Origin of the sequence: Paraburkholderia heleia NBRC 101817 (assembly GCF_000739775.1) — a bacterium.
Classification (GTDB): domain Bacteria; phylum Pseudomonadota; class Gammaproteobacteria; order Burkholderiales; family Burkholderiaceae; genus Paraburkholderia; species Paraburkholderia heleia.
In genome coordinates, this window is sequence record NZ_BBJH01000034.1 from 1 (window position 1) to 56686 (window position 56686).

Below are 56686 nucleotides of genomic sequence, written 5' to 3' on the forward strand. Positions count from 1 at the left end.
GGCACCCGTGGTAATCGGCGGTGGCCAGGCCCGAGGTATCAAAACCAGCGTCCGCGCCTGATGGATGTTGAATCGGCAGACATCCGGGTTAAGCGAAGCTTCGTCGCGCCCCTTTTTTTGCGGTATCCTTTGCTACGTTTCGATGCCGGGTTGAAAGGGGGGGCGCTGCCTATCGCCGGTACCGCCGGTACCAATGCGTTGATCCGTTATCTCCGGATGCCAGCGGCAATCGTACACTGCCAGATTTTTGCCTTGGCAGCCGCGCCCGGCATTGTCCCGACTGCGTGTCGAAACGTTGATCTCCTCCCCTGCGTGCAACGCCGAATCAATCTAGTCCCGGCCGAATACCATGAAAGACCATATCGTTGAAGTGCAGACGCTGGACTGGCTTTTAAATTCTGCATCGGATGCGATGCTTATCGTCGACCACGATGGCCTGGTCGTTTTCGCCAATCCCCCTGTGGAACGGCTTTTTGGTTACACACGGGACGATCTGTTTGGAAAGCCGCTGGAGATACTGATGCCCGAGCGGCTTCGTGATTCCCACGTTGCTCGCCGCATCGATTTTTTCGCCAATCCTCGACCCCGTTCGATGGGGATTGGGCTCGAGCTTCTCGGCTGTCACCGTGACGGCACCGAGTTTCCCATCGAGGTGAGTCTGTCGCCCCTCAAAACGGATCGCGGACTCGATCTCGTCATGGCAACGATCCACGATATCACGGCTCGCAAGCGCGCCGAGCAGGCGTTGCTTCACAGCGAAGCCCGGATGCGCGCCATCGTCGATACTGCAGTTGACGCCATTATCACCATCCACGAAACGGGCGTGATCGAACGCGTCAATCCGAGAACTCAGCAGTTGTTCGGTTACGACGCATCGGAAATGGTCGGCCGGAACATATCGATGCTGATGCCCCAGCCGTACCGCGACATGCACGACGGCTACCTCGCACGGTATCGGCAGACTGGCGAAAAAAGAATAATCGGCATCGGCAGGGAGGTCGTTGGCTTGCGCAAGGACGGTAGCACCTTTCCGATGGATCTCGCCGTTTCCGAAATGTATCTCGGGCAGCGTCGGATGTTTACGGGGATCGTTCGGGATATCACGGAAAGAAAGCGCGCGGAGGAGCAGCGCTCACGCCTGCTGCAGGAGATCAGCAGCGCCAATGAGGAACTGACGAACTTCGCGTACGTCGTTTCGCACGACCTGAAAGCGCCGCTGCGTGCCATCGGATCGCTCGCCGACTGGCTGTCGGTCGACTACGTGGAAAAGTTCGACGACGAAGGCCGCGAGCACATGCGGCTGTTGATCAGCCGCGTACACCGGATGAGTGCCCTGATCGACGGTATCCTTCAATACTCGCGAGTCGGTCGGGTACGGGAGACCCCGGTCATGATCGATCTCACGGTTCTGGTGCACGAGGTGATTGATCTGCTCGCGCCTCCCGAAGCCATTACCGTGACAGTGAAGGACGCATTGCCGACGGTGCTGGGTGAGCGGACCAGAATCCAGCAAGTGTTCCAGAACCTGATTTCCAATGCGATCAAGTACATGGACAAACCCGTGGGCGAAGTGTGCATTGGATGTACCGAACATGCCGGTAAATGGCAGTTTTCCGTTAGCGACAATGGCCCAGGCATCGAGTCGAGGCATTTCGAGCGCATTTTCCAGCTGTTTCAAACGCTTGCGCCACGTGACCGGGTTGAAAGCACGGGTGTCGGTCTTACTCTCGCGAGAAAGATCCTGGACATGTATGGCGGCGAAATCTGGGTAGAATCAGTCGTCGGGCTTGGCAGCACATTTTACTTTACATTACCTTTCATCGCTAAACAAAACCGCCCTCGGGAGAATATTGCATGAAAACTCCGAACAAGCCGATCCTTCTCGTGGAGGACGACGAGGTCGACATTATGACGATCCGGCGGGCGCTGAAGGAAATCCACGTAACGAATCCGGTCATTCCGCAGGAAAACGGCGAACGGGCATTGACTTATCTCCGTGATCCCGCAAACGAAAAGCCGTGCATTATCCTGCTCGATCTGAATATGCCCGTCATGAATGGCATAGAGTTTCTCCAGGCTGCCAAGGCAGACGAAGAGTTGCGTCGCTATCCGGTGGTGGTGTTGACCACATCCGAAGAGCAGCAGGACAAGGTGAACAGCTTTAACTTCAGCGTAGCCGGCTACATGGCGAAGCCGGTCGACTATCGTCAATTCGTCGAGGTCATGCGTTCCATCGACCTGTACTGGTCCATTAGCGAAACGCCATGAATACGTCTCGCGTACAACCTTCATGATTGCCGAGCCGGAGAAAGCGGTCCTGGAAAAGCCGCAGATTCGCGTGCTGCTTGTCGAGGACGACGTCGTGGACCGCATGGCGTGCCGTCGGGCATTCGTCGGGAATCCGCTGGTCGACTTCGTGCTCGTCGAAGCGGAAACCGGACGAGAGGGATTACGGCTGCTGGTATCGGAAAAGCCGGATTGCGTGCTGCTCGACTATAACCTGCCGGATATGACCGGTCTGGAATTCCTGGCCGAACTGGCTGGCGATGCAGGCGAAATCGTGGTGCCTGTCATGGTGCTCACCGGCGGCGACAGCGCGGCGGTGGCGGCCGAGTTGATGCGCAGAGGGGCGAGGGACTACCTGGGAAAGGACTCCGAGTTATTGTATCTCGGCCAGCTTCCGGCCGCGATCCGGCGAATGTTGAGCACGCAGCAGATGCTCGAGGCCAAGCGTCAGGCAGAGGCCAAATTTCGCACGCTGGTGGAGCAGATTCAGGCGATCACCTATATCTCGTCGTCGGACCAATCTGCTGCTCTTCAATACATCAGTCCGCAGATTGCGATGCTTGGTTTCTCCGCAGAGGAATGGCTGGCGGATCCTCAACTTCATGCAAGCAGAATCCACTCGGACGATCTCGAGCGTGTACGCGCCGCCTTCGCGGCGCGGGCCGGCGCTCACGAACCGATACGGGTAGAGTATCGGCTGATCGCGAAGAATGGAGACGTTCTATGGTTTCGTGACGAAAATCAGGCCGTGTTCGACGATGCGGGGCATCAGATTTTCATCCAGGGCATCCTGGTCGACATTACTCAAAGCAAGGCGTCCGAAATCGCTTTGCGGCATTCGCGCGAAGCACTGCGCTCACTGGCGGCACACCAGGAGGCGATCAAGGAGGACGAGCGCAAACGCATCGCGCAGGAAATACACGACGAACTGGGCAGTCTGCTCACGGGGATCAAGGCGTATGTCTCGGTTTCAGTCGACCGGTCCGTTCAGGCGGGGCACGCGCCCGACCCCTTGCTCATGGATGCCACACGGTTGGCGGACGATGCGATCGAGGCCGTGCGCAGGGTCATTACCGACCTGAGGCCTAGCGTGCTAGACCAACTCGGCGTATGGGAGGCACTTGAATGGTACGCGAACCAGATCGAAAAGCGTTCCGATCTGGTGTGCGAGTGCAGTATTGCTTCCGATGTCGTGTCGGTCGAATTGGGCCCGGAACGGAGTACGATGCTGTTCCGGATCGTGCAGGAAACGATGACCAACGTTTTGCGCCACGCCGAAGCGTCACGCGTTTGCGTTCGCGCGACGAGGTCCGATGACGCGCTTTTGGTCGCGATCGCCGACGATGGAAAGGGTATCGAGATGGAGGCGCTGAAAGATCAATCATGGGGGATACTGGGCATGCGAGAGCGGGCCTATCACTTCGGTGGTGAACTAACCGTTTCTGGCAGGCCCGGACATGGCACCAGCGTCCTGCTGACGTTACCGTTGGAGAGGGGAGTAGGTGGTGACTGAGCCGATCAAGGTCCTGCTCGTGGACGATCACACGGTTGCCCGAAACGGTGTAAGGCTGATGCTGGGGGCGGCCGACGATATTCGTGTCGTGGGCGAAGCCGAAACGGCGGCCGACGCATTGCAGCAAGTGCAGGCTCGGGATTTCGACGTTGCGTTGGTCGACATTGCCCTGCCGGGCAAGAATGGTCTCGAATTGCTCAAGGTGCTGCGCGCTGCCCACCCCGGGCTCGCCGTCCTGATTCTCAGCACCTATTCCGAGGAAATCTATGCGCTGCGAGCGCTCAAGCTCGGCGCGTCCGGCTACCTGACCAAGGACAGCCCGACTTCGGCGCTAATCGCAGCAGTCAGGAAGGCCGCAGTTGGCGGCAAATATGTGAGCCCGGTACTTGCGGAAAGGTTTGCCAGCATGCTCAGTGGAAAAAGCAACGCGTCGCACGAGGCGTTGTCGAACCGCGAACTCGAAGTCCTCAAGTTGCTTGCACGAGGCGAAAGCCTGATCAGAATCGGCGAAACGCTCCATCTCAGTCCCAAGACAGTCACGACGTACCGCATGCGCATTCTCGAGAAAATGGGTTTAAGCAGCAACGCCGAGCTCACTCGTTACGCGGTCGAAAACGGGCTGCTCGCTTGAACGGATCATTGAGCCCCGAGCGTCGCCTTTGTAGGGAAACGCCTACAAAACTGCGCTGGGTTCCCCGATAGGCGACCTCCCCGCCTTGCCCGGAAAATCATTCCATCACCTGATGTTCTGGCGCCCCGTACGGGCGCTTCAACAACCCTATACGCGGCAAGGCCGTCGTCCGTGATGGAGAGCCCCATGATCGATGCTGCAAACCAGTTAGCGACCGCTCGCTCGTCCCGTTTTCCCGTCCCGCCGTCTGTTTACGTCACGTCGGCTGACGCATCGGCCGTAAAGCCGGAGCGTGTGCACGCACTGCAGCGTGTGCACGCCCTGCAGCGCGTGCCGCTGCCTGGGAGCAGGGGCGTAGCCGGGCAAATAGATCCACGCGAGTTTGCCGGCGCCAGCAACTGCCGTAATTGCGCGACACGCGACCTGTGCATGCCCACCGCGATGCGCAGTCAAAACACGGTCAACCCGATCAGCGTTTTCGGCAATCACCGAAAGGTCAGGCGCGGAGAAGCGGTCTACCGTGCGGGAGACGCGTTTTGCAACCTGTATGTGATCCGGGCAGGATCGTCGAAGACCGTTGCAATGCATAGGGATGGTCGCGAGCAAATCACGGGTTTTCAGATCGCCGGGGACTTCCTCGGCATGGAAGGCATCACCTCGGGCAAGCACACGCTGGATGCGATCGCGTTGGAAGACAGCGTTGTTTGCGTCATACCGTTCGCGACGCTTGAGATGCTGAGTTTTGGAAACAAGGATTTGCAGCGTCACTTGCATTTGATGATGAGCCGGGAAATCGTGCGGGAATCGGCCCATATGATGCTTATCGGTTGCATGACGGCAGAGGAGCGCGTCGCTTCATTCCTGCTCGGCCTGTCGAAGCGTTACCGCGAGCGCGGTTACTCGTCAATGGAGTTTCAGTTGAGGATGACGCGGGAGGAAATCGGCTGCTATCTAGGGCTCAAGCTGGAGACGGTCAGCCGGATGTTCACGCGACTGCAGCAGCGTGGGGCGGTCCGCATGAAGGGCAAACAAGCCAGGATCGTCGACATCGATAGCCTGGAGCGTGTCTGACCTGGCCTGATTCATACACAGCGGGCTCGCGAGACTGACACGTCGTCGAATGCCGTCTGAAAGCGGATTTCATCGAGAGGTGCGAGATGCTCGCCATATTCAGCGCTTGAGCACGCAAGGCCGATTGTGTCCCGAGGATAAGCAATTTCATTCCCCCCGGCCTTGTTCGAATCACGTCATCGTCTATATTTTCGCCCGACAGCCTGCACGCACCTGCGCGTTCATATCGACCAGGCGTTCCGTGCAGCCGCGGATTAATAGTGGGAAGAAATCGCTGCCGACATCATGTCAAGAGGATCGTTCCGAAGGCGATAGACGGCGCCATACTCTACAACCACAGGCGAACAGTACATATCCCGCGCTGGCCACGACCGTTACCAGAAGCCAGACGTATGCGAATAGTTGCTTAAATTCATCCAACCGGCTCCGTGCAACGGCATCTCGATATGCATCTTCGTTGTCCGGCGCATTCGCGAAGTTGCCGCGATAAAGAAAAAACGCGCGGCAGATGCCATCGTCCGGCAACGTAGACGTCAGCAGCGAACCGGGTTTCGTCGTGCGTACCGCTGTGCAATTCGGGGATTGCATTCCGGCGACGATCTCGTCGTCAATGGGATGGTCGTAAATTGCACCCACCCAAGTGGCGGCGCTGGAGACCAGCGTAGCGACGCAGGCCATTCTCGCAGCATTGACAGTCCATCGGCGGAGATGTCGCGGGCGCTTTACGCTGGCCGTTTTCATCACGCAACTCCTTGTTGTTTGCACTGACATCAATACAGGTTAAAAGAGTGTGCCAGTTGTCAATTGAGCGAGATCAACCAGCGTCGAAGCGCGGGTGCTCGTCGCCAAGTGCTTCCTGGAATCATTGACTTCCTCACTGGACTGGACGGCAATCGCCAGGCTGCTATCCCGTTCGACACGGTCAAGAAAGCGGGCTGCCGCGAGTGGATCGCTCGCCTCGGAGCCACCGTTGTGCGGTAGGTACATATCGTCGAGTGACATTACCGACAGTAGCGCGTCGAGTCGGGCGGTGTCCTCGTCGTGTCCACGACGACGCGCCTCACGCAGTGCCCGCAACGCGACCGACATCACATGAGGGAAGCCGTCTTCCGCCTCGCCGTGGGCACCGCGTGCCGTGGTGTGGGTTTGTGCGGATTTCGCCTTCCGTATCTTCGGGCACAAACGGAAAAACGAACGTATCCAGCCAATAAACAGGAGTCCATTGCGATCGCCTGAGCTGTCTCACTGTTGGCGTATGTCAGTTGGACGGAAAAACACGCTTATTGCCCGACAGAGCAGAAGCACGTAGACGGCAACAGGGTCGCGGGTGGTTATGCCTAAAAAAGAGAGCGATTTCACCAGAGGGAAAATTGCTTTTGTATGGCATGCCTGTCGAAATCAATTCATTATCCATACGGTTTTGTAAAAAAATCTTCCTCCTATGTTCATATGAAGATTGATTCAGATCAGTAGTCGCCCGTCCGCCAAACCTACACTTGATCTTGTTTATCGTCGGCATTGGTTAAAGAGTTTTATTGCAATGGCGATGGCACTTCATCTCAAAAGAAGCATGATTTATCCAATTTAGGGTCCGGAGAAGTTACGCCGGTATAGGTTAAATATTGCGGAATAAAATCAGGAACGAGCATGGAACTTATTCGGCATCTATTTGGCAGCCAGCCACTGCTTGCACTTTTCGCGACGATCGCGCTCGGCTACCTCATCGGCAAGATCAAGGTGGGGAATTTCACGTTGGGAGGTATTGCCGGCACTCTGCTGGTCGGTGTCGTCATTGGCCAGCTTGGCGTCGACATCGACAGCAACATCAAGAATATCTTTTTTGCGCTGTTCATCTATGCCGTCGGATTCCAGGGCGGCCCGCAGTTCTTTCACGCACTGAACCGGCGCTCGCTCAACCAGCTAGTGTCGTCGTTCGTCATGTGCCTGACAGGCCTGTTATGCGTTCTGGCTGCGGCATGGATGTTCGGCCTCGACCGGGGCATGGCCGCGGGCCTCGCCGCCGGCGGGCTCACCCAGTCTGCGATTCTCGGCACGGCCGGCGACGCACTCGCCAGACTCGGGTTGTCGCCCGCGCTGGTCAAGACCATGCAGACCAACGTTGCTGTCGGCTATGCCGTTTGCTACATCTTTGGTTCCCTCGGCCCGATCATCATGGTCAGCTGGTTCTTCCCTGTGGTCATGAAGTGGGATATCCGCGCGGAAGCGCTCAAGCTGGCCAAGGTTATGTCGGGAGGACGCACCGAACTCGAGCCCGGCCAGTTCAATGCAATACGTGACATTGCCACGCGAATCTATGAGGTCACGGCGCACAGCAAGGCGATCGGCAAGACTGCGCTAACGCTGGACAAGGAACTCGACGATGCCGCTGTGGAAGCGGTCTTTCGGGGCAGTGGTGCTCTGGAGCTTTCCGATACCACCGTCATTCAGGCCGGCGACCGGGTTGCCGTCACTGGCATGATCGATGTCCTTGGTGCCGCGGGCAACGCCATCGGGCATGAAGTCACTCCGCCGCGGGATCTCTCGCTCGTCGAGGAAAACCGCGAAATCATTCTGACCAATCGCTCGCTCAACGGTCGCGAAGTCGGCGAGATTCACGACCATGCCAACGTCGAGATTCGCCATGGCGTCTTTCTCACTGCCGTCAAGCGCATGGGAAGAGATCTGCCGCTGCTGAACAAGCTGCAGTTGAAAACGGGCGATGAGCTTCACTTCGTTGGCAGTCCGGTCGATCTCGATCGCGTCCAGTCGAAGGTTGGCTACAAGATCACCGCCGCTGAAGTCACCGATTTCATCTTCTTCGGCATTGGCATGCTGGTGGGTATCCTGATCGGGATGATCGAATTCCGGCTGTGGGGCGTTCCAGTCTCGATCGGCAGTGGTGGCGGTTGTCTGCTGTCCGGCCTGCTGTTCGGCTGGCTGCGCAGCGTGCATCCGCGATTTGCCGCTTTGCCGGTGGGCGCATCCAACTTCCTGCGCGACTTCGGGCTGGCTGTGTTCGTTGGCATCGTCGGTATCGGCGCGGGCCCGCAGGCACTCGTCGCCATCAAGCAGTATGGCTTGACGCTGTTTTTCCTCGGCGTCGGTGTCACGCTGATCCCGCAGATCATCACCTTCTTTTTCTCCTACTACCTGCTGGGTATCAGGAATCCCATCGAAGCGCTGGCGTGCGTTGCCGGCGGCCGCAGCGCGAACCCGGCTTTCGCCGCGTTGCTGGCCAAGGCCGGCAACGCGACGCCGGTTGTGTCATTCACTGTCACTTACGCTGTCGCCAACGTGTTCCTTACGCTTTGGGGACCTGTCATTGTCGGCGTGATTACCAAAAACGCTGTTCTCTGAACGTGATCGATACGAGGCTTACCATGAACAATCAGGATTTCAGCCAGTTTGCCAGTCTCAGCCCATTTGAACTTAAGGATCGGCTGATAGAAATTGCGTCTTCCGACGCACAGCGCCTCATGCTGAACGCCGGACGCGGCAATCCCAACTTTCTCGCCACACTACCTCGCCTCGCATTCCTGAGTCTCGGCGAGTTCGCAATGCAGGAAGCACAGCGTTCGTACTCGTACCTGAACAGTGGTTTTGGCGGCTTGCCCGAACGCGACGGCATTGCGCAGCGGTTCGAAATTTACGCGGATACGTATAACGGGAAAGACGGCGTGCGTTTCCTGAGGGCGGCCATTTCGTATGTCAAGGACCAGCTCGGGCTCGATCAGGATACGTTCCTGTTCGAAATGGTCGGTGCGTTCCTCGGTTGCAACTATCCGACGCCGCCAAGAATGCTTCAGCATACCGAAGAGATCGTCAAAGCGTATCTCACGCTGGAGATGTTCGGGTCGGTATCGCGAAAGGGCGACTTTTCGGTGTTCGCGACTGAAGGCGGTACGGCGGCGATGACCTACATTTTTCAGAGCCTGAGCGAAAATGGCCTGATTCAGCCGGGCGACAAGATTGCGATTGCCACGCCGATCTTTTCCCCCTATCTGGAGATCCCCGTTCTCGCTGACTACGGGCTCGAGATCGTCGATATCCGGATGGACGAACACGCCGACTGGCAATTGCCGCAGTCGGAAATCGACAAGCTGCTGGACCCGGCAATCAAGATTTTCTGCCTTGTCAACCCGAGTAATCCGCCTTCCACGAAGTTGTCCGACGCGATGCTGGACCAGTTGGCCGACCTGATCGCAACCCGCAAACCGGAGCTTTTCATCGTCACAGACGACGTGTACGGCACTTTCGCGGACGACTTCGTCTCGCTTTTTGCGAAGTGCCCTCGCAATACCCTCTGCGTGTATTCGTTTTCCAAATATTTCGGTGCTACCGGTTGGCGGCTCGGCACCATCGCACTGCACGACGACAACGCATTCGACGCGGCGCTGGCCAACCTGCCCGAAGACGAGAAAAAACGGCTCGACGCACGATACGCGTCGCTGACGACGGAACCGCGCAAGCTGCGCTTCATTGATCGTCTCGTTGCCGACAGCCGCGCCGTGGCGCTGAACCACACGGCAGGGCTGTCGGTGCCGCAGCAGCTGCAGATGGCGCTCTTCGCATTGAATGGGCTGATGGACCGCGAGCATCACTACAAGAACGCCGCCAAACAGCTGATACGGCAACGCTACAAGACGCTCTACGCGAATATGGGTGTCAAGGTCGAGCACGAACCCAACGACGCGAACTACTACACCCTGATCGATCTGCAGGAGCTGGGCGGTTCGCTGTATGGCCCAGGGTTCGAGGCCTGGTTCAGCAAGAGCGATCTGGGAACCAGCTTCCTGTTCCGTCTCGCAGAGGAAACAGGAGTCGTACTGTTGCCCGGCAATGGATTCGAGGTAGTGAATACGTCCGCTCGCGTATCTCTCGCCAATCTGACCGATCGTGAGTACGCGTCGATAGGGAAATTTACGCGGCGCGTACTGGAGGAGTACTACGAAGAGTTCAAGCGCAGCAGGGAGCGGCAGACGTTCGACCCGGCGTTGCTGCCATCCGCTTCGCTGGCCACATCTGATGCAGATCCGCGCGCACGGCCCATTGTTTCGACGGAAATCCAGTCATGAAGAGACAAGCCCGTCGTATTGGTCGGCTCCATGCGGCCGTCCACTGCCATCGGCGCGGACGGCCCTTCCAATCTGTACGAAGCGGTCGAGGTTGCTGCAAGCCGCGCTGCATCGATTGCGCGTTGCAACCGTCCCTCACTGTTGCGCGCGCAATGCCCGCGCGAAGGTCGAGATGAACTCGCGCACGTTCGTCACGTCGTCGAAACGCAGCACCGTTTCAACGATCGGTCCGACCTGCTCCACGTGCAGCCGCTCGCCCAACAGCGATGCCGCCTTCGTGCCGAGCTGCGCGGCCTGGCGCGCGAGATCGGTTTCGGGTTGGCTGGTATCGACGTGCTGTTCGAAGCGCGTACCGTCCTTCAGCGTGAGCGCGACGTCGGTGCTCGCGCGCGGCTGCTGCGGATTCGGCGTGATCACAATGCGTCTGCGCAGCGCGAGAATCTGCGGATCGTTCAGCGCGGCGGCCGAATACGATTCGGGATCGACCGTACTCCAGCCCGCCAGCGTGAGCGCCGCCATCTGCGCGATGCTGAACTTCGCTTCGAGCCCCGTCGCCGGTTCCGCAATGCAGCATACCGAGAGATACTGCGGCTCGACGCCAATGTCGACCCGTTCGATCTCGTCGAGCCGGTCGCCGAGCGGCTGGCGCAGCAGCTTGCATGCCTCGATCGGCGCCTGCGTACCGTAGCACGATGCGTTGTACTTGAAGACGATGGTGCGCGCCTGGAAATCCGGCGCATCCTTCAATGCGGCGGCGATCGCCTCGTCGCTGCGCGCGCTCGCGTACAGCTCGATAAAGCCCGCGTCGCATTCGAGCATGTTGGTCTGGCTGGTGAAGCCGCGCTTCGCGAGGCTCGCGGCAAGCACGCCCGTCGACGCGGCTTGACCCGCATGTAGCGGCTTGCACATGGTGCCGAACGCGGCGCGCAAGCCCGCCGCCTGCGTCGCGCAGATGCCGATCGCGTGCTGCGTCTGTTCGACCGTGAGATCGAGCAGGTAACAGGAAGCGAGCGTTGCGCCGAACGTGCCGAAGGTCGCGGTGTTGTGCCAGCCGCGCTGGTAGTGCTCCTCTCCCATCACCAGCGCAATACGGCTCTGCATCTCGACGCCCGCCGCGAAGGCAGACAGCGCACGCGCTCCTGACAGCCCGTCGCGCTCGCAGATCGCGAGGATCGCCGGCCACAGCGGCACCGACGGATGCACGCGCGAGCGCAGATGCACGTCGTCGAAATCGAGTACATGCGAGGCCATGCCGTTGACCAGCGCGGCATCGCGTGCGCTGGTGCGAAAGCCGCTGCCGAGCAGCGTTGCCTGCGGCGAGGCGGCGTCTTCGCGGATGGTCGCCTCGAGCATCGCGACGGCGGGATCGGCCCAGCCGGAAATCGTCGTGCCGAGCCAGTCGAGCAACGTGTGCCGCGCGATCTCGCCGACTTCGGCGGGCAACGGCGTGCGGGCGCGCGCCAGACAGGTTTCGGCGAGTTCGCGCGTGAGCGCGTAGCGGGCGGATGAGGTGGGATCGGCTGCGCTCATGGGTTTCTCCGGAAAGAGCGGTGCGTGCCTTCCGGATCGGACGGAAGGCCGCGAAAACACGGGCTAGGGACGCTGGCGCGCGAGCGCGTCGGGATTCACGACATGACGGGGCGTGCCGGCCTGCCAGGCGAGCACGTCGCGAAACGCGGCATCGAACAGCGTTTCGTAGTTTTCCTTCTGCACATAACCCAGATGCGGCGTGCAGACGACGTTCGGCATGTGCAGCAGCGGTTCATCGGCGCCGGGCGGTTCGTCGTCGAATACGTCGAGCGCGGCGAGACCGGGGCGCCCACGCGCGAGCGCTTCACGCAGCGCGCCCGGCTGCACGAGGCCCGCGCGGCTCGTATTGACGAAGAGCGCATCGGGCTGCATCGCCAGCAGATGCTCAAGCGTGACGATGCCGCGCGTCTCGGCGTTCTGGCGAACCTGCAACGTGAGCACGTCGGACCGCGCGAACAGGTCGAGCGGTCCGTCCGCGAGCGCGTGGCCCTGTTCGGCGGCGAGCGCGCGCGATTCGGGACGGCTCCACACCAGCACCTTCATGTCGAAGGCTTGCGCATAACGCGCGAGACGCCGGCCGATGCGCCCATAGCCCCAGATGCCGAGCGTGCGGCCTTCCAGCGCGACGCCCAGACCGTGACCGTAGGGCGTATCGGCGCCTTCGAGGCCGCTCACCTGCCAGTGGCCGGCTCTCAGATTCGCCGCGTATTGCGGAATGCGCCGCATCGCCGCGAGGATCACGCCCCACACGAGTTCCGCAGTCGCCACGCCCGAGAAGCGGCTTTCGGTGACAGGAATGCCGAGTTGCGCGGCCGCTTCGAGATCGATATGCGCGCTCGCCTTCCCGGTCTGCGCGATGAAGCGCAGACGCGGTAGCCGTTCGAGCAGCGCGCGCGGAATGGGCGTGCGCTCGCGGATCAGCACCAGCGCTTCGGCTTCGGCGATACGGGCGGCCAGCGCATCGACGTCCCGGATCGACTGCGTGAGCACGTCGACGTCGTGACCGTCGAGCAGCCGGAAGCAGTCGAGCGAGCGGATGGCGTTCTGGTAATCGTCGAGGATGGCGATCTTCATCGCGGATGTCTCTTGCGTGCGGATACGGTTGCGGCTGCGTTTCGATACGGTGCGATGCCTCAGGCCGCGCCCGTCGCCACCGGGGCGCCCGCGCGCGAACTCCATTCGCTCCACGAGCCGGGATAGAGCGCCGCGCCCGGCATCCCCGCGATTTCCATCGCCAGCAGGTTGTGGCAGGCGGTTACGCCCGAGCCGCACTGGCCGATCAGCGCGGCGCCGTCGCTCGTGCCGGCGATGCCCGAGATTTCCTGCTTCAGCACATCGGGAGACTTGAAGCGGCCATCTGCGCGGAGGTTGTCGCGAAAGAAGCGGTTGCGTGCGTTCGGGATGTGACCGCCGATTGCGTCCAGCGTCTCGTTCTCGCCACGGAAGCGGTCCGCTGCGCGTGCATCGAGCACCACGCGCGCGCCGCCGTCGAGGTTGGCGCGCACGCTATCGAAATCGACCGTCGCGACCAGTGCATCGCGCAGCGTGAAGCGCCCCGGCGTGCGCGCCGGGACGTCGCCGCGCTCGACCGGCCGATTGGCGGCGCGCCAGGCCGGCAGGCCGCCGTCGAGCACCGCCACGTCGGCATGGCCGGCCCAGCGCGCGAGCCACCACAGCCGCGCGGCGAACATGCCGCCCGCGCTGTCGTAACAGACGATCTGCGTGCGGTCGTTCGCGCCCGCTTTGGTCAGCGCCTGCGCGAAGGCTTCGCGCGAAGGCAGCGGATGCCGGCCGTTCTGGCCGTTCTTCGCGCCGCTCAGGGCGTCTTCGAGATGCAGGTAGACCGCGCCCGGCACATGCGCGTCGCGATACATTGCGAGGCCGGCAGCGGGGTTCGTCAGGTCGAAGCTGCAGTCGCACACCAGCAGGTCGGCGTTGGCGTTGGCGGCGAGCGCGGCGAGCTGCTCGGCGGAAATCAGCGTGGTGAAGCGCATGGCGTGTCCTGTTGCGTTGGAAAGATCGGGCGGGCGCGGATCGAAGCGGCCCGCGGGAAAAGCCGGGTTCAGTTGCCGGGCGGTTTGATCGCGCTGCGGTAATCGGCGATGTCGCTTTCGACGAACTTCGCGAACGCGTCGCCCGACGTGTCGTTGATCACTGCGCCGTTCATCGTGAGCTGCTTCACGACGTCGGGCTGTTTGAGGATTGCCTGAATGCCGTCGTTGATGCGTGCGACGACGGCGGGCGGTGTGCCGGCGGGCGCGGCGACGCCATACCACTGCGTCGGGTTCACTTCGTAGCCGAGTTCCTTGAAGGTCGGCACGTTCGGATACGCGGGGTTGCGCTGGCTGCCGGTGGTCGCGAGAAGCCGCATGCCGTCACCGTTCAGCTGGCCCGCGAGCGGCGTGTACGGCGCGAAGAAGCTGTCCACCTGGCCGCCGAGCAGCGCCGTGGTGGCCGGGCCCGAGCCGCTATAGGGAATGTTCAGTATCTTCAGGTGCGCCTTGTTCTTGAAAATCTCCATCGTCGATTGCGCTGCGCCGCCGGTGCCGGTGGAGGCATAGGTAAGCTTTCCGCCCTTCGCCGCATCGATGAACTGCTGGATGGTCTGATACTTCGACTTCGCGCCGACCATCAGGCCGAACGGCGTTTCGACCACCATCGAGACCGGCACGAAGCTGCCCGGCACCTTGTAACGCAGGTCCGGATGCACCACGGGCGCGACCGAGAAGTTGCCGCTCATTGCGAGCAGCAGGGTCTGGCCGTCGGGTTTGGCATGGGCCACCACATCTGCCGCGATGTCGCCGCCCGCGCCGGGACGGTTCTCGACCACCACCGGCGCGTTGAGATTCTTCGACAGCGCGGTCGCGACGATGCGCGCATACGTGTCGCCGCCGCCGCCGGGCGGGAAGCCGACCATCAGCTTGATCGGACCGTTCGGGTAGTCGCCGGCGCGGGCGGGCTGCATCGCCGCGGCGAGGAGGCCGGCTGCGAGCGCGCAGGCAACCGGTGCGCAGGCCGCGCGCCGGACGAAGCGGGAAGTCAGTCGTGTACGGATCATGTCGGTCTCCAGCAGGCTGATGTGTGCGCTATCGGACGATCGATGGCGCGATTGGCATGCAGCACGCGATGCGATGTATGTCACTGAAGCAGTTGCAGATGGCCTTTCTCGACGGTGTCGCGATAACGCCCGATGTCCTCGACGATGTACTTCGAGAACGCGTCGCCGGTCAGGGTGCCGGGCACGACGCCTTCGCGATCGAAGAGCTGTTTGATGGCGGGCGCGGCGAGCGCCTGCATGGTGGCCTGTTCGAGTTTCGCGACGACCGCGGCCGGCGTGCCGGCCGGCGCGGCGAGGCCGTACCACTGCGTGAGCGTCATGTTCACGCCGGCTTCCTGCATGGTCGGCACATCGGGCATCTGCGCGTTGCGTTTGGGTGCGGTGCTCGCCAGCAGGCGCAGCTGGCCGCCCTTGATCTGGCCGATCAGCGGCGGGTAGGTCGCGAAGAACGCATCCACCCGGCCGCTGATCAGATCGTTGATAGCCGGCCCCGAGCCCTTGTACGGCACGTGCAGCACGTCGATTCCCGCGCGCTGCTTGAACATCTCCATGCCGAGCTGTGCGGCCGAGCCGGTGCCGGTCGACGCATAGCTCAGCTTGCCGCTCCTGGCCGCGGCGATGAAATCGGCCACCGTCTTGTACTTCGATTTCGCCGACACCATCAGCCCCTGCGGCGCCTCGGCCACCAGCGCGACCGGCGCGAAGCTGTCGGGCACCTTGTACGAGAGATGCCGGCGGACGGCGGGTGCGGTCGCGAGATTGCCGCTCATCGCGAGCAGCAGCGTGTAGCCGTCGGGTTTCGCGTGCGCGACGCTTTCGGCGGCGATGATGCCGCCCGCACCCGGCCGGTTATCGACGATCACCGTCTGATGCAGGATCGGCGCGAGCGCCGCGGCCAGCGCGCGGCCATACAGGTCGCCGCCGCCGCCCGGCGGAAAGCCGACCACGAGACGGATCGTCTGCGTGGGCCAGGCGTCGTCGGCGCGGCCGGCGATCGGCAGCATCGTCAGACAGACGAGTCCGAGCGCGCCGATAAGGCGAGTGAGTTTCATCGTTCGTGTCTCCATCCAGGCTGTCGTTATCGTGCGGGTGCTGCTTGGTGCCGCTTGGCGCGACAGGTTGCATGCCCTGCGATGCGGCTGGCAACGCTATTGCCTTATGCGCCGGAGGTCTGCACGCCCGCCGCCGCACGCGCGTCGCGCCGGCGCGCAGCCGACGGCAGCGCCTTCGCGACCATGTTTTCCAGGGCATGCAGCACGCCGTCGCCAAAGCGGGCGAGCTGCGCCTCGGCCGCCTTGGCACGCTCGGGCAGCACGCGCCAGATGCACGGACGCGGCGAGAAATCGTCGAGATCGACCGGCTGCAGTTCGTCCACATAGGCGCTCGCCGCCAGCATGCAGTCCGGCACGAAGCCGAGCCCTACGCCATGCGCGACGAGGCCGAGTTTCTGCTCGGTGCCGAAGGTGCCGATGTTCACCTGCATCGACATGCCGCGATCGCGGAATGCATCATGCAGGCCTTCGCGAAAGCCGCAGCCTTCCGGATTGAGCACCCAGCCCATGCCGCCGAGATCCGACAGATGCAGCCGGTGCGCCGGCACGGTACCCTTGCGCGCTACCACCACCATGCGCAGTTCGTCCAGCCGCGCGGCCGTGAGGCCTGCGTCGAACTGCGTGTCGTTGGGCAGCACGACGATCGCGCCGTCGAGTTCGCCGTCCTTGAGCCGCGCGATCATCTCGGTGCTCCAGCCCGACGCGATCTCGATCGCGAGGCCGGGGTATTCCTCCATCATCGACGGCATCGCGTCGAGCAGCGCGAGTTCGGCGATCACCTCCGACACGCCGATGCGCAACGTGCCGCCCGGCGCCGGATCGGCACGCACCAGATCCTCGATCGACGACACTTCGCGCAGCACCGCCTCGCACCGTTCGTACACGCGGCGGCCGAGCGGCGTGGGGCGGGGCGGCTTGGTCTGGCGGTCGAGCAGCGTGACGCCCAGATCGCGTTCGAGGCTCTGCACGCGCCGGCTGATGAGCGGCTGGCGCGTGAGGAGCGCTTCGGCGGCGCCGGTCACGGACTCGTAGCGGACGACTGCGACAAAAGCGTTGATGTCTTCGAGTTTCATACGGTCAGGCATGCAAAAAAGGGTGAGGCGTCAGTCGTTCATCCAGCCCGCCGCGTGTTGCGCGGCGAGCGTGCGATCGATGCTGGCGCCCGTTTCGCCGAGATAGCCGGCGGGATCGGTGAGACGCACGATATCGTCTTCATTCAGGACTTCGGCAAGACCCGCGTGTGCACGCATCGCATCGCCGAAATCGAGCTTGTTGGCGATGCCGTGCATCGACGCTTCATAGAGCCAGTGATGCGCGGTCTGCTTGCCCACGCGCTCGCCGAGCTCGATCATCACACGCTCGGTCAGCAGGTAGCCGCGCATCGTGTCGAGATTGCGCGCCATCGCAGCGGAATCGACGCGGATGCCGCCGAGCAGCTTGTTGGTCTGCTGCAGGATTGCCCCGGCGATCAGGCAGCACTCCGGCAGCGCCTTCCACTCGGTTTTCCACGCGATGCCGTCGCGCTCGTGCTCCTGCACCATCGCTTCCATCATCATCGCAGCGTTGTAGCGCAGCGCGCGAGAGAGACCCGCGACATTCTCCGCCGAGGTTGGATTGCGCTTGTGCGGCATGGTGGACGACGCGAGTTTGCCATCGGTGAAGGCTTCCTCGATTTCGGCGAATTCGTTGCGCTGCATGTTGAACAGCTCGTTGCCGATCTTCGACATGGTCGCGCCGACGATCGCCAGCAGGTTCGCATATTCGGTCACACGGTCGCGCGCCGGCGCCCAGCTGATGGTCGGCACGCGCAGGCCGAGCGCTTCGAGCGTGCGCGTTTCCACTTCGCGCGCCTTCGGCCCGAGCGAGGCCTGCGTGCCCACCGCGCCCACCAGCATGCCGACGAACACGCGCGGCTCGCATTCCTGCATGCGCTGATAGTGACGCGACACTTCGTCGAGCCAGATCGCGCACTTGTGGCCGAAGGTGATCGGCAGCGCCTGCACGCCGTGCGTGCGGCCCACCATCACCGTATCGCGGTGCGCTTTCGCAAGACGCGCCAGCTCGCGACCGATGCCGCGCAGCTCCTGCATGAAGACCGCGTGCGCATCCTTCAGTTGCAGGATCATGCCGGTGTCCAGCACGTCCTGCGTGGTCGCGCCGTAGTGCACCCATTCGCCTTCCTTGCCTGCATGCTGCTGCAACTGCTTGAGCAGCGGCACCAGCGAATGCTTGATGCGACGGATTTCGCTCGCCATCTGTTCGATGTCGATCTTCTCGACCTTCGCGTTTTCGACGATCGCATTCGCGGCGGCCTGCGGAATGATGCCGAGGCCGGCTTGCGCCTTCGCGAGCGCGGCTTCGAAGTCGAGCCATTTCTGCACGCGCTGCTCTTCGGAGAAGATCGCGCGCAACGGCTCGCTGCTCCACAGATGTTGCAGCGCCATCATGTCGAATACGGATACGCTCATCGTTTGTCTCCTTGATCTTGTGTGTGGGCGGGCAACAGCCGGCCGGGATTGAACAGGTTACCGGGGTCGATTGCGTGCTTGACGCGCGCCATCAGGTCGAGCGCGACCGGGTTCTTGTACTGCATCAGCGCGTCCTGCTTCAGGCGGCCGATGCCGTGTTCGGCGGAAATCGAGCCGTGCATCTTCGCGACCTGCTCGTGCACGATGTCGTGCACGCGCGGAATCTGTGCGCGGAATGCGTCGTCGCCCTGCGCGGCCGGCTTGCTCTGGTTGTAGTGCAGGTTGCCGTCGCCCACATGGCCGAAGCAGATCACGCGGATGCCCGGGCACGCCGCTTCCAGCGCCGCGCCGGTCGTTTCGATGAATTCGGGAATGCGCGAAATCGGTACCGACAGGTCGTGCTTGATCGACGGCCCGTCGCGGCGCTGTGCTTCCGGTACGTGATCGCGGATGTGCCACAGCGCGTGCGCCTGCTCGGAAGACTGCGCGATCACCGCATCGCGTGCGAGGCCGCGTTCCAGCGCGTCGGCGAGCGCCGCTTCGAAGCGCGCGTCGAGTTGCGCGTCGCGCGCCGTCTCCGACACTTCCACCAGCACCGACCACGGCGTCGCCTCGGCGAGCGGCGCGCGCGTGCCATCGATATGCGCGAGCACCTGATCGAGCGTCGCGCGGCCGACCAGTTCGAACGACGTGACGCAATCGCCGAGCGTTTCGCGCAGCAGCATCAGCACGCCGATCGCCTGTTGCGGCGTGTCGAGGCCGAGCCATGCGGTGCACTGCTGGCGCGGTTTCGGAAAGAGCTTGAGCGACGCCGCGGTGATCACGCCGAGCGTGCCTTCGCTGCCGACAAACAGGTGCTTGAGGTCGTAGCCGGTGTTGTCCTTGCGCAGCGGCGAGAGGCCGTTCCAGATGCGTCCGTCGGGCAGCACCACTTCCAGTCCGAGCGTGAGATCGCGTGCATTGCCGTAGCGCAGCACCTGTTCGCCGCCCGCGTTGCTCGCCAGATTGCCGCCGATTGTCGCACTGCCTTCGGCGGCGAGCGACAGCGGGAACAGACGGTTGTGGCGCGCGGCTTCTTCCTGCACGTGCTGCAGGATCACGCCGGCCTCCACCGTGATGGTCTCGTCGGCGAGCGACACGCCGCGCACGCGGTTCATGCGCGTGAGGCTCAACACCACCTCGCGGCCCGATGCATCCGGCGACGAGCCGCCCGCCAGCCCCGTGTTGCCGCCTTGCGGCACCACCGGCACGCGTTCCTTTGCGCACAGGCGAACGATGGCCGCGACCTCGTCGGTGCTGGCCGGTCGCACGACGGCGCGCGCCGCGCCCGGGAAGTTGCCGCGCCAGTCGCGCTCGAAGCGCTCGCGGTCGGCGGCATCGGCCACGAAGCCTTGCGGGCCAACGATTTGCTGCAGTGCATCGAGGAAGGAATCGGAGTGCATCGGCGCATTGGAGTGGTGGTCAGGGTGATCCGAACAATAGCGGATCGACAAGAGATTAGCCAGTATCGGAATAACGTATTGCAATTTAATTCAAAAAATAGATAAACTGGCTTCGTGATCGCGGTCAGCCGGTGACGCGACGATCGCATTCCCGACCTGGCAGTTCCCACCACCCGAGACAGACAACAGGAACACACCGCATGACGCACTACTACGACAAGGAAGACGCCGTCCATCGCATGGACATGGCGAAGGCCGCCCCGGAAGACTTCAAGGCCTGGTCGAACCTGAACAACATCGTCGGCCGCGAGAACGGCGCGATTCCCCTGAAGTACCGCGAGCTGATCGCGATTGCCGTGGCGCACGCGACCGGCTGTCCGTACTGCATCGAATCGCACGCGAAGAAAGGCAAGGCGGCAGGCGTCTCGAAGGAAGAGATGAGCGAAGCGATCCTGCTGGCCGCGGCGCTCTGCGCGGGCGCGGCGGCGGCGCATGGCGGCCTCGCGATGAAGTTCTTCGATCAGGCGTAAAGCCGGTCGGGGCCGGGCGCGATCGGACCGGTGAGTTCGACCGTTCGGCCCGAAAGCGGCGCAATGAACCGCGGACGTCCTGCGTGGAGGTACCTCATGCCGCGACGCCGCGCTCGCGCGCCCGCGCGCACGGCTCGCAGAAGCCGGCGGCGGGGCAGTTGGACATGAAAGGAGACATCGACGTGGTCGAACAGCAGGCAACGGCGTCGACGCAACGACGCGACTATTACGCGGGCGGACTGATGATCCTGCTCGGCCTCGGCGCGATCCTGAAGGGCTCGAGCTACGACATAGGCAGCCTGAGAGAAATGGGCCCGGGCTTCTTTCCCGTTGCAGTCGGCGTCATCATGGCGCTCGCCGGACTGGGCATCGCCTTCACGACGGTTGCGGTCGCCGCGCGCGACGAGAAGCCGCGGGCGGAATGGCGCGGCTGGATCTGCATCCTGCTCGGCATTCTCGCGTTCATCGTGCTGGGCAATCACGGCGGCCTGGTGCCGGCCACGTTCGCCACGGTGTTCATCGCCGCACTGGGCGACCGGAAGAATTCGCTGCGCGATGCGCTGCTGCTCGCGCTCGCCATGTGCGCGGTGGCGGTGGTGATCTTCTGGTGGGCGCTGCAGGTGCAACTGCCGCTGTTCCAGTGGAGTTGACGCCATGATCGGACAATCGCTCGCGGATCTCTGGCAGGGCTTCGGCGTTGCGCTGGAAATCCATAACCTGATGTGGTCGTTCGTCGGCGTGCTGGTCGGCAACCTGATCGGCGTGTTGCCCGGCATGGGCGCGCTGTCGGCCATCTCGATCCTTCTGCCGCTCACCTATTCAATGGGCCCGGTGCCCGCCGTGCTGATGCTCGCGGGCATCTTCTACGGCTCGCAGTACGGCGGCGCGATCGGCGCGATCCTGCTCAATCTGCCGTGTCATCCTCCGCACGCGGTCACCTGTCTGGACGGCTATCCGCTCGCCAGGCAGGGACGCGGCGGCTCGGCGCTCGGCATCACGATGGTCGCGTCGTTCTTCGCGGCCTCGTTCGGCATCGTCGTGATGATCTTCGCGTCGCCGCTGCTGGTGTCGATGGCCTTCAAGTTCGGGCCGACCGAAATTTTCTCGATCATGCTGCTCGGCCTGCTGGCGGGCGCCACCATGAGCCGCGGTTCCGCGCTCAAGGGCGTGGCGATGACCTCGGTCGGCCTGCTGGCCGGCGTGGTCGGCACCGACGTGAACACGGGCATCTCGCGTTTCACGTTCGGGTTCGTCGAACTGTCCGACAAGGTGGAACTGGTTGCGCTTGCGCTCGGCATCTTCGGCGTCGCGGAATTTCTGCGCAGCGTGAACCGCATCCAGGTCGTGGGCGGCAAGACGCATATCCGGCTGCGCGACATGCGGCCGAGCCGGGCGGAACTGCGCGAAGCGTTCTTTCCGCTGCTGCGCGGCACCTTTATCGGCACGCTGTTCGGCGCAATGCCCGGCACCGGTCCGACGATCACGACGTTCATCGCATACACGCTCGAGCGCAAGCTGTCGAAGCATCCCGAACGCTTCGGCACCGGGCAGATCGCAGGCGTGGCGAGTCCCGAGGCGGCGTCGCATTCGAAGACCCAGGTGGATTTCATCCCGACCATGAGCCTCGGCATTCCCGGCGATGCGACGATGGCGCTGATTCTCGGCGCGTTGCTGATCCACGGCATCCAGCCGGGGCCGCGCCTCATCACCGAACATGCCGATCTGTTCTGGGGATTGATCGCGAGTTTCTGGATCGGCAACGTGCTGCTCGTGCTGCTCAACGTGCCGTTGATCGGCGTGTGGGTGCGGCTGCTGCGCGTGCCTTACCGCTTCCTGTTTCCGGCGGCGCTCTTTTTCATCGCGATCGGCGTGTACAGCACCAACAACAGTCTGTTCGAGATCGGCGAAGTGCTCGTGTTCGGCGTGGCCGGCGCGATCTTCGCATCGCTGAAGTTTCCGGTCGCGCCGATCCTGCTCGGATACGTGCTCGGACCGATGGTCGAGGAGAACTTCCGCCGCGCGCTCCTGCTGTCCCGCGGCGATCTGCTGGTGTTCGTGCAGCATCCGATCAGCGCGGTGTTCATCGGCATCAGCGCGGCACTGATCGCCGTGCAGCTGTGGCTCGGCATGCGCGCCCTCCATCGAAATCGACAGCGGAAAGGGGTGCCGGTGGGCACTTTGGGCAAGACGCACGGCTGAAAACGCCGCAGGCTCCGCAAGGCCGTGGCAGCGCGCCCGCAGGGCGGAAAGGGCGACGCACGATGCGTCTGCGTTCTTCAAGGCAACTTCCTGAGATTCGCCGAAATCTTGACGGCCGCCGCGCGCAGCACGGGCATGTCCCGCGCCTGGGCGGGTGCGACGACGTCACCGCCCAGCAGTTCGATGATCTGCGCGGCGCGTTCCGCTGGCGAGACGCTGGCGAGACGCTGGTCGAGCCGGGCGCCGCGACTTTCGGATTGCCGAGCGACGGTATGGACTTCGCGCCAGGGCCGGTCGTCAGGTTGACGACGATGTCGAGACCGGCATCGCGGGGATTGCGCAGACGACGCGTCGCACGGCACGGCCTGCAGCGATCGCGCGCTGGCGTTTCGCTGACGGGGCGGGCCTCGCCGCGTCCTGAGATGCATCGCGCTTCGTTCGCCGCGCCCTTCGCCCGGTTGGGCCTGGAAAACATCGTATGCCGGCAGCTCGGTAGCGGCAATCGGGTTTCAGGGCACTTTCCGTTGAGCGGAAAGCTTATCCGGGCTCCTGTTTATCGAATCGACTGGAGCGATCCGATTGGACGGTCCTGTTTTCGCGAGCCGCCGTTCCAGACGGGAGAGAAGGGGAGAGAGGGTTTCGCGACGCAGCGGTGTGCGAGGTATTCGAGATGCAACTGGAAGTTCGCCGGCATTCGTTTCGCGCCGGCCAGCTTCAGCTCACCGCCGGCTTCTCTTCGTAATAGCCGTCGGCGAGACGCGCCGCGAGCGTTTTGCGATCGACTTTGCCGACTGCGGTTTCCGGCAGCGATTCGACGAACACCACATTGTGCGGCACATAGATACGCGCGAGACGCTTCCTTACGGCATCCTGCACTTGCTCCGCGCTCGCCGTGCCGGCGTCTTTCGGCACGACAAAGGCAACCGGCACTTCGCCGAGATCCTTGTCCGCGCGTCCGACCACGCAGCACGCAACGACATCGCCTTGCGCGACGATCACGCTCTCGATCAGCAACGGCGACAGATTCTCGCCACCGCGAATGATCACGTCCTTGATGCGGCCCGTCACGTAGAGATAGCCGTCGTCGTCGAAGCGGCCGAGGTCACCGGTGCGCAGCCAGCCATCGGCGACGGTGCGGGCGGTGGCGTCGTCCGAACCGAGATAACCCGTCATCAGGTTCGGACCCGCGATGCAGATTTCGCCTTCGACGTCGGGCGCGTGGCTCATCGTGCCGTCGGCGGCGCGCAGGGCTACCGTCTGTCCCGGCAGCACCTTGCCGACCGAGCCGATGCGACGCGCCGTCGGCGGATTCAGCGTGCTCGTGCAAGTCGCTTCGGACAAGCCATACGAGATCACCAGCGGACAGCCGAGCTTCGTTTCCACTTCGCGATGCAGCGCTTCGGTGATCGGCGCCGATCCGCAGCGCGCCATGCGCAAGCCGGCGAGCACGGCTGAATCGAAGTGTTGTGCGAGCATGCGCGAGTACATCGTCGGAACACCGGTAATGATGGTCGGCTTAAAGCGCGTCATAAGTTCCGGCATGTCTTCCGCACGGAAACGCGGGCAGAACGCGATCTTCGAACCGGCGAGCAAGGGCGCGAACAACTGATTGTTGACGCCGTTGGTGTGATAGATCGGCATCACATGCAGCAGGCAATCGTTGCTCGACAGCGCGCTATGTTCGAGCACGCCGAGCGCGTTGTTCAAAAGCGCGGCCTGTGTGAGTTGCACGACTTTCGGCCGCCCGGTGCTGCCCGATGTGAACAACAGCAGCGCGGGACAATCCGGCGCGACATCGACGGGCGGAAAATACGACGCCCCCGTGAGGCGCGCGAAGTCGAGCGTCGTGGTGTCTTCGGAAATCGGGAGCGATTCGACGAACGCAGCATGCTCCGCGTCATGCACGAGCAAACGCGCGCGCGTTTCGATCAGCCGCGCGCCGACTTCCTCGGGCGCCAGTCTGGGTTCGAACACGCAAGGACACAATCCGGCGCGGATCGCGGCGAGCAGCAGCACGACGGCATCGAGCGAGCGCGACATGATGATCGCGACGACATCGCCGGGGCGCACATCGCGGCCCGACAGACTGGCCGCGACGGCGCCCGTCTCGCGAGCGAGTTCCGCGTATGTCAGCGTCCTTGCGCCATCGGTCAGGGCGGGAAGGTCCTGCACGCCGCGCGCATGCCAGTACTGATCGAAGGCTTGTGCGAGACTCGCCGGACGGGCGTCGAGATGCAATGCGGTGGATATCGTCACGTTCGTTACCTGAGTCGGATGGCTGCATCGCGTTCGAAACTCCCTTGCGGGTCCAGCGCGGCGAGCGCCTCACGTTCGCGCGCGGTGGGCAGGGCGGTTGGCGTGGCATCGGTGGCGTCGAACGAAAATCCGGTCCGTTCGCGCACTTCGTCGAGGCTCGATTCCGGATGCCACGATTGCAGCGCAAGCCTGCCGTCGCGCTTCACGAACACCGCGATCGGCGTGACGACGCCATGCATGCCGCCCCACGACGTGACGAAGTCGAGCTTGTCGACGAGCGTTCGCTTCGAATGCTCCGTGCGCCATGTGCAGGCGCGTTTCGCCGTTGGAAGCATCACCGCGCCGCCGCCGCCGCCGGGCAGACGCACTTTCGGATGCGACCAGTCGCCGATGCACGAGTTGTTCGCGTTGCCTTCGCCATCGAGCTGCGCCGCGCCGAGGAAGGTCAGATCCATGCGGCCGCGCGTGCAGAGATCGTAGAAGTCTTCGTTGGCGAAGATCGATGCCGAACCTTCGGCGAGCAGCGGATCGGAGCTGGAAACCGGAATCGAAGAGGGCGACGGATCGACGCCGCCCGCAACGTTGATATAAACGAAATCCCAGTCGTACGCGCGCTTGGCGAGCAGACACGCGAGCATCGGCGGTGTCGAATTCACGCCGCTGAAGGTTATCTCGTCCGGGCGGATGAAGCGCGCGAGATTGATGACGATGTATGAGAAACCGCTCCAGTTCTCAGCCATGTTGACGTGCCTCCGCCGCTTTTGCTTCCGGGGCTGCATCGATATGGCGGGCGAGTGCTTGCGCGCCGTCCTCCAGATACGCTTCGACTGCGGGATAGTCGATCGGATACGACGGCCAGCATGAGCCCGGCCACGCACCGTTCTTTACAATCGCGTAGTTTTGCACCATGAAATACGGCACGACGGTGAGTTCGGGCTGGTCGGCGAAGTTCTCGCCGGACACTTCCTCGGCGACGACGAGCACGCTCTTCGATGCGCGGCTCATGATGCGGTCCCAGTGATACGTGCCCGAGATGCGTACGTTGCCAAGCCGGTCCACGCTCGATGCGTGAATCACCGCGAAGTCCGGTGATATTGCGGGAATGACATAGGTTTGCTGGCCGCTGCCATACGGATCGCCGATGCTTTTCCAGTCGTTGACGCGCACCAGTTCGCTGCCGTGCACGCCGCCGCACGGCATGAAGGGCACGCCGAACGCGGCCGCGCGCAACCCGGCGGTGAGCGTCGCACACGCGTGCTCCTCGAGCTCCAACTGGCCTTTCTCGATCGCGCGCCTGTACCACTGCGCGAGCCCGAAATTGCCTTCCATCGCGACGATGCCGCAACGCGCGCGCGACGCGACACCCGCGCGGCACAGAATATCGATGTCGTAACCTGGCGACTGCTTGATGATCTCGATGTTGCGCTTTTCCTGACGGATCAGTTCGCGCACGAATGCGAACGGCCCACGATGCAGGAAACTGCCGCCCAGCCCGAGCGACGCGCCGTCCGGCACGAGCGCCACCAGCTCAGCGAGCGGGAGTTCCTTGTCCTTGCTGGCGAATCCCGAACTCATGTCGATGTCTCCTGCGTCTTTTTCGACGAGGCCAGATACGCCTCGATGCGTTTGTGAATGCCGGGCACGGCAGCCGAGCGCACGAGCGCGGCGAGGTCCGCGTCGGCCTGTTCGGTGTCGAGCGCACGGTGCAGCAGGGCGCGGCTTGCCGCGGGCAGCGCGTTCACGCGCGCCAACGCTTCCTCGATCACCGTGATGTGCGCTTCCGGACCTGCGATGCGCTCGATGAAACCGTTCGCGCTCGCACGTTCGACGTCGAAGGTCGCGGCCGTTTCCAGTATGCGCCGCGCTTCGTGCGTGCCGACGATGCGCGCAAACCGCGCCGAACCGAGCACCAGCCCGAACTTGAGTCCGGGCATGCGGAAGGTAGAACCGGGCGCTGCGACGCGCAGGTTGCATGCGGCGATCAGATCGACGCCCGCGCCGAAATTGCGGCCATGCGCGAGCGCCACCGTGAAGCATGACGAACTCGCGATCTTGTTGAGCAGGGTCTCGATGCGGATGAAGCGCAGCACGAGATCGCCTTCGCTCTGCGTGTCGACGCCGCTCATGTCGAAGCCCGCGCTGAAGCAGCGGCCTTCGCCCTGAAGCGTGACGAGCGGCGTGTGCGCGGCTTCGGCTTCGTCGAATGCCTGAATCAGTGCTTCGACGATACTCGCGGACAGCGCATTCAGTTTGTCCGGGCGATTGAGCGTGATCGCCCAATGCGTCGAATGCTTGTCGATGATGATATCGCTCACGCCTCGATCTCCCACTTCTTCAGCAATTCGGCGTTGTGCTCGCCGAGACCCGGCGGCCGCATGCGGATTTCAGGCGTCCGTCCCGAGAACTTGACGGGCGATGCGAACGTCCTTGTCTGCACGCCGTTGGGCAATTCGAGCGGCTGCACCCATTCCATATGCTCGACCTGCGTGTCCGCGAGCACTTGCGAATACGTATTGATCGGCGCGCACGGCACGCCGGCTTCACGGAAGCGCGCGATCCAGTGCTCGGCGTCGTGGTTCGCGAAGATCGTTTCGAGCGTGTCGCGCAGTTCGACCTGATGCTGCGCGCGCAGCGTGGTGGTCGTGTAGCGCGCGTCGCCTTCGAGCGCGGGACGGCCGACCACGCTGCACACCAGTTTCCACAGCGCATTGTTGCCCGCTGCCATGCCGAAGTACGTGTCGCGTGCCTTGAATGCCTGATAAGGCGCGTTGCGTGGATGCGCAGACCCGAGCTTCTGCGGATCGCGTCCCGTGCCGAAGTATTCGGAGGTCTGCAGTGCCGCGATGGCAAGCGTGGCGCCGAGCATCGGCACATCGATATGCGTGCCTTCGCCCGTTTTCGCGACGCCGCGCAGCGCGGATACAACCGAGAACGCCGCATAAAGGCCCGCCGAGAAGTCCGCGAGCGGCACGCCGCATTTGACCGGCGCGCCGTCGGGCTCGCCCGTGATGCTCATGATGCCGCTCATCGCCTGCACGGTCAGATCGAAGCCACCTTCCTGCGAGCGCGGACCCGTTTGCCCGTATGCGGAGATCGAGCAATAGACGATGCCGGGCTTCATCGCGCGAATCGCTTCGTAGCCGAGGCCGAGCCGATTCATCACGCCAGGGCGATTGTTCTCGATGACGACGTCGGCGGTGTTGATGAGCGCCTTGGCCTGCTCGATGTCATCGGGGCTTTTCAGGTCGAGCGTGACCGAACGCTTGTTGCGATTGAGCGAAGCGAAGTTCTCGCTATAGCCGTCGGTAATCGGTGGCCATGCGCGCAGCGTATCGCCCCCCTCGGGATGCTCGACCTTGATGACGTCCGCGCCCATGTCCGCGAGCAGCATGCCGCAATACGGCCCCGCGGCGACATTGCAGAACTCGATGACCCTGATTCCCTGAAGCGGCTGATTCATTCCATTCCTCCGGCAGTCTGTTGGTACGCGACGGCGCGTTCGCCCGCACTCGCTTGAGATCATTGTGACGCGCTGCCGCATGCATGTAAACCAAAAAATGAAACGTAAGTCCTAAATTATAGGATTATGATCTTGGTGAAAACACCGATTCCGCGCTGTCGCTCGGCGCGTCGCGCAGTCAGGGGAGGTCTCCGAAAGCCCGTATTGGCAAGCCTTCCGTCGTTTAGCCCATGTAGAATGAGCTTTTAATCCCAAGTTTCAGGATCATGGACAAGACGTTGCTCAAGGGCCTGATGTTGCTGGAGGCGCTCGCCGACCAGAACGGCAAGCCGGTCACGATCCCGGTACTGGCCGAACAGGTCGGGCTCACGAAAAGCAATACGCATCGGACTTTGCAGACGCTCGCGCACGCGGGCTACGCGACGCGCGACGAGGCCACCGGTAACTACCGGAGTACTTTCAAGCTTTTCGAGTTGGGCGCCAAACAGATGGCGACCGTCGATGTGCGGCAGTTCGCGGCGAGCCATATGCGCGCGCTCGTCGATCTGACGCAGGAGTCGGTGCATCTGTCCATTCTCGATGGCGCCTCGGTCGTCTATGTCGACAAGATTGACAGCGCGCAGCCCGTGCGCGCGTATTCCGTGCTTGGCGGTCATGCGCCCGCGTATTGCGTCGCGACCGGCAAGATTCTTCTGGCACATCGGAGCCAGGACTATCTGACGCGCAATCTGACTCACCTCGAAGCGCATACGAAGGCGACCATCACGAATCTGCCGGCGCTCAAGGTCGAACTCGCGCGCGCGGCGGCCAATGGCTACGCAATGAATCGCGGCGAATGGCGTGAGAGCGTGGGCGGCGTCGCGGCACCCATCTTCGATGCATTCGGCGAGGTGGTTGCCGCCATCGGCATATCGGGGCCGCTGGAGCGTTTGAGCCTCAAGCGCATGAAGGAATTCGTGCCGGCCGTGCAGGAAGCGGCAGCGAACATCTCGCGCGCGATGGGTTACCGGAAGTAAATACAACTTACGAAACCACCGCCGCGGACGCTTCGCGCGCCGGCTGCTTGTCGGCGCGCACGATCACGAGCGTCGCGAACAGCGCGAACAACGCGCCCATCACGAGCCACGCGCCGGGCATCGCCTTGTTCGACGTCATGTGGATCAGCATCGTGCAGATGGCCGGCGTGAAGCCGCCGAACACGGCCTGCGAGAGGCTGTAGGCCAGCGAGAAGCCCGTGCCGCGCACGTTGGCCGGAATGATTTCCGTGAGCGTGACGACGAGCGCCGCCTGATACGACGCGTACAGAACCGCGAACCCCACTTCCACGAGCAGAAGGCTCATGAACGATGGCGCCGCCACGAGCCAGGTCATCGCGGGCCACGCGACGGTCGCGATCGTCAGCGATGCGCCAAGGAGCAGCGGCTTGCGCCCGATGCGGTCGGACAGCGCCGCCATCACGGGAATCATCACGAAGGTCGTGAGCGCGACGCACGTGGTCACATAAAACGTGTCGATCGGCTTCAGGCCGAGTTCCGTGCGGCCGAAGGTCGGCGTGTATGCGGTGATGAGATAGAACATGATGCTGGTCAGGCTGACGAGCATCGTCGCACCCAGAATGATGCGCCAGTTGCGCGCCAGCGACCCGAAAATCTCGAGGGTACTCTGCGGCTTTTGCGCCCTGAAGACATGCGATTCCGTGACCGAGCGGCGAATCCAGAACAGCACCGGCACGATCGAGCAGCCGAGCAGGAACGGAATGCGCCAGCCCCACGCGTCCATCTGTTCATTGGTCAGCGTGAAGCGCAGTCCGACGCCGAGCACGGCGGCTAGCAGCACCGAAACCTGCTGGCTCGCGGACTGCCAGGACACGTAGAAGCCGCGTCGTCCCGGCGGCGCGATCTCCGACAGATACACCGAGACGCCGCCCGATTCCGCGCCCGCCGAGAATCCTTGCAGCAATCGTCCGACGATGACGAGCACGGGCGCCAGCGCGCCGATGCTCGCGTACGTCGGCGTGACCGCGATCATCAGGACGCCGATGGACATCAGCGTCAGCGTGAGGATGAGGCCCGCGCGCCTGCCGTGGCGATCCATGTACGAGCCCAGCACGATGGCGCCGAGCGGGCGCATCAGGAAGCCCATGCCGAACGTGGCGAGCGAGAGCATCAGCGAAATGAACGCGTCGTGGCTCGGGAACATGGCCTTCGCGATCGCCGAAGCGTAAAAGCCATAGACCATGAAGTCGTACATCTCGAGGAAGTTGCCGCTCACGACGCGTGCGACGTTCGTAGGGCTCGCCTGTTTCTGTGCCTCGCTGCTCATCGCGTCTCCGTATTTCTTGAATCCTATAAAATAGGATGATGGATTCAAATTATGGTTTAGCGGATGCTCGCATCGCATGAGAAGCCGGTCAAGAAACTTCGAAATAATCGAGGGAAATCCCTGAGGGAGCCGGAGCGCATCGTAGAAATGAAACGATCGTCCTGAATTATGGGATTCACGTGACTCGCAAAAAGGGCGCTTCGCGTTGCGATATCACGGACTTCGCCGATCTGAAAGGGCAACTCGCGCGTGCCGGGCGTGCATTGATCTCGCCAGCAGCGCGGATGACGTGCGAGCACGTTATGCAGGTTCGTCGGCGAGCGTCCACAAGTTCGGTACGACGCTCGATGAGAATCCGGACACGAACGCTTTCACGTTGCCCGTCGCCTCGTCGTACACATGACGCCGCACGCGTCCGATATTCGCGCCGTAGACGTGAATGCTGATCGACACGCGATCGTGATGCACGTTGCGAACGCGATGCACGTCGCCGACTGTCGGTGACACACAATCGATATCGCCGACATCGAGCACGCACGATTCCGTGGCGAGCATCGGCACGTCGGCTCCGCGCGTTTCGAAGCGAGTCGATTCCTCGCCGCCGCGCAACATGCCGATCATGCCCCATACGGTGTGATCGTGGATCGGCGTCTTCTGCCCCGGACCCCACACGAAACTCACGACGCAAAAGCGCTGCTTCGGATCGCAATGCAGCAGGTACTGCTGATAGTGCTCCGGATGCGGCGCGGCGAATGCGTCCGGCAGCCAGTCATCGTGTGCGAGCAGCCGCAACATCGGCGCGCGCAGCGCATCGAGGATGATGGTTTCATGCACGCCGTCGCGCACGATATCGGTGAGTTCGCTGACGAAATCGCGCAGTCGCACAATACTCATTGTGGTTTCCTTATCGATAACGGATGACGGGATCAGCCCGCGTTGTCCGGTTCCCGCTCGGGCACGGCGCGGCGTGGCGCGCGTGATCGAAGCCTTGCCGGACTTGACGCGTCCAGCGACGCCAGTTCTTCGATGATCATGTCGCCGAACCGCCGCACGCAGTCCGCCGGGCGCCCGAGGTTGTCGGGATGCACGCGCCAGATGTGCGGCGTTGGCTGGAAATCCGCCAGTTCGACGCGCTGTAGTTGCGACGCGTAGGCGCTCGCCGCGAGCATGGGCTCAGGCACGAAGCTCAGGCCCGCGCCGCGCGCGACGAGACCTAGCTTCTGCTCGGTGCCGAAGGTCGCGACTTTGACGGCGAACGGCAAGCCCAGGTCGCTGAAAGCACGCCGCAGGATGTCGCGAAAGCCGCAACCTTCCGGGTTGAGAATCCATTCCATGCCGTGCAGTTCGACAAGCCGCTTCCGTCCGAAAACCGCGCCTTTCTGCGCAACGACGACCATCGGCAGCGCACGGATCGGCGCTGCGCAAAAGCCGCTTTCGAAACGCGCGCTCTCGGGCAGCACGGCGATCGCCGCATCGACCTCGCTTTCATGTAGCCGTCTGATGACCTCGGTGCTCCAGCCCGAGGCGACTTCGATCTGCACGTCCGGATATTCGAGCCGCAACCCGGGTAGCGCGTCGAGCAGCGCCAGTTCGGCCAGCACTTCCGCGACGCCGACACGCAGGCGCCCCGAGGGCGCAGCGTCCTCACGCACGAACTGATCGATCAGCTCGATATCGCGCACGACGTTCACGCACAGCTCATACACGCGGCGGCCGATCGGCGTGGGCCGGCTCGGCTTCACGTTGCGGTCGAGCAGCACCACGCCCAGGTCCTTCTCGAGGCTCTGCACCCGCCGCGTGATTGCAGGCTGGTGCATGAGCAGCGCCTCCGCCGCCCCCGTGATCGACGCGTTCCTCACCACCGCGACGAACGCATGGATGTCTTCGAGCTTCATCTCTTCACTCCGCCGAACCTTCGTTGGACCCATGCGCACTTTCGATCGCAGCATAGGCCAGTTTTCAGCAAATATCTATTATCGGAATTTCGAAGTGAAGTTTTATCCGAGCTTTGCATAATGTTTCATGGCGGCGTGCCCCTCATAATCCGCGGGACAAATTGCGCCGCGTTGTGTCGTGCAACCGATGAGGTCGTCGATGAACAACACCTTGATCAAGGGGCTCTGCCTGCTGGAAGTGCTCGCGCGGCGTGGCGAGCCAATGGGCGTGAGCGAACTGGCGGGCGCGGTGGGAATGCCGAAGAGCGGCGTGCATCGTCTGCTGCAGGCGCTCGTCGAGGAGCGTTATGTGGGGCAGAGCAGTTCAGGGCGCTATCGCGTATCCATCAAGCTGTGGGAAGTGGCCTCGGCGGCTCTGCCGGGTTTCGATCTGCGCCGGCATGCGGAAGGCGTGATGAATGCGCTCGTCGAGGAGACCGGAGAGAGCGTGCATCTCTCGGTACTGGATCAGCGCGAAGTGGTCTACGTGCACAAGCTCGAAGCCCCGGCCAACCCGGTGCGCGCGTATAGCCAGATCGGCGGGCGCGTGCCGGCACATTGCGTCGCGACCGGCAAGGCGATGATGGCGTTTCGCGGGCCACGCTGGCTCGCGAGCACCGCGGAGCATCTGCCGCCCGCGACAGTCAACACGATCACCGATCCGCGGGCCTTTCTCGCCGAAATGGCGCAGATTCGCGCGCAAGGCTATGCGAGCAATGGCGGCGAATGGCGGCTTGGGATCAATGGTCTCGCGTCGCCCATCTTCGACGACGCGGGCACGGTCGTCGGCGCGATCGGCATTTCAGGGCCTGCCGCGCGGGTCGAAGGACCGCGCCGCGAATCGTTCATCGCGCAGGTGCGTGAAGCGGGACAGACGCTCTCCATGATGTCGGGCACCGTGTCGCCGCATGCGTTGCTGCTGAGCGTCACGAATCACTGGAACGATACCGCGGACGCAACGCCGTTCTTCGCGTCTCGCGAGCCGAATCCAGTGTCCGAATTCGAGGGCGCCGGCGCTTGAGACCTTGTCACGCGAGCGCGGCGGTTCAACCAAATGGAACGCTCGCTGTTCCGATCCTGCACCCCTACCATCCTCTCCAGTTGCACGGTTTTCACAAGAGCCTCGTTGCGAGGGACTTGCCAACTGTTCAAAGGAGAAGACCCATGTTCCTCAACTGGATTGAGCTGCTCGGTACCCTGAAGCGTTCGTCGAATCTCATTGGCAACAGCAACCCGAAGATGCTTGAAGCGTATCGCGGTCTTGCGGCGGCGCAGGGCTCGAACGGCGCGCTCGATGCGAAGACACGCGAGCTGATCGCGATCGCCGTGGCCGTGACGACGCGTTGCGACGGCTGCATCAGCTCACATGTGTCGGCCGCAATCCAGGCGGGGGCGACCGAAGCCGAGGTCTCCGATGCATGTGGCACGGCCATCGCATTGAACGCGGGCGCCGCGTATGTGTACTCGCTGCACGCGATGGAAGCGATGCAGGGCCTCAAGTAACGCGCACGCAAACCGGGATGAGCGGCATGAAAGCAAAATTGGCACTCGAGGGGGGCGGGTCGTCGAGGCGTGCAACGTCGCCGCCGGTGCGTTCTGCGCGATGCTGCTCGCCGACCGGGAACGACGCGCAACGATTTGACAATAAGCGCGCGCATCCAACGGAGACACGGAGACGATTGACATGGACGGACAAGCAACGGCCGATGCCGGACGCCAGAGCTTTCTGAGCGGATACCGGCGCGACTACTACGGAGGCGCGCTGATGTGTTTGATCGGCGCGGGCGCGGTCGCGCAGGGCCTCAATTACAGCTTCGGCAGCCTCACGCACATGGGCCCGGGATTCTTTCCGACCTGTCTCGGCGTGATCCTGATCCTGCTCGGCATGAGCATCGCGGGCACGGCGAAGCGTCCGTCGGTGCGCAAGACGCAGCATGAAGGCGTGCCGCTCGAAAGCAGCGGTCCCGAATGGCGGGGCTGGTTCTGCATCGTCGCGAGCATCGTCGCGTTCGTCGTGCTCGGCAATTGGGGCGGACTGCTGCCGGCATCGTTCGCCGTCACCTTCATTTCCGCGTTCGGCGATCGCGACAACACGTGGAAGAGCGCGCTGGCGCTCGCGGCGGTCATCACGCTGATCTCGGTGGTCGTGTTCTGGTGGGCGCTGCAACTGCAGTTTCCGCTGCTCACGTGGGGGCGCTCATGATCGGACATTCTCTCGCTGATTTGTGGCAGGGCTTTGGCGTCGCGCTCGAATGGCACAACCTGATGTGGTCGTTCTTCGGCGTGCTGGTGGGCAATCTCATCGGCGTGCTGCCCGGCATGGGGCCGCTATCGGCGATCTCCATCCTTCTGCCGCTCACCTACACGATGCACCCCGTCGCTGCGATCCTGATGCTCGCGGGGATCTTCTACGGCTCGCAATACGGCGGCGCGATCGGCGCAATTCTGCTGAACCTGCCATGCCATCCACCGCATGCGGTCACCTGTCTCGACGGCTATCCGATGACGCGCGCAGGCAAGGGCGGCACCGCGCTCGGCATCACGATGATCGCGTCGTTCTTCGCGGCGTCGGTGGGCATCATCGTGATGATCTTCGCTTCGCCGCTGCTGGTGTCGATCGCGTTCAAGTTCGGTCCTGCCGAGCTGTTCTCGATCATGCTGCTCGGGCTGATCGCGGGCGGCACGATGTCGAGCGGCTCGCCGTTGAAGGGCGTGTCGATGACGGTCATCGGCCTGCTCGCGGGCGTGGTCGGCACCGATGTGAACACAGGCATGATGCGCTTCACATTCGGCTTCGCCGAGCTGGCGGATGGCGTGCAACTCGTCGCGCTCGCGCTCGGGCTCTTCGGCGTGACGGAGTTTCTGCGCAACGTGAACCGCATGCACGCGGTGGGCAGCGGCGTGAAGGTGAGCCTGCGCGACATGCGGCCGAGCTTCAAGGAGCTCAGGCAGGCGTTCTGGCCGATCGTGCGCGGCACGTCGGTGGGCACGCTGTTCGGTGCGATGCCGGGCACCGGGCCGACCATCACCACGTTCATCGCCTATGCGCTGGAGAAGAAGATTGCGCGCAAGCCCGAGCGCTTCGGCCACGGCGCGCTGGAAGGCGTGGCCTCGCCGGAGGCATCGTCGCATTCGAAGACACAGGTCGACTTCATTCCGACGATGAGTCTCGGTATCCCCGGCGATCCGGTGATGGCGCTGATTCTCGGCGCGCTTTTGATCCAGGGCATCCAGCCCGGCCCGCAACTGATCAGCCAGCACGCGGATATCTTCTGGGGCTTGATCGCGAGCTTCTGGGTGGGCAACGTGCTGCTCGTGCTGCTCAACGTACCGCTGATCCAGATCTGGGTGAAGGTGCTCCAGGTGCCCTACCGCTTTCTCTTCCCGGCGGCGCTGTTCTTCATCGCGGTGGGCGTGTACAGCACCAACAACAGCCTGTTCGAAGTGAGCGAAGTGCTCGTGTTCGGCCTGATCGGCGCGGTATTCGTCGCGCTCGATTTCCCCGTTGCGCCGATCCTGCTCGGCTATGTGCTCGGACCGATGGTCGAGGAAAACTTTCGCCGCGCGCTGCTGCTGTCGCACGGGGATCTGACGGTGTTCGTGGTACGGCCGATCAGCGCGTGCTTCATGGCTGCGTGCGCGCTGCTGATCCTGCTGCAAGGGTTCTTTGCCGTGCGCGCGGCGCTGCGCAAGCGCGAGAGCATGAAGAGCGTCCCGCCGCAGGTCCCGGCGATGAACGACGCGCCGCGCGACAACGGCCGCGAACCGCCGCTCGCACATGCGGACCATCACTGAGCATTCACTCGAGGAGAGATGCTGTGAAGAAGTGGCGGCGCGGACATCATGGCGCGCCTTCTGCAAAAGCAGTTGTCGCTCGCGTTCAGGCAATCGGTGATCGTCGAGAACCGGCGATGAACATCGCCGGGCCGGCACCATCAAGGCCGCGGGCATTCGGCCGCAATGATCCGGGCGCTTCAGGAGACCTCATGTCAGTTTTCACATCGAAAGTGGTACGCAACCTCTTCGGCACCGAAGCCATGCGCGCGATCTTTTCGGATGACACGCGCATCAGCCATTACCTCAAGGTGGAGATCGCGCTCGCGAAGGTCGAGGCAACGCTGGGCGTGATTCCCGACGCGGCGTATCGCGAGATCGCGGCGAAGGCGCCATCGTTCGAAATCGACTGGGAGCGCTTTCGCACCGACGTCGAAGCGGTCGGCTATCCGGTGATGCCCTTTGTCGAGCAACTCGCGGAGCATTGCGGCGCGGCGGGCGAATACCTGCACTGGGGGTCGACGACGCGCGACATCACCGATACCTCCTTCATGCTGCAGGTGCGCGACGCGCTCGCGGTGATTGAAGCCGATCTGCACAAGGTGCGCCGCAAGCTGCGCGAGATGACGTCGCGGCATCGCTCGACACTGATGATCGCGCGCACGCACGGCAAGCACGCGTTGCCATCGACTTTCGGCTTTCGCTGCGCGGTCTGGTATAGCGAAGTCGAACGGCAATGCGCGCGCCTCGCCGCATTGCGCGCGGACACGCTCGCGGGACAGTTCGGCGGCGCGATCGGCACGTTCGCCGCAGTCGGGCCGAAGGGCATCGAGGTGCAGCGCGCATTGATGGCCGAGCTCGGGCTCGAAGCGGCGGAGATCGCGTGGTTCGCCTCGCGCGATCGCGTGGCGCAGGTGGTATTCACGATTGCATCGATTGCGCAGTCGATGGCGAGCATCGCGAAGACGCTCACCATCATGACGCGCGACGAAGTGGGCGAGGCATCCGAAGGCGGCGGCGAGAGCCGCGGCACCAGTTCGGCGATGCCGCACAAGCACAATACCGTCGTGCCCGAGCTCGTGATCGTCCACGGCAAGATGGCCGCGCAACAGATACCCGTCGTGATGGAATCGATGGTGCAGGATTTCGAGCGCGACTGGCAAGGGCACTTCGAGACCATCGCCGTGCCGCAGACTTTTCAGCATGCGCATGCGGCGGTGACGCAGATGCAGGTCGTGCTGTCGGGCCTCGTCGTGCATACGGAGCGCATGCGCGCCAATCTCGACGTGACCCGTGGCCAGGTGATGGCCGAGAGCGTGATGATGGCGCTCGCGCCGAAGATCGGCCGCAAGAACGCGCATCACATGGTATCGCGTCTGTGCAGCGCGGCCATGAAGGAAGGGCGCCCGCTCGGCGAGGTCCTGCGCGCCGACGCCGAAACGATGCGCCATCTCGGCGAACGCGAGCTGGCGCAGGCGCTCGATCCGCGCAACTACATCGGACTCGCGGAACAGTCGGTGGACAACGTGCTCGCATCGCACGCGGGCTGAGGGTATCGTGGTGAGCGAAAGCGCGGTCGGGGCATTGCTGAATCCGGCTTCGGTCGCGGTGACCGGTGTATCCGCTGACGGCGGCAGCCGACTATTCGATTGAAGCCCCCGACTGCTGTACCGCCGTATGCCAGCGCGCCACTTCGCTCTTCAGGTGCGCTTCGGCGGCATCGGCCGAGCCGCCGATCATGAAGATTGCCTGCTTCGCAAACAGCTCCTGAAACTTCGGCTGCTGGATGATCTCGTTGACCGTCTTGTTCAGCTTGTCGATGATCGGCTTCGGGGTCCTGGCGGGCGCGAGCATCGAGAACCACGCGCTCGCCTGATAGCCTTTCAAACCCGCTTCGGCCATCGTCGGCACGTTGGGCAGCACGCTCGAACGCTTCGATTCGGTCTGCGCGAGCGGCACCAGCGTGCCCGCGTTGATACCGGGCAGGCACGTGAGAAACGTATCGATGACGAGATTCACCTGGCCCGACATGGCCGCCGTCACCGCGGGCGCGGAGCCCTGATACGGTACGTGCGTGAGCTTGATGCCCGCGTCGTTGGCGAACATCACGGTCGCCAGATGCGGCGAGCCGCCGATGCCCGACGATCCGTACGTCAGCTTGCCGGGATTCTGCTTCGCTTTGGCGATGAGTTGCTGCAGAGTGGTGATGTTCTCCGACTTGTTCACGACGAGCACTTCCGGCGACGACGCGACATCGACCACCGCGGTCAGGTCATTCAGCGTGTCATAGGGCAGGTGCTTCATCAGCGTCGCGTTGATCGCGAGCGGTGCGGTGGCCCAGAGCAGCGTATAGCCATCGGGCGATGCATGTGCGACATACTGCGAGCCAATCACGGTGCCCGCGCCCGGCTTGTTCTCGACGATGGTGTTCTGCCCGAGCTTCCTGGTGAGCTCGGCGGCGAGCGCGCGCGCGAGATTATCGGACGCGCCGCCAGGCGTAAACGGCACGATCATGCGTATCGGGCGAGAGGGATAGTCCGGGTCCGCATGACTCACGACGGGCACGAGCGAAAGAGCCAGCGCGACGCCCGCGAGCGCGCGCCATGGCTTGAACGTTTTCACGAGCGTCTCCTTTGATGACGGGCCTTCTTCGTGTGGATGCGACGAGACGGCCTCACTCCGACAATATGACAGTCTTGCCATTTAACCTTGCCGTTCCGCATTCCAGAACGGATGGGCGCGCGGCGTTTCCGGCCAATACTGATGAAGCGGCGAAAGTTCGCCCACGTCAAAAATCCAAAAGGAGACGAGCACAGTGCAAGCTTCCACGGATATCGCGCGCCTGCTGCGGCCGGAGTCGATCGCGATCGTCGGGGCATCGGAGGACCAGTCGAAGTTCGGCGGGCGCCTGTTGCGGATGGTGCTGCGCCATCGCTTCGCGGGGCCGGTCTATCCGATCAACCCGAAGCGCGACACCCTGTTCGACATCAAGGCTTATCCCGGCTTCGACGCGCTGCCCGCCGTGCCCGACATGGCGGTGCTCGCGGTGCCCCAGGCGAGCGTGAAGGCCACGATCGAAGCGGCCGCGCGCCTGGGCGTCGGCTGCGGACTCATCATCACGGCGGGCTTTTCCGATGCGGGCGAAGCTGGACGCCGGACGGAGAACGAGATCGTGCGTATCGCGCGCGAGCATGGCATGCGGCTCATCGGGCCGAACTGTCTCGGGCTCATCAGCGCGGCGAACCGGCTGGCCGCGTGCTCGTCGCCGGTGCTGGAGATTCCCGAACTGCCGCAGCAGCCCATCGGTCTCGTAAGCCAGAGCGGCGCGCTCATGACCACGTTCTTCGATCGCGCCTGGACGCACGGAATCGGCTTCAGCCATGGGATTTCGGTCGGCAATCAGGCCGATCTGGAGCTCGCGGACTTCGTCGAGTTTCTCGCCGATGATCCGGATACGCAGGTCATCTGCACGTATATCGAAGGCGTGAAAGACGCCGCTCGCTTCGTTGCGGCGGCGCGGCGTGCGCGCGGGGCGGGCAAGCCGTGGCTCGCGGTCAAGGCGGGCCGCACCGAAGCGGGCAGCCGCGCGGCGTTCTCGCATACGGCGAGCATCGCGGGCAATCATGCGGTGTTCGCGGCAGTGTGCGAGGAAAACGGTGTCACGCTGATGAACGATCTCGGCGCAATGATGACGCTTGCCGCATCAATGGTGCGCTATCCCAGGCGCACGGTGAATCGCATCGCGATCGTCACGCCTTCTGGCGGCGGCGGTGCGCTCGCGTCCGATGCGCTGCATGAGCGCGGCTTCCCGCTCGCGAACTTCGGCGAGGCGACGCGTGAAGCGCTGCACGCGCACTACGTGAAGGGCCAGGCGAACAACCCGGTCGATTTCGGCTCGCGCATTTCGCCCGACCCCGCGAAGGCCGCGCAGGATACGGTCGCCATCTTGCAGGCCGACGAGGAGACCGACGGCATCTTCGTGCCCGTGACGATGGCGCCGTTCATGCTGACGAGCGAGATCGTGCGTGCGCATGCTTCGCCGTTCGAAGGGGATGCCGGCAAGCCCGCGCTCTTCACGGTCGAGGCGGGTGCGACGAGCGATCCATTGCGCGCGTTGCTGCGCGAGCGCGGCATTCCTTATACGAACACGCTCGATGAAGCCATGAACGTGTGGACGGCCTGGCGTCGGCATGCGCAGCGCCGCTCTTTCGAGAAGCCGCGAAGACCGGACGCGCTGCCTTGCGCGCCCGGACCCGGCACCTATGACGAGGACGCGAGCAAGGCCGTCTTCAGGCGCTATGGCGTTCCGGTGAACGCAGGCGCAATCGCGGTGAGCGCGGATGCCGCCGTGCGCCTCGCGGGAGAAACCGGTTATCCGCTCGTGATGAAGATCGCATCGCCCGACATCGCGCACAAAAGCGACATCGGCGGCGTGGCAGTGGGTATCGCCGACGAAGCGTGCGTGCGTGAAACGTTCGAACATCTCTGCGCGGCGGCGGGGCGTGCGATGCCGAATGCGCGCATCGACGGCGTATCGGTGCAGGCGCAGGTGAAGGGCGAAGTGGAGCTGATCGTGGGCGCGCGGCGCGACGAGCAGTTCGGCCCGGTCGTCGTGTTCGGCGCGGGCGGCGTTCTCGTCGAGTTGCTGGCGCAACGTGCGATCGCCTGCGCGCCTGCATCGAACGAACAGATCCGCGCGCTGCTCGAAACGCTGCCCGTGTGGAAGATCCTCGAAGGGTATCGCGGCGCAGCATTGGCGATCGACGAGGTCGTCGATGCGATCGCGCGCGTGAGCTGGCTTGCCGCCGATCTCGGCGACCGCGACTTCGAACTCGACATCAACCCGTTGATCGTCGGCCGGCACGCGTGCTGGGCCGTCGATGCGCGGCTGCGTATCGCATAGTCCATCCGGGAGCCTTTCAATGCCCCAGCCAGAAAACCTGCTGATAGAAAATTTCGACGATGGTGTCACGCTCGTCACCATCAACCGCGAGCGACGGCGTAACGCGATCAGCGCTCAGACCGCTATCGAGCTGCAGCAAGCGTTCGCCGCGTTCGACCGCTCGCCGCAACGCGTGGCCGTAATCACCGGCGCGGGCACGGCCGCATTCACCGCGGGCGCGGACGTGAGCGACATGCCCGAGCTCTGGCGCTGCGTGCCGACCGTCGGCATCACGACGGAGAAGCCCGTCATCTGCGCGGTATCGGGATGGTGCGCCGGCGGCGGCCTCGTGATCGCGATGATGGCCGACCTGTGCGTCGCTACCGAGGACGCCAGGTTCTACTACCCCGAAGCGAAGCTCGGCATCACGCAGGGGATGATCGCGGGACTCGCAGGACGCATTCCGCACAAGGTCGCAATGGAGATGATGCTGCTCGCGCGCCCCGTCGACGCGCGGCGCGCGTATCAGGCGGGTCTCGTGAACGAAGTGGTGCCGAACGGCGGCCATGTGGAAGCGGCGCTGGCGATGGCACGCGAACTCACGACGATGGCCCCGCTCGTGCTCGCGACGCTCAAGCGCTTCGTCAACGAAGCCGTGCTCGCGCACGGACCGACCGAGACGCTCGGGCGCACACGGCGGCAGATGGAAGTGATCGCGCAGAGCGAGGATATTCGCGAGGGCTTCAGCGCGCACAGGGAAAAGCGGACGCCGAGGTTCGTCGGCCGATGAACGAGGGATGCGAAGCCGCGTCGCGCGGCTTGCGCATCGATCCGGTTCAACGCTGCTGCGACAGCTTCGCGCCGAGCAGCGTGCTCGCCACCCGGGTGCGCAGAATCTGCGCCGTGCCGCGCGAGCCCGAAACTGCCGTCTCGTTTCGTTTTATAGAACGATTGGTGTTTTCCCGTTGCCGGTTCGACCATGACGATGTGCGCCGTGCCCGCCTGTCGTCCCTGCATGTCGCCCCTAAAACGGAACGTTCGAGTCCCGAACCCAGGAGACACCTGATGGCAGCTTCGTTCATACGCAGGCTACGCAATGTACTCGCGCTCGCGGCGGCGATCACGCCGCTTGCCTACGCGCTTCCCGCACATGCCGAATGGCCCGATCGCAACATCACGATGATCGTGCCGTTCCCGCCCGGCGGCAACACCGATGTGCTCGGGCGCATCGTCGCCGCCAGGCTGACGACGGCGCTGCACACACATGTGATCGTCGAGAACCGGCCGGGCGCGGGCAGCATGCTCGGCACGCAGTTCGTCGCACGCTCGAAGCCCGATGGCTACACCATTCTGATGGGCAGCATCTCGAACGTGCTCAACGATTTCTTCTACAAGAAGCCGCTCTACAACATTCGCACAGATCTGATTCCCGTCTCGCAGGTGGTGAACGTGCCGAATTACTTCGCCGTCAGCCCGGCGACGAAGATTGATTCACTCGCGCAACTCATCCGCTACGCGAAGCAGAACCCGGGCAAGGCAAGCTGCGCGACCTCGGGCGTGGGCACGAGCCCGTTCCTTTCATGCGAGCTCTTCAAGCGCATGGCGGGCGTGCAGATGACCACCGTGCCGTACCAGGGTGGCATTCCGGCGATCCAGGACGCGATCGGCGGCCGCGTGACGGTGGCGGTCGTGAACGAGGCGCTGCCGTATATCGACAACCATCAGCTGACGGGCATCGCCGTGACGAGCGCGCAGCCCTCGCCGCTGGCGCCGGGACTGCCGGCCGTCGCGCAGAGCGTGCCGGGCTATGACGTGACATCGTGGTACGGCGTATTCGTGCCGGCCGGCACGCCGCAGCCGATCGTAGACCGGCTCGGCGCCGAAATCGGCAAGGCCATGCAGGACGATGACGTGAAGAAAGCGCTCGTTCCGCTCGGCGCGATTCCCGTGGGCAGCTCGCCGCAACAGTTCCGGCAGTTCGTGATGAGCGAGTGGACCAAATGGGGCAAGGTCGCCAAGGAGCTCAATCTGCAGCTCGACTGACGAGGCGCGTCACGACATCGAACACAACCAATGGAGAGGCCATGAAAGTCGTTTCGATCGACACGCTCTGCTGTGACGCGGGCTGGCGCAACTATCACTTCGTGAAGATCGTGACCGACGATGGCATCGTCGGCTGGAGCGAGTTCGATGAAGGCTTCGGCTCGCCCGGTGTCACGGCCGTCATCGGGCAACTGGGCAAGCGGCTGATGGGCGCATCGGTGATGGAGCATGAGCGCTTCTTCGCGGAGGCTTCTTGCCTCACGCGTCCGGCGACGGGCGGCGTAGTCAGCGAAGGCATCGGCGCGATCGAGAACGCGCTGCTCGATGCCAAGGCGAAGACGCTCGGCGTGCCGTGCTACGAATTGCTCGGCGGCAAACTGCGCGACAGCGTGCCCGTGTACTGGTCGCATTGCCCGACGTGGCGCGTCAATCATCCGAAGTTCTTCGGGCCGCCGGTGACGGATCTCGACGGCGTGAAGGCGAGCGGCGCGCAGGCGCGTGAGCGCCGCTTCCGCGCCTTGAAGACCAATATCTTCATCCACGACGATGGCCCGCTGCGCGCATGGCGTCCGGGCTTCGGCGTGCCGTTCCAGCCCGCGCTGAACGTGGATCGCAAGCTGTTGCGCAATGTTCGCGCGCATCTGGAAGCGCTGCGCGATGGCGCGGGTCCCGATGTCGAGATTCTCATCGACCTGAACTTCAATGCGAAGCCGGAGGGTTATCTCAGGATCCTGCGCGAGCTGAAGGACTTCGAGTTGTTCTGGGTCGAGATCGACAGTTATTCGCCGCAAGGGCTGGCCTACGTGCGAAGCCAGAGTCCGCACCCCATCAGCTCGTGCGAGACGCTCTTCGGCATTCGCGAGTTCAAGCCGTTCCTCGATGCGAATGCAGTGGACGTGGGCATCGTCGATACGATCTGGAACGGCGTGTGGCAGTCGATGAAGATCGCCGCGTTCTGCGACGCGCATGAGGTGAACGTCGCACCGCATAACTTCTACGGCCATCTCTGCACGATGATCAACGCGAGCTTCGCGGCGGCCGTGCCGAACCTGCGCATCATGGAGACGGATATCGATCGTCTTGCATGGGATGACGAACTCTTCACGCATGCGCCCGAGTATTGCAATGGAGAGCTGATCATTCCCGAGCGTCCGGGATGGGGATGTGATCCGATCGAGGAGGCGATCCTCGCGCATCCGCCGCAGGTCACGGGCGGGCTTCTGCAATCGCGGGCGGGTCGATGAACCGCTCGCGCCAGTCGTTCATGCGCCGCGGAATTTCGCCTCGCGCTTTTGGGCGAAGCTCTCTTTTCCTTCGCGATAATCCGCGCTTCCGAACAGCCGGTCCGTTTCCCTCAACGCCTGCGATGCGAGCTCGACGGGGCCTTTCGGCACCGTCGCGTTGGCGAACTGCTTGAGCATGCGCAGCACCAGCGGCGCATGGTGCACCATCTTCGCCGCAAGCGCGCGCGCTTCCTTCACCTGCTCGCCGACGGGCACCACGCGATTCACGAAGCCCACCTGATACGCCCGTTCAGCTGTCACCGGCTCGCCGAGCAGCATCAGCTCCATGGCGATCTTGTGCGGAATGCGCACCGCCAGCGAGCCGATCAGTCCGCCGGCGAAGCCGATCTTCGCTTCGGGATAGGCGAACTTCGCATTCTCGGCCGCCACGCACAGATCGCACATCTGCACGAGCGTGAGCGCGCCGCCGATACACCATCCCGCCACGGCCGCGATCACCGGCTTCTCCACCGTGATATCGACGCCTGGCGCGAACTTGCGATACTCCGGCACGCCCGGCGATTCGCGGTCTTTGCCCGCAGAGAACGCCTTGTCGCCGGCGCCCGTGAGGATCGCCACGAGATCGTCGCTGGCGTTGAAGCGCCGCCATGCATCGGCGAGCGCGGCTTCGACATGGTCGTCGATCGCGTTCATGCGATGGGGACGGTTGATGGTGATTTGCGCGATATGTTCGTGAGATTCGTAAATGACCGGCTCGTCCATGAGATTCTTTCATCCTATAAATTGGGACGTAAAAATCATATTTTGGTTTACAGGATAGTCCCATCGCTGCAGAATGGGGTCAAGCAAAAGGGCTTCGTACCTGGGGCTAACACTTAAAGCAAGCGAACGCTGCGCGGCCGGATCCTTGGAAACGCGCATGACGTGAGGCGAAAGAAGAGAAGAGAGCCTCTCCGAGAGGCCGGGCATGAAATGCATCCAACGGAGACGAATCATGCAGTCAGGCACTTCCGGTAAAGGGCGAGAGTCATCGGTACGCACGATCCTGCGCGTCACGAGCGGCAATTTCCTCGAGATGTACGACTTCTCGGTCTACGGCTTCTACGCGTTGTCGATCTCACACGCGCTCTTTCCGCACGGCAACGAGTTCGTCTCGCTGATGCTGTCGTTCGCGACATTCGGCGTGGGCTTTCTGATGCGGCCGATCGGCGCGCTCGTGCTCGGCTCGTACATCGACCGTCGCGGGCGGCGCGCGGGCCTCTTGCTCACGCTCGCGCTCATGGCCGCCGGCATGCTCATGATTACGTTCGTGCCGGGCTACGACACGATCGGCATCGCCGCGCCGGTGATCGTCGTGCTCGGACGCTTGCTGCAAGGCTTTTCCGCGGGCGCGGAACTGGGCGGCGTGTCGGTGTATCTCGCGGAGATCGCGCCACCGGGACGGCGCGGCTTCTTCGTAAGCTGGCAATCGGCCAGTCAGCAGGCCGCCGTCGTGTTCGCGGCGCTGCTCGGCGTGGGCCTGCGTTTCACGCTCACGCCCGAGCAGATGAACAGCTGGGGTTGGCGCATTCCGTTTCTGATCGGCTGTCTGATCATTCCGGTGCTCTTCGTGATTCGCAGGCGTCTGCGCGAAACGAAGGAGTTCGAATCGCGCGCCCGGCATCCGTCGAGCAAGGAAATCTTTGCATCGCTCAAGGACAATGCGCGCATCATCGGCGGCGCGATCATGCTCGTGACGCTCACTGCTGTCATGTTCAACCTGATCACCGCCTATACGCCGACGTTCGGCTCGCGCGTGCTGAAGCTGCCCGCGGTCGATTCGTTCATGGTGACGATGGCCGTCGGCATGGTCAACTTCACGATGCTGGCGATAGTCGGCGCGATATCCGACAAAGTGGGGCGGCGCGCGGTGCTCACGGTGTGCGCGGTGCTCGTGATTCTCACCGCGTATCCGGCGATGCTCTGGCTCGTGCAGGCGCCGAGCTTCATGCGTCTGCTCATGGTGGAAGTGTGGTATGCGATGATCTACGGCTCGTATCAGGCCGGCATGGTGGTCGCCCTCACGGAGATCATGCCCGCGAATATCCGCGGCACGGGCTTTTCGCTCGTCTGGAGCCTCGCGCAAGCGATCTTCGGCGGTTTCACGCCGTTCATCTGCACGGTGCTGATCCAGTTCACGCAGAACCGCGCGGTGCCCGCGTTGTGGCTGTCGTTCGCGGCGCTGATCGCTTTGCTCGCGTCGTTTCGCATGTTCGCGAAGCCGGCGCCTCAGACGCGCGCGGCGTACTGAGTGTCAGGGGCCGGGCCGCTCGAACTCGCTCGTCTCCATCGCGAGCGACGCGACCGCCGCCACGACCGGGTCGGTCGCCGTATGCCGATGCAGCGCGACGAACTCCACCGGCCCGAGTTGTGGCGCGGTATCGATCACGCGCAGCCTGCCCGCCGCGATTTCCGCGTGATACGACATGCGCGGCAGCAGGCTCACGCCGAGTCCTGTCACGGTGAGGTCGGCGAGCACGCGCACGTGATTGCATGAGATGATCGGGCGATATTCGGCGCCGGCATCGCGGAACCAGCGCTCGATTACCGGATAGTGATGCGATTGCGACGACAGCCCGAGCACCGGCCACGCCGCGAGTTCAGCGGGCGTGAGCTTGCGCGAAGGGACGTCGAGCGCGGGCGCGCACATCCATACGAACTGATCGAAGCCGAGCGATATGGCTTGCAGTCCGCTCTCCACGACAGGACCCGTGACGAGCGCGAGGTCGATGTCGCCGCTGCGCAGCTTGTCGATGAGCTGCGCGGTGAGGCCCATGTCCAGCACGACGGCGAGGTTCGGATAACGCTCGCGCAATGTGCTCATCAGCTTCGGCAGCCAGGTGATCGCAACGAGATTGACAACGCCGAGCCGTACCGTGCCCGTCAGCGCATCCTTGTCGCCGATGCGGTGCCGCACGTTCGAAGCCAGCCTGACGATTTCGCGCGCCGCCGCGACGAGGTCCTGTCCCCTGGCGCTCAGACGCGCGCGGCGCTGACTGCGGTCGAACAGCTCGACGCCCAGCGACCGCTCCAGCTCTCGAATGCGCGCGGACACGGTCGATTGCGTCGCATGCAGCGTTTGCGCGGCTGCGCCGAAGCTTCCCGTGTCGACGATGCGAAGAAAGGTCTCAAGCTGACGGATGTCCATTGCTCTTTGTCGTGTGAGGGAGTCGCGGCTTCATCGACAATTTCGATGAGCCACGATCGGAAAGTCTCGCTTTCTTGCGGCATCGATTGAGTCGTAGACTGGTTTTCGTCACGACGCACCCGAATGCAAACAAGGAGACGACATGCAAGATCAGACGATGATACTGGAAGAAGCCCTGCACGAATCGAGCGGGCCGGCGCGCATGACACCGTTCACCGGCCCGATCGCGTGGACGCGTGCTTCGCTGTCTCCGGACGATGGCATCGTTAAGATCAGCGAGGCGTGTCGCCGCGAACTCGATGAAGTCGTTGCGACCTTGCGTGCCAATCCGCTGCCGACCACGCTGTTGCATCCCGACGATTTCTCGCTCGAACGCTGCCGGGAGATGATGCGCGAAGCGTCGCAACTGCTGACTGAAGGGCCGGGCTTCGTGATCGTCGACCGCCTGCCGATGGACCTGTGGAACAAGCAGGAAGCGACCGCAGTCTACTGGCTGCTCACGCAGATGGTGTCGCGTCCGGTTGCGCAAAGCTGGGACGGCAAGATGATTTACGACGTGCGGGATCTCGGCAAACCGCCGGGCAACGGTGTGCGTCCGGACATCACCAGTGCGGAGCAGAATTTTCATACGGACAACAGCTATAACCTCTGCCCGCCGGAACATGTAGCGTTGCTCTGTCTGCGGCCCGCGAAGCAGGGCGGCGTGAGCAGCATCGTGAGTTTCTACACGGTGTACAACCAGATGATCGAGCGTTATCCGCATCTGCTCCCGCGCCTTTTCAGGCCATATCTCTTCGACCGTCAGCGCGAGCACGCTCCCGGCGACGCCATGCTCATCAGCCATCCGCTTTTTCAGAACGAAGGCGGACGCATGGTGTGCAGGCTGTCGCATCGCCATGTGGTCGCGGGCTACGAGATGGCGCATCGGAAAATGGACGAGGAGACTCGCGATGCGTTGCAAACGCTCGAAACCGTGATGCTCGAACCGCAGTGGACGCGCGATTTCTTCTTCGAACCGGGACAGATCCAGATCGTCGATAACCAGCGCTGCGGACATCGGCGCACGCAATTCGTCGACTTCGACGAGGAGGATCGCAAGCGCCATCTGGTGCGCTTGTGGCTGCGCGATGCGAAGCGGCGTTTTTATAACGGCTGATTGCCTTCGATTCAATCCATGAGGTCTCGCAATCGCGAAAGGCCGAGTTCGCGGGAAGGCTTCGCCATGCACCATGCGTCCGTCGATCATTACGGCCCCGCCGATGCTCGCGGTGGTGTACTCGGCGTGGCGGAGTCGGCGCGACAGGAAAGCGATGGCGCGCAGTCCGGACAGCAATCCGGAGCAGGCGCCGCGCGTGAATGTGCCGTCGGAATCCAATCCGTATTAAGGATTTACTTATTTTATTGTAATCATATTTCCCGCAAACGATTTTTTCCTTCCGGAAATTCAGCTTTCGAATTACCCTCCGGTTCTGAAATACGCCGAGTCGGCATTTCTTTCGCCGCATTGGATTGACTTACAATGGTCGCCCCGTTTCACCGGTTCTCAGGTTCTGGCGCAGTCCCCGCGTTGGCTACACATGGCGTTCGGGCACAGCCTTATCTAACAACTGTTCAGCGCGTCAGGCTTTTTCGCAACCAGGCAGCGGACAAGCGATTTCATAGTGTCTTGCACCGCCGGATAGACGGAGATTGATTTGAGAACGTCGCAGCCGCTCTGCAGGTGCGCGCTTGCTTTCGAAAACATCGACATCCCGCTACAAAAAGCATGCAGACAAGTTGCCGTAATGAGCTCGATATTTGTCTGATAAAAAGTAGCTTTAATGACAAACAATCCTGATAGAGGAATTCAATATTGCGACAACGTTTGCGGATTGGGCCTGGCGCTAATTCTGACTTCAGTTCGTTCAATCGCCGCCGTAAATGCAGCTGCGGGTCGCATTCGTTGCAAGGGGCGCGTGCGCAAACGGTTGTCCGATCTGTGCATTGCGAACGCGATGGCCCGCATCTACCTGCCTCTGCGTTGAAAATGGAAATGAAGATGACTCTGCATACACTGTCCATGAAGGCGAAGCTTACGTCGGCTTTCGGAATTCTGGCCCTCATCGTGCTGACCGTGTCTGGCCTGTCGCTGATGCAGCTGAACGAGGCAAACAACCGGTTTTCGGGTTATATCGGCGGTATCCAGGCACGCGCCGACATGGCCGAAGCCGTTCGCACCGCCGTTGATGATCGAGCCGTCGCCGTGCGCAATCTGGTGCTGGTCACCACACCTGCTGACATCGAGGTGGAAAAGGCCGCTGTCCTGGACGCTGAGCATAGGGTCGAGGCCAACCTGGAGAAGTTTAATGCCATGGTCGCTGTCGCTTCCGACATGAGCGACCAGGCACGGAGTCTTGCGGCAGAGCTTCCAAGAATCGAAGCGCTTTACCGTCCTGTGGCGCTGGAAATTGACCGGCTGGCGGTGAACAACCAGCGTGACGCGGCGATCGCGGCCATCGACACCCAATGCAGGCCCCTGCTTTCGATGTTGATCAAGGCGTCCAACGAATATGCGAGCTTTACCCGTCAACATGCAGCGCAAATGGTCGAGCAGTCACAGGAACAATTCACGAGCCAGAGAAAGCTGCTGATTGCTATCTGCCTGGCTGCGGTCGCGGTGGCAGTCGCGGCGGGAATCGCCATCACGCGGAGCCTGTTACGCGCCCTTGGCGCCGAGCCGGCGACATTGAGCGAAGTGACGGGGCGCGTGGCCAGTGGCGATCTGAGTCCTGTGCCGGGGGCAAAGAATGCGCCGGCCGGAAGCGTGCTCGCCTCGATGGGGGAGATGCAGGCCAGCCTCGTTCGCCTGATCGGTCAGGTTCGTACTTCTGCCGACAGCATTGCCACCGGCTCGAGCCAGATCGCGTCGGGCAATGTGGATCTGTCTTCGCGTACGGAACAGCAGGCCGCGTCACTGCAGGAAACCGCAGCGAGCATGGAAGAGCTGACGTCGACGGTCAGGCAGAACGCGGAGAACGCACAGCAGGCGAGTTCGCTCGCGGCCAACGCATCCGAAGTGGCGGGACGGGGCAATCAGGTCGTGGGCAAGGTGGTCGATACGATGAGCGAGATCAGCGCGAGTTCCACCAGGATCGCGGATATCACCGGGATCATCGAAGGGATCGCCTTCCAGACCAACATCCTGGCGCTGAATGCTGCGGTGGAGGCGGCCCGTGCAGGCGAGCAGGGGCGCGGTTTTGCGGTGGTCGCGAGCGAAGTGCGCAGCCTTGCCCAGCGCTCGTCCAGTGCCGCGAAGGAGATCAAGGATCTGATCAACGTGTCCGTCCAGAAAGTCCATGACGGGTCGTCGCTCGCCCATGAGGCGGGAACGACGATGGAGGAGGTGACACAGGCTGTGGCGCGGGTGACCGATATCATGGGGGAGATCGCAGCCGCGTCGACTGAACAGAGCCGCGGGATCGAGCAGGTCAACCAGGCGATCACGCAGATGGATGAAGTGACGCAGCAGAATGCCGCGCTGGTGGAGGAAGCGGCGGCCGCGTCGAAGTCGCTCGAGGATCAGGGTCGGCAGCTGAACCAGGCTGTTTCGTTCTTTCGGCTGGATTCCCAGGCCGCGCTCGTAGCAACGGGCGGTCCGGCTGCGCCAGCAGACTGTCGGGTATCCCGGGTGCGCCCGGCGCGACCGGCGCTCCGGAACACCGCAGCGCCCGCCAGCCGCGTCGCCGTGAAGGCTCAAGCGGCAGGCGCCGCTGCGGCCACTGCGGTCGACCGTGCAGGATGGGATACATTCTGATCGAATGAGCTGGTGCGCAAAAGCTCAATACGAGTTTTTCACAAAGCCGGCGGGATGGCATGTTCGTGTCTTCCACGTATGCATAAAGCCGACGTGCCGCTTTTTCTCTAAAGAGATGGGCGACCAGGGCCTTGGCGGCCTCATATGCATAACCCATTCCGCCGAATTGAGGATTAAAGTTCCAGCCGATTGAAAAGGTGTCCTGTTCGGGCGCTGCAAGGAGATCCCCGATAAGCTTGCCGGATTCCCGCAGACATACCGCAATCTGTTCGTCGCTTGCGCTTCGCATCCTGGCTTCATTCCTCGCTTCGCTCATGTCCGCACGAAATCCACTGGCAGCCGCAGTCGAAACATGTAAAGCGCGGGACACCGCCGTCAGCCTGTCGGCACCCACGAGGCGGCATACCGCCGTTACGGCTTCCATGACGGCCGCCTTCGGGCGAAGTCCGTGACACGCGCGTGTCATCGTGCGCACCCGCTCGCGATCGCTACCTGACGGCCCCTGAAGACCGCCGACGAACACGCGTACGGGCCGCCCTTGCGTTTCCGACTCGAAGATAATGGTTGCCCACGCGAGGTCAACACCGCCTGACTCGTCCACGCTTGCGACAGTCAGCAGGCCCTCCCGTTTGCATCGCGTCACCTGTCTCAGCACGATCGAAAATTGCAGGCACGAAGCCAGCATGAATGCTTCCCCGCCTCCATCGTGTCTCCAACAATCGTTGATGTGCCACACGCAGAACCGGGTCCCCACTTCCCGGTGTTGCAAAACATCGTCGAGGCACCGTCCATGTCGACGGACGCGATCGAAAGGCGGAGGAGGCGGCGGCACCTGAACTTCCAACGAAAATTTTAGGCTTCCCGAATAAAGTCTTCCCGCGTATGCGCCGCCCCAACTTGTCCTGGGTGCTCAAAGCCGCGGCAGTACGCATGCGCCCCATCCACAGGCGACTCATTGCGCGCCCCCGCGCGCTGCACGCATGAACTCGCGGACTTTGGCTTCGTCGACGGGGTTCCACCAGACGCCGCCTACTTTCAGCGAACTCGCCACGATCACCGCATCGACCACGGACAGGATTTCCGCAACGTTGTGCTCTGTGCAGCCGCTGCCGACCAGCAGCGGCAGGTGCGTGGCTGCCCGGATCTGCCGCAGGTAGTCGACGCTGGCGGCGTCGCCGGTCCGCTGCCCGGTGGCGATGACGGCGTCGGCGTCGAAGAACGCGACATCGCGAACGAGTTCTTCCAGCGCGCGGTCGGCCACGATCGCGTGGGCGCCGTGCTTGACGTGCGCGTCGGCGAACACGCGTATGCCGTCCGCGCGAAGCTGAGCGCGGTAGCGCAGCGCGCGCGCCGCTTCGCCTTCGATGAAACCTTCGTTGGCAATGTATGCGTTGGCCCACTGATTGACGCGCACGAACGCGGCGTTGCTCGCCGCGGCAACGGCCAGCGCCGGTATCGACGCATTCGCGAGCACGTTGATGCCGACCGGCAACCCGGTTTCGCGCGCGATGCGGTCGGCGGTCACGGCCATGAAGGCGGATGTTTCGTGGCCGATGTCGTCGGGCTTCGAGAACGGCACGTCGCCGTGGTTCTCGACGATCAGCCCATCGACGCCGCCTTGCGCGTAGGCGCGCGCGTCCGCGAGCGCGGTTGCGTAGAGCGCCTCGCTCGTGCGGCCGTCGTAGCGCGGTGCGCCGGGATATGCGGGGCAATGAACGACGCCGATGACCACGCCGCGTGCCCGCCCAAAGATCTGTTCGAGACAATCGGTGCGGCCGCGTCCAACCACGTTCTGTGCATTCATCTGGATACCTTGTGATCTGTTCGGAGAAAGGCGGCCAGCTCGCGCATGCGTGCGTGGTCGGGAAAGCTGGCCTGCGTGCCGCGACGGCTTACCACCCAGGCAGCGACCGCCATCGCGCCGGGCAAGGCGTCGCCGATGGTGAGGCCGTGGGACAGTGCCGCGATGAGCGTGCCGCAAAGCGCGTCGCCGGCGCCTACCGTGTCGACTGCCGTCACCGCAACGGCAGGCAGATCGACGCTGGCGCGATCGCCAACGCTGGCGCGATCGCCACTGCACCAGATCACGCCGCCGGCACCGAGCGTGACGAGCACGTCGGCCGCTCCGGCGTGTCGCAGCGCGTGCGCGGCGCGATGCGGGTCTTCGTGTCCGGAAAGCGCGGCGGCCTCCACGCGATTGACGACGAGCACATCGACGTCGGGCAGCAACGCCCGGAAGTCGGGCTGCACGGGGCCCGGGTTCAGGAAAGTCTTGCGGCCACCTTGCCGGGCATGCCGTAGCAGCGTGGCCGTGACGGTTGGGGAGAGATTGCCCTGCAGCGCGATCCAGTCGCCCGTGCGGCTCGCGGCATCGAGCGCGCCGGCGTCGGGCGCGAAGCGGTCGGCGGCGGCGCTGCGGGTCACGATGGTGTTTTCGCCAGCCGCATCGATCGTGACAATCGAGAGATCGGTCGCGCAGTCGAGCCGCACGACGTGTCGCGTATTCACACCCTCGCGCTGGAGCATGGCGACGATGCGCTCGCCGTCCGCGTCGCGTCCGAGCGCGGCAAGCAGCGTTACGGCCGCACCGGCGCGCGCCGCGATTACGGCCTGGTTCGCCCCCTTGCCGCCGAAATCGCAGGTGGTTTCGAGCGCGCGTGACGTCTCGCCGGGCTGCGGAAGCGCGGCGACGCGCAACGTCATGTCGATCGCGGCGTTGCCGATCACGCAGACCCGCGCACCGCCGCGCGCCGAGGCATCGTCTGTCATTTGCGCGTTACCCAGTCGTCGAGAATGGCGCGGTACAGATCGACCGCGGCGAGAATGCGATCCACGCGGCAATACTCGTCGGACTTGTGCGCGGTTTCGGGCTCGCCGGGGCCGAGCAGGATTGTCGGCGGCCAGCCGGTGGCGGGTCTCAGCACGGCCGCATCGGTGAAATAGCGGGCCGTGCGTGGACCGGCCGGTACCTCGTCGAACGGGCGCGCGAGTTCGAGCACGTGGGCGATCCAGTTGTCGAACGGCTCCGAGTAGACCGGCGGCAGGTCGACGACCGGGGAGAGTTCGACCGGCGCGAGGCACTGGTGCAGCCGTTGCGTCACGCAGGCGTGTTCGATGCCGGGCACGGTCCGCATGTCGATCGTGAACTCGGTGCGGTCGGGAACGGAATTCACATTGAGCCCGCCGTGTATCGTGCCTACATTGAGCGTGGGTGCTCCCAACACCTCGTGCGCGGAGCCGGCGCTGAAATTCCAGAGCTTCGCGAGCGCTTCGGTGGCGACGCGGATCGCGTTGACGCCCTCGTCCGGCATCGCGCCGTGCGCGCTCACGCCATGCGCGACGCCCTTGAGCCACAGCGCGCCCTTGTGACCGAGCAGGACGCGGTTGGCGGTCGGCTCGCCGACGATCAATGCGCCAAGCGGCTGCAGTAGTTTGGGCTGCGCGGCAAGGAGCGCTTTTGCGCCGTCACAGCCGGTTTCCTCGCCGCCGGTCAGGATCAGATGCACGCCGCTGCCGCGCCTGAGCGCGTCGGGCGCTGCCGCGCACGCGGCAATGAAAGCCGCGATGCCCGCCTTCATGTCGGACGTGCCGCGCCCGTATAGGCGCCCGTCGTGGATCTCGCCCGCGAACGGCTCGTGTTCCCACGCCGCCGTGCCGAGCGGCACGACGTCGAGGTGCCCGGTGAAGCCGAGCGGCGCGCCACCGCCCGCGCCCGCGAGCTTCGCCACCAAATTGAAGCGGCGCTCGCCAAATGCGTGCAGCGTTGTCTGGAAGCCCAGTTCGTCGAGCACGCCGGCGACGTGGCGCGCGCAGGCTTCCTCGTCGCCCGGCGGGTTGACGGACGCAAATGCAACGAGCTCGCGCGTGAGCGCAATGGGATCAAGGTGGGCCATGAACGGATCTCGCGTGCGTTGGCCGGCTCATCGCGCCGCTGCGTCGTGCGTGAGCCAGTCGAGACAGTTGTGCCACAGGCGGCCATAGCCCTCCCAGGCGGAAAATTCGGGCGGCAGCCAGTGCACGGACATGTCGCTCGTCCACGCCAGTGTGCGTCCCGCGCCGTACTGGCCCGCGGCAAGCAACGGATGGCCTGTTTCCGGCACCGAAGCGATGATCGTCGCCTCCGGTTTGAGCTCGACTTCGTTGTAGCCGAGCAGATGGGGCCAACTGGCGCCGAGCCCGGCGACCACCGGATGCTGGGCGACAATTTCCGGCGTGAAGCCCTCGGGTACCTCGACGCGGTCGTCCCAGGGCAGGCACCGCACCGGCAGCACCGCCTCGACGGGTGTATTGCGAAAGCGCGCGCTGCCGTTAATGCCCTGGAAGCTCAGATAGCCGCCGATCATCATCAGTCCGCCGCCGGCTTCGACGTAGTCGCGCAGCAGCTTCAGGCGGTTGGGCGTGCGCCGGCTTTGCGCCCATGTGTCGGGATGCAGCAGCAGCGTGTTCGCGCCGATGTCGGACAGAATGATCGCGTCATAGGCCTGCAAGCCTTCTAGCGTGGACGGAAACTGCGTCTGCGCGTCGTGGCTCGGCATGTGCGTGACCGAATAGCCGGAGTCCTCGAACAGCGCCAGGAACTGTTGCGAGCCGGTGTGATAGGTCACCGAAGCGAACAGGTCGAAACCCTTGACGTGGGTGGCCGTGCTGGTCCAGGACTCGCCGGCGAGCAGAACGGACTTCTTCATTCGCATCTCCTTGGGACGCAGGCCGGCAGCGCGGTTGCCGCCGGGCACCTGCGTGTTTGCATCTCGATGGATGGCGCGTGCCGGGCACGCGCCGCGTCAGCTTGCGTGAGCGCGCGAGAACACCCGGGCGGGATTCGTCACGAGCAGGGTCTCGATCTGCGCGTTAGTCACACCGTGGCGCCGCAGGCGCGGAACGAAGTGTTCGAGGATGTAACCGTAGCCATAGCCCCCGTAGCGCGTGAGCATCATCT

49 protein-coding genes and 3 pseudogenes (1 of these 52 cut by a window edge) are annotated in these 56686 nt (G+C 63.4%); 25 read left to right on the forward strand and 27 right to left on the reverse strand.

Annotated features, from left to right (window positions below; translation table 11 throughout):
• The first annotated feature begins 349 nt into the window (after nt 1-349).
• The 5 genes from BHE01S_RS25410 (at nt 350) to BHE01S_RS25430 (ending at nt 5501) form a co-directional block, all read left to right on the forward strand.
• Nucleotides 350-1858, forward strand: coding sequence for a sensor histidine kinase (locus BHE01S_RS25410; RefSeq protein ID WP_042268795.1), 1509 nt, complete (start codon nt 350-352; stop codon nt 1856-1858).
• On the forward strand, nt 1855-2268 hold the full coding sequence (locus tag BHE01S_RS25415; RefSeq protein WP_042268796.1) for a response regulator: 414 nt from the start codon (nt 1855-1857) through the stop codon (nt 2266-2268). The genes BHE01S_RS25410 and BHE01S_RS25415 overlap by 4 nt, the downstream gene beginning before the upstream one ends.
• A 22-nt stretch (nt 2269-2290) precedes the next feature.
• The gene (locus BHE01S_RS25420) at nt 2291-3799 is read left to right on the forward strand and encodes a response regulator (protein ID WP_084069201.1); all 1509 of its coding nucleotides are present in this window, start codon (nt 2291-2293) and stop codon (nt 3797-3799) included.
• Between the two features lie 19 nt (nt 3800-3818).
• A complete protein-coding gene (locus tag BHE01S_RS25425) occupies nt 3819-4430 on the forward strand; it encodes a response regulator (protein WP_245639858.1) in 612 nt (203 codons plus the stop codon).
• Nucleotides 4431-4616: 186 nt separating this feature from the next.
• On the forward strand, nt 4617-5501 hold the full coding sequence (locus tag BHE01S_RS25430; protein ID WP_084069217.1) for a helix-turn-helix domain-containing protein: 885 nt from the start codon (nt 4617-4619) through the stop codon (nt 5499-5501).
• A 288-nt stretch (nt 5502-5789) separates the two neighbouring features.
• Here BHE01S_RS25430 and BHE01S_RS38025 read toward each other — a convergent pair whose 3' ends face one another.
• Nucleotides 5790-6242 (reverse strand): hypothetical protein, encoded by a 453-nt coding sequence (locus BHE01S_RS38025; RefSeq protein ID WP_157025622.1) that lies wholly within the window; start codon nt 6240-6242, stop codon nt 5790-5792.
• Nucleotides 6243-6281: 39 nt separating this feature from the next.
• Complete coding sequence (locus BHE01S_RS25435) at nt 6282-6683, reverse strand: triphosphoribosyl-dephospho-CoA synthase (RefSeq protein WP_281177771.1); 402 nt, start codon at nt 6681-6683, stop codon at nt 6282-6284.
• A gap of 465 nt (nt 6684-7148) precedes the next feature.
• Between BHE01S_RS25435 and aspT the strand changes: the two genes are divergently transcribed.
• From aspT to BHE01S_RS37105, 3 genes and pseudogenes are all read left to right on the forward strand, one after another.
• Nucleotides 7149-8858 carry an aspartate-alanine antiporter gene (aspT, locus tag BHE01S_RS25440; protein ID WP_042268799.1) on the forward strand — a complete coding sequence of 570 codons (1710 nt, stop codon included), beginning with the start codon at nt 7149-7151 and terminating at the stop codon, nt 8856-8858.
• Between the two features lie 23 nt (nt 8859-8881).
• A pseudogene (locus BHE01S_RS25445) lies at nt 8882-10462 on the forward strand (bifunctional aspartate transaminase/aspartate 4-decarboxylase); the annotation flags it as partial.
• A 117-nt stretch (nt 10463-10579) separates the two neighbouring features.
• Nucleotides 10580-10678: pseudogene (locus BHE01S_RS37105) on the forward strand (asparaginase domain-containing protein); the annotation flags it as partial.
• A 33-nt stretch (nt 10679-10711) separates the two neighbouring features.
• Here BHE01S_RS37105 and BHE01S_RS25450 read toward each other — a convergent pair.
• The 8 genes from BHE01S_RS25450 to BHE01S_RS25485 all read right to left on the reverse strand — a co-directional run bounded on the left by BHE01S_RS25450 (nt 10712) and on the right by BHE01S_RS25485 (nt 20126).
• Nucleotides 10712-12106, reverse strand: coding sequence for an MmgE/PrpD family protein (locus tag BHE01S_RS25450; RefSeq protein ID WP_052406099.1), 1395 nt, complete (start codon nt 12104-12106; stop codon nt 10712-10714).
• A 63-nt stretch (nt 12107-12169) separates the two neighbouring features.
• Nucleotides 12170-13180 (reverse strand): D-2-hydroxyacid dehydrogenase family protein, encoded by a 1011-nt coding sequence (locus BHE01S_RS25455; RefSeq protein ID WP_042268871.1) that lies wholly within the window; start codon nt 13178-13180, stop codon nt 12170-12172.
• A gap of 59 nt (nt 13181-13239) precedes the next feature.
• On the reverse strand, nt 13240-14100 hold the full coding sequence (locus tag BHE01S_RS25460; RefSeq protein WP_042268800.1) for a sulfurtransferase: 861 nt from the start codon (nt 14098-14100) through the stop codon (nt 13240-13242).
• 68 nt (nt 14101-14168) lie between these two features.
• The gene (locus BHE01S_RS25465) at nt 14169-15164 is read right to left on the reverse strand and encodes a Bug family tripartite tricarboxylate transporter substrate binding protein (RefSeq protein WP_042268801.1); all 996 of its coding nucleotides are present in this window, start codon (nt 15162-15164) and stop codon (nt 14169-14171) included.
• Between the two features lie 80 nt (nt 15165-15244).
• On the reverse strand, nt 15245-16216 hold the full coding sequence (locus BHE01S_RS25470; RefSeq protein ID WP_042268802.1) for a Bug family tripartite tricarboxylate transporter substrate binding protein: 972 nt from the start codon (nt 16214-16216) through the stop codon (nt 15245-15247).
• 104 nt (nt 16217-16320) lie between these two features.
• Complete coding sequence (locus BHE01S_RS25475) at nt 16321-17289, reverse strand: LysR family transcriptional regulator (RefSeq protein ID WP_052406101.1); 969 nt, start codon at nt 17287-17289, stop codon at nt 16321-16323.
• A gap of 30 nt (nt 17290-17319) precedes the next feature.
• Nucleotides 17320-18684 carry an adenylosuccinate lyase gene (gene purB, locus BHE01S_RS25480; protein ID WP_042268803.1) on the reverse strand — a complete coding sequence of 455 codons (1365 nt, stop codon included), beginning with the start codon at nt 18682-18684 and terminating at the stop codon, nt 17320-17322.
• Nucleotides 18681-20126, reverse strand: coding sequence for an FAD-binding oxidoreductase (locus tag BHE01S_RS25485; RefSeq protein ID WP_042268804.1), 1446 nt, complete (start codon nt 20124-20126; stop codon nt 18681-18683). The genes purB and BHE01S_RS25485 overlap by 4 nt, the downstream gene beginning before the upstream one ends.
• A gap of 200 nt (nt 20127-20326) precedes the next feature.
• Between BHE01S_RS25485 and BHE01S_RS25490 the strand changes: the two genes are divergently transcribed.
• The 3 genes from BHE01S_RS25490 to BHE01S_RS25500 all read left to right on the forward strand — a co-directional run bounded on the left by BHE01S_RS25490 (nt 20327) and on the right by BHE01S_RS25500 (nt 22855).
• Nucleotides 20327-20656: a carboxymuconolactone decarboxylase family protein gene (locus BHE01S_RS25490; RefSeq protein ID WP_042268805.1), complete on the forward strand. Its 330-nt coding sequence runs from the start codon at nt 20327-20329 to the stop codon at nt 20654-20656.
• Nucleotides 20657-20820: 164 nt separating this feature from the next.
• A complete protein-coding gene (locus tag BHE01S_RS25495) occupies nt 20821-21306 on the forward strand; it encodes a tripartite tricarboxylate transporter TctB family protein (protein ID WP_321895097.1) in 486 nt (161 codons plus the stop codon).
• A gap of 4 nt (nt 21307-21310) precedes the next feature.
• Nucleotides 21311-22855, forward strand: coding sequence for a tripartite tricarboxylate transporter permease (locus BHE01S_RS25500; RefSeq protein ID WP_042268806.1), 1545 nt, complete (start codon nt 21311-21313; stop codon nt 22853-22855).
• 714 nt (nt 22856-23569) lie between these two features.
• Here BHE01S_RS25500 and BHE01S_RS25505 read toward each other — a convergent pair.
• The 5 genes from BHE01S_RS25505 to BHE01S_RS25525 are packed head-to-tail and all read right to left on the reverse strand — an operon-like array spanning nt 23570 to nt 28571.
• Complete coding sequence (locus tag BHE01S_RS25505; protein ID WP_245639859.1) at nt 23570-25111, reverse strand: class I adenylate-forming enzyme family protein; 1542 nt, start codon at nt 25109-25111, stop codon at nt 23570-23572.
• A 5-nt stretch (nt 25112-25116) separates the two neighbouring features.
• Nucleotides 25117-25851: a CoA-transferase subunit beta gene (locus tag BHE01S_RS25510; protein ID WP_042268807.1), complete on the reverse strand. Its 735-nt coding sequence runs from the start codon at nt 25849-25851 to the stop codon at nt 25117-25119.
• Nucleotides 25844-26686: a CoA transferase subunit A gene (locus BHE01S_RS25515; protein WP_042268808.1), complete on the reverse strand. Its 843-nt coding sequence runs from the start codon at nt 26684-26686 to the stop codon at nt 25844-25846. The genes BHE01S_RS25510 and BHE01S_RS25515 overlap by 8 nt, the downstream gene beginning before the upstream one ends.
• Complete coding sequence (locus BHE01S_RS25520) at nt 26683-27426, reverse strand: enoyl-CoA hydratase/isomerase family protein (protein ID WP_042268809.1); 744 nt, start codon at nt 27424-27426, stop codon at nt 26683-26685. The genes BHE01S_RS25515 and BHE01S_RS25520 overlap by 4 nt, the downstream gene beginning before the upstream one ends.
• The gene (locus tag BHE01S_RS25525) at nt 27423-28571 is read right to left on the reverse strand and encodes a CaiB/BaiF CoA transferase family protein (protein WP_042268810.1); all 1149 of its coding nucleotides are present in this window, start codon (nt 28569-28571) and stop codon (nt 27423-27425) included. Before BHE01S_RS25525 ends, BHE01S_RS25520 begins: the two co-directional genes overlap by 4 nt.
• Before the next feature lie 266 nt (nt 28572-28837).
• Here BHE01S_RS25525 and BHE01S_RS25530 point away from each other — a divergent pair, with 266 nt between their 5' ends.
• Nucleotides 28838-29587: an IclR family transcriptional regulator gene (locus BHE01S_RS25530; protein ID WP_042268811.1), complete on the forward strand. Its 750-nt coding sequence runs from the start codon at nt 28838-28840 to the stop codon at nt 29585-29587.
• Between the two features lie 7 nt (nt 29588-29594).
• Here the strand turns inward: BHE01S_RS25530 and tcuC (BHE01S_RS25535) are convergent, their stop codons facing one another.
• From tcuC (BHE01S_RS25535) to BHE01S_RS25545, 3 genes are all read right to left on the reverse strand, one after another.
• The gene (gene tcuC / locus BHE01S_RS25535; protein ID WP_042268812.1) at nt 29595-30893 is read right to left on the reverse strand and encodes an MFS transporter; all 1299 of its coding nucleotides are present in this window, start codon (nt 30891-30893) and stop codon (nt 29595-29597) included.
• 300 nt (nt 30894-31193) lie between these two features.
• Entirely contained in the window at nt 31194-31787 is a 594-nt protein-coding gene (locus tag BHE01S_RS25540) for a cysteine dioxygenase family protein (RefSeq protein ID WP_042268813.1), read from the reverse strand.
• Nucleotides 31788-31819: 32 nt separating this feature from the next.
• A complete protein-coding gene (locus BHE01S_RS25545; protein WP_042268814.1) occupies nt 31820-32788 on the reverse strand; it encodes a LysR family transcriptional regulator in 969 nt (322 codons plus the stop codon).
• A gap of 199 nt (nt 32789-32987) precedes the next feature.
• Here BHE01S_RS25545 and BHE01S_RS25550 point away from each other — a divergent pair, with 199 nt between their 5' ends.
• The 5 genes from BHE01S_RS25550 (at nt 32988) to BHE01S_RS25570 (ending at nt 38151) form a co-directional block, all read left to right on the forward strand.
• Complete coding sequence (locus tag BHE01S_RS25550; protein ID WP_063769106.1) at nt 32988-33848, forward strand: IclR family transcriptional regulator; 861 nt, start codon at nt 32988-32990, stop codon at nt 33846-33848.
• A gap of 143 nt (nt 33849-33991) precedes the next feature.
• Nucleotides 33992-34330: a carboxymuconolactone decarboxylase family protein gene (locus tag BHE01S_RS25555; protein WP_042268815.1), complete on the forward strand. Its 339-nt coding sequence runs from the start codon at nt 33992-33994 to the stop codon at nt 34328-34330.
• A 181-nt stretch (nt 34331-34511) separates the two neighbouring features.
• Complete coding sequence (locus BHE01S_RS25560) at nt 34512-35030, forward strand: tripartite tricarboxylate transporter TctB family protein (RefSeq protein ID WP_042268816.1); 519 nt, start codon at nt 34512-34514, stop codon at nt 35028-35030.
• Nucleotides 35027-36622 (forward strand): tripartite tricarboxylate transporter permease, encoded by a 1596-nt coding sequence (locus BHE01S_RS25565; RefSeq protein ID WP_042268817.1) that lies wholly within the window; start codon nt 35027-35029, stop codon nt 36620-36622. Before BHE01S_RS25560 ends, BHE01S_RS25565 begins: the two co-directional genes overlap by 4 nt.
• 191 nt (nt 36623-36813) lie before the next feature.
• Complete coding sequence (locus tag BHE01S_RS25570; protein WP_042268818.1) at nt 36814-38151, forward strand: class-II fumarase/aspartase family protein; 1338 nt, start codon at nt 36814-36816, stop codon at nt 38149-38151.
• 91 nt (nt 38152-38242) lie between these two features.
• Here BHE01S_RS25570 and BHE01S_RS25575 read toward each other — a convergent pair whose 3' ends face one another.
• The gene (locus BHE01S_RS25575) at nt 38243-39223 is read right to left on the reverse strand and encodes a tripartite tricarboxylate transporter substrate binding protein (RefSeq protein ID WP_042268819.1); all 981 of its coding nucleotides are present in this window, start codon (nt 39221-39223) and stop codon (nt 38243-38245) included.
• 193 nt (nt 39224-39416) lie between these two features.
• On the opposite strand from BHE01S_RS25575, the gene BHE01S_RS25580 reads away from it, so the two are divergent.
• The 4 genes from BHE01S_RS25580 (at nt 39417) to BHE01S_RS25595 (ending at nt 44770) form a co-directional block, all read left to right on the forward strand.
• Nucleotides 39417-41504 carry an acetate--CoA ligase family protein gene (locus BHE01S_RS25580; protein ID WP_245639860.1) on the forward strand — a complete coding sequence of 696 codons (2088 nt, stop codon included), beginning with the start codon at nt 39417-39419 and terminating at the stop codon, nt 41502-41504.
• A gap of 19 nt (nt 41505-41523) precedes the next feature.
• Nucleotides 41524-42273 (forward strand): enoyl-CoA hydratase/isomerase family protein, encoded by a 750-nt coding sequence (locus tag BHE01S_RS25585; RefSeq protein WP_042268821.1) that lies wholly within the window; start codon nt 41524-41526, stop codon nt 42271-42273.
• Nucleotides 42274-42548: 275 nt separating this feature from the next.
• The gene (locus tag BHE01S_RS25590; RefSeq protein ID WP_042268822.1) at nt 42549-43526 is read left to right on the forward strand and encodes a Bug family tripartite tricarboxylate transporter substrate binding protein; all 978 of its coding nucleotides are present in this window, start codon (nt 42549-42551) and stop codon (nt 43524-43526) included.
• Between the two features lie 41 nt (nt 43527-43567).
• Nucleotides 43568-44770 (forward strand): mandelate racemase/muconate lactonizing enzyme family protein, encoded by a 1203-nt coding sequence (locus BHE01S_RS25595; RefSeq protein ID WP_042268823.1) that lies wholly within the window; start codon nt 43568-43570, stop codon nt 44768-44770.
• A gap of 18 nt (nt 44771-44788) precedes the next feature.
• Here BHE01S_RS25595 and BHE01S_RS25600 read toward each other — a convergent pair whose 3' ends face one another.
• Entirely contained in the window at nt 44789-45532 is a 744-nt protein-coding gene (locus BHE01S_RS25600; RefSeq protein WP_042268824.1) for an enoyl-CoA hydratase/isomerase family protein, read from the reverse strand.
• A gap of 232 nt (nt 45533-45764) precedes the next feature.
• Between BHE01S_RS25600 and tcuC (BHE01S_RS25605) the strand changes: the two genes are divergently transcribed.
• Nucleotides 45765-47060, forward strand: coding sequence for an MFS transporter (tcuC, locus tag BHE01S_RS25605; RefSeq protein ID WP_042268825.1), 1296 nt, complete (start codon nt 45765-45767; stop codon nt 47058-47060).
• A 3-nt stretch (nt 47061-47063) separates the two neighbouring features.
• Here tcuC (BHE01S_RS25605) and BHE01S_RS25610 read toward each other — a convergent pair whose 3' ends face one another.
• Nucleotides 47064-47957 (reverse strand): LysR family transcriptional regulator, encoded by an 894-nt coding sequence (locus BHE01S_RS25610; protein WP_042268826.1) that lies wholly within the window; start codon nt 47955-47957, stop codon nt 47064-47066.
• Nucleotides 47958-48099: 142 nt separating this feature from the next.
• Here BHE01S_RS25610 and BHE01S_RS25615 point away from each other — a divergent pair, with 142 nt between their 5' ends.
• The 3 genes from BHE01S_RS25615 (at nt 48100) to BHE01S_RS25620 (ending at nt 51750) form a co-directional block, all read left to right on the forward strand.
• Complete coding sequence (locus BHE01S_RS25615; RefSeq protein WP_042268827.1) at nt 48100-49113, forward strand: TauD/TfdA family dioxygenase; 1014 nt, start codon at nt 48100-48102, stop codon at nt 49111-49113.
• 66 nt (nt 49114-49179) lie between these two features.
• Entirely contained in the window at nt 49180-49470 is a 291-nt protein-coding gene (locus BHE01S_RS38030) for a hypothetical protein (protein ID WP_157025626.1), read from the forward strand.
• 525 nt (nt 49471-49995) lie between these two features.
• A complete protein-coding gene (locus BHE01S_RS25620) occupies nt 49996-51750 on the forward strand; it encodes a methyl-accepting chemotaxis protein (protein WP_042268877.1) in 1755 nt (584 codons plus the stop codon).
• A 43-nt stretch (nt 51751-51793) separates the two neighbouring features.
• Here the strand turns inward: BHE01S_RS25620 and BHE01S_RS39695 are convergent.
• From BHE01S_RS39695 to BHE01S_RS25645, 6 genes and pseudogenes are all read right to left on the reverse strand, one after another.
• Nucleotides 51794-52435: pseudogene (locus tag BHE01S_RS39695) on the reverse strand (GNAT family N-acetyltransferase); the annotation flags it as partial.
• A 267-nt stretch (nt 52436-52702) separates the two neighbouring features.
• Nucleotides 52703-53554: a BtpA/SgcQ family protein gene (locus tag BHE01S_RS25625; protein WP_042268828.1), complete on the reverse strand. Its 852-nt coding sequence runs from the start codon at nt 53552-53554 to the stop codon at nt 52703-52705.
• The gene (locus BHE01S_RS25630; protein ID WP_042268829.1) at nt 53551-54519 is read right to left on the reverse strand and encodes a ribokinase; all 969 of its coding nucleotides are present in this window, start codon (nt 54517-54519) and stop codon (nt 53551-53553) included. The genes BHE01S_RS25625 and BHE01S_RS25630 overlap by 4 nt, the downstream gene beginning before the upstream one ends.
• Nucleotides 54516-55643, reverse strand: a complete 1128-nt coding sequence (locus tag BHE01S_RS25635; protein WP_042268830.1) for a M20 family metallopeptidase — start codon at nt 55641-55643, stop codon at nt 54516-54518. The genes BHE01S_RS25630 and BHE01S_RS25635 overlap by 4 nt, the downstream gene beginning before the upstream one ends.
• Nucleotides 55644-55670: 27 nt before the next feature.
• Nucleotides 55671-56435, reverse strand: coding sequence for a glutamine amidotransferase (locus BHE01S_RS25640; RefSeq protein WP_042268878.1), 765 nt, complete (start codon nt 56433-56435; stop codon nt 55671-55673).
• 96 nt (nt 56436-56531) lie between these two features.
• Nucleotides 56532-56686, reverse strand: partial view of a phosphotriesterase family protein gene (locus BHE01S_RS25645; RefSeq protein WP_042268831.1) — the 3' end only. Its footprint extends 943 nt past the window's final position; only the last 155 of its 1098 coding nucleotides appear in the window; its start codon lies off the right edge, out of view — the gene reads right to left on this strand; the stop codon is at nt 56532-56534.

What these genes read in the sequence shown, in the direction of transcription:
- BHE01S_RS25600 (WP_042268824.1), bottom strand. Translation starts at nt 45,532, where the DNA reads ATGGACGAGCCGGTCATTTACGAATCTCACGAACATATCGCGCAAATC.
- BHE01S_RS25485 (WP_042268804.1), bottom strand. Translation starts at nt 20,126, where the DNA reads ATGCACTCCGATTCCTTCCTCGATGCACTGCAGCAAATCGTTGGCCCG.
- BHE01S_RS25635 (WP_042268830.1), bottom strand. Translation starts at nt 55,643, where the DNA reads ATGGCCCACCTTGATCCCATTGCGCTCACGCGCGAGCTCGTTGCATTT.
- BHE01S_RS25640 (WP_042268878.1), bottom strand. Translation starts at nt 56,435, where the DNA reads ATGAAGAAGTCCGTTCTGCTCGCCGGCGAGTCCTGGACCAGCACGGCC.
- BHE01S_RS25570 (WP_042268818.1), top strand. Translation starts at nt 36,814, where the DNA reads ATGTCAGTTTTCACATCGAAAGTGGTACGCAACCTCTTCGGCACCGAA.
- BHE01S_RS25610 (WP_042268826.1), bottom strand. Translation starts at nt 47,957, where the DNA reads ATGGACATCCGTCAGCTTGAGACCTTTCTTCGCATCGTCGACACGGGA.
- BHE01S_RS25420 (WP_084069201.1), top strand. Translation starts at nt 2,291, where the DNA reads ATGATTGCCGAGCCGGAGAAAGCGGTCCTGGAAAAGCCGCAGATTCGC.
- tcuC (WP_042268825.1), top strand. Translation starts at nt 45,765, where the DNA reads ATGCAGTCAGGCACTTCCGGTAAAGGGCGAGAGTCATCGGTACGCACG.
- BHE01S_RS25625 (WP_042268828.1), bottom strand. Translation starts at nt 53,554, where the DNA reads ATGAATGCACAGAACGTGGTTGGACGCGGCCGCACCGATTGTCTCGAA.
- BHE01S_RS25565 (WP_042268817.1), top strand. Translation starts at nt 35,027, where the DNA reads ATGATCGGACATTCTCTCGCTGATTTGTGGCAGGGCTTTGGCGTCGCG.
- BHE01S_RS25470 (WP_042268802.1), bottom strand. Translation starts at nt 16,216, where the DNA reads ATGAAACTCACTCGCCTTATCGGCGCGCTCGGACTCGTCTGTCTGACG.
- BHE01S_RS25460 (WP_042268800.1), bottom strand. Translation starts at nt 14,100, where the DNA reads ATGCGCTTCACCACGCTGATTTCCGCCGAGCAGCTCGCCGCGCTCGCC.
- BHE01S_RS25450 (WP_052406099.1), bottom strand. Translation starts at nt 12,106, where the DNA reads ATGAGCGCAGCCGATCCCACCTCATCCGCCCGCTACGCGCTCACGCGC.
- BHE01S_RS25540 (WP_042268813.1), bottom strand. Translation starts at nt 31,787, where the DNA reads ATGAGTATTGTGCGACTGCGCGATTTCGTCAGCGAACTCACCGATATC.
- BHE01S_RS25500 (WP_042268806.1), top strand. Translation starts at nt 21,311, where the DNA reads ATGATCGGACAATCGCTCGCGGATCTCTGGCAGGGCTTCGGCGTTGCG.
- BHE01S_RS25475 (WP_052406101.1), bottom strand. Translation starts at nt 17,289, where the DNA reads ATGAAACTCGAAGACATCAACGCTTTTGTCGCAGTCGTCCGCTACGAG.
- BHE01S_RS25465 (WP_042268801.1), bottom strand. Translation starts at nt 15,164, where the DNA reads ATGATCCGTACACGACTGACTTCCCGCTTCGTCCGGCGCGCGGCCTGC.
- aspT (WP_042268799.1), top strand. Translation starts at nt 7,149, where the DNA reads ATGGAACTTATTCGGCATCTATTTGGCAGCCAGCCACTGCTTGCACTT.
- BHE01S_RS25585 (WP_042268821.1), top strand. Translation starts at nt 41,524, where the DNA reads ATGCCCCAGCCAGAAAACCTGCTGATAGAAAATTTCGACGATGGTGTC.
- BHE01S_RS25430 (WP_084069217.1), top strand. Translation starts at nt 4,617, where the DNA reads ATGATCGATGCTGCAAACCAGTTAGCGACCGCTCGCTCGTCCCGTTTT.
- BHE01S_RS25525 (WP_042268810.1), bottom strand. Translation starts at nt 28,571, where the DNA reads ATGAATCAGCCGCTTCAGGGAATCAGGGTCATCGAGTTCTGCAATGTC.
- BHE01S_RS25560 (WP_042268816.1), top strand. Translation starts at nt 34,512, where the DNA reads ATGGACGGACAAGCAACGGCCGATGCCGGACGCCAGAGCTTTCTGAGC.
- BHE01S_RS25595 (WP_042268823.1), top strand. Translation starts at nt 43,568, where the DNA reads ATGAAAGTCGTTTCGATCGACACGCTCTGCTGTGACGCGGGCTGGCGC.
- BHE01S_RS25615 (WP_042268827.1), top strand. Translation starts at nt 48,100, where the DNA reads ATGCAAGATCAGACGATGATACTGGAAGAAGCCCTGCACGAATCGAGC.
- BHE01S_RS25530 (WP_042268811.1), top strand. Translation starts at nt 28,838, where the DNA reads ATGGACAAGACGTTGCTCAAGGGCCTGATGTTGCTGGAGGCGCTCGCC.
- tcuC (WP_042268812.1), bottom strand. Translation starts at nt 30,893, where the DNA reads ATGAGCAGCGAGGCACAGAAACAGGCGAGCCCTACGAACGTCGCACGC.
- BHE01S_RS25455 (WP_042268871.1), bottom strand. Translation starts at nt 13,180, where the DNA reads ATGAAGATCGCCATCCTCGACGATTACCAGAACGCCATCCGCTCGCTC.
- BHE01S_RS25620 (WP_042268877.1), top strand. Translation starts at nt 49,996, where the DNA reads ATGACTCTGCATACACTGTCCATGAAGGCGAAGCTTACGTCGGCTTTC.
- BHE01S_RS25415 (WP_042268796.1), top strand. Translation starts at nt 1,855, where the DNA reads ATGAAAACTCCGAACAAGCCGATCCTTCTCGTGGAGGACGACGAGGTC.
- purB (WP_042268803.1), bottom strand. Translation starts at nt 18,684, where the DNA reads ATGAGCGTATCCGTATTCGACATGATGGCGCTGCAACATCTGTGGAGC.
- BHE01S_RS25495 (WP_321895097.1), top strand. Translation starts at nt 20,821, where the DNA reads ATGAAAGGAGACATCGACGTGGTCGAACAGCAGGCAACGGCGTCGACG.
- BHE01S_RS25545 (WP_042268814.1), bottom strand. Translation starts at nt 32,788, where the DNA reads ATGAAGCTCGAAGACATCCATGCGTTCGTCGCGGTGGTGAGGAACGCG.
- BHE01S_RS25555 (WP_042268815.1), top strand. Translation starts at nt 33,992, where the DNA reads ATGTTCCTCAACTGGATTGAGCTGCTCGGTACCCTGAAGCGTTCGTCG.
- BHE01S_RS25490 (WP_042268805.1), top strand. Translation starts at nt 20,327, where the DNA reads ATGACGCACTACTACGACAAGGAAGACGCCGTCCATCGCATGGACATG.
- BHE01S_RS25590 (WP_042268822.1), top strand. Translation starts at nt 42,549, where the DNA reads ATGGCAGCTTCGTTCATACGCAGGCTACGCAATGTACTCGCGCTCGCG.
- BHE01S_RS25550 (WP_063769106.1), top strand. Translation starts at nt 32,988, where the DNA reads ATGAACAACACCTTGATCAAGGGGCTCTGCCTGCTGGAAGTGCTCGCG.
- BHE01S_RS25410 (WP_042268795.1), top strand. Translation starts at nt 350, where the DNA reads ATGAAAGACCATATCGTTGAAGTGCAGACGCTGGACTGGCTTTTAAAT.
- BHE01S_RS38030 (WP_157025626.1), top strand. Translation starts at nt 49,180, where the DNA reads ATGCACCATGCGTCCGTCGATCATTACGGCCCCGCCGATGCTCGCGGT.
- BHE01S_RS25630 (WP_042268829.1), bottom strand. Translation starts at nt 54,519, where the DNA reads ATGACAGACGATGCCTCGGCGCGCGGCGGTGCGCGGGTCTGCGTGATC.
- BHE01S_RS25510 (WP_042268807.1), bottom strand. Translation starts at nt 25,851, where the DNA reads ATGGCTGAGAACTGGAGCGGTTTCTCATACATCGTCATCAATCTCGCG.
- BHE01S_RS38025 (WP_157025622.1), bottom strand. Translation starts at nt 6,242, where the DNA reads ATGAAAACGGCCAGCGTAAAGCGCCCGCGACATCTCCGCCGATGGACT.
- BHE01S_RS25515 (WP_042268808.1), bottom strand. Translation starts at nt 26,686, where the DNA reads ATGAGTTCGGGATTCGCCAGCAAGGACAAGGAACTCCCGCTCGCTGAG.